Source organism: Stenotrophomonas sp. PA-6-5C (genome assembly GCF_021605635.1).
Taxonomy (GTDB): Bacteria; Pseudomonadota; Gammaproteobacteria; order Xanthomonadales; family Xanthomonadaceae; genus Stenotrophomonas; species Stenotrophomonas lactitubi.
This window is the reverse complement of sequence record NZ_WKEE01000035.1, coordinates 1-52,044: the sequence shown is the minus strand read 5'-3', so window position 1 is coordinate 52,044 and position 52,044 is coordinate 1. Positions and strand designations below refer to the sequence as shown.

The window sequence follows — 52,044 nt, the reverse complement described above, 5'->3', positions numbered from 1 at the left end:
GTCTCACCCAACACGCAACAGCACAGAGCCGACGACCCGCTGTTGCTGTTGCTGTCGAAGCAGTCGCGGCCGCAGGCCGCGCGGAAACCTCACAGATGCCGCAATTCCTGCTTCAACGTCGCCACGCAGCGCCGACTCACTTCCAGCGGCTGCTTGCCATGCCGCAGCACCGCCTGCACCTGGCCTCCGCTGCCACGACGCAGTTCCACCAGTTCATGGCGCGCCACCAGGCAGTTGCGATGGATGCGCACGAAGCGGCTGGCGAACTCTTCCTCCAGCGACTTCAACGATTCCTCGATCAGGTCCTCGCCACGGGCGTGATGCACCACCACGTACTTTTCTTCGGCCTGCAGATAGTGGATGTCGTCCAGCGGAATCAAACGCAGGCTGCCGCGCAGGCGCGCACACAGCATGCTGCGGGCTTGGCCGCCGGTGTGCTGGGGTTGGCCGTCGCGGCCGGCCAGGAAGGTGCGCGCGCGTGCGATCGCCGCCGCCAGCCGCTCGGCGCGCACCGGCTTCATCAGGTAATCGATAGCCGCCGCCTCGAACGCCGACAGCGCGTGCGCATCGTAGGCGGTGCAGAACACCACGGCCGGCCTCGGCTCGAAACTGGCCAGATGGCGGGCCGCTTCCAGCCCGTCCAGGCCGGGCATGGCGATGTCCAGCAGCACCAGGTCCGGCTGCAGTTCGGCGCACGCGTGCAGGGCCTGCTCGCCGTTGCCGGCCTCGGCCACTACGTCCACTCCTTCCTGCGCGGCCAGCAGGCTGCGCAGGCGCTCGCGCGCCAGCGGTTCGTCATCGGCGATGACTACCCTCACGATCGTCCCCTCACTGGATCGGCACTGTCACTTGGCAGGCATAGTAGCCCTCGCTCCAGCCAGCCGTCATCCGCGCGGCGCGGCCAAAGCGCCAGGTCAGGCGATGGCCGATGCTGTGCTGGGCATGGCCCGCTCCCTGCGCCAGGGCCAGCCCGGGCACCTGCGGATCGGGCGCAGGATTGCGTACGCGGATCTGCAGGTCGTTGCCCACACAGGCCAGATGCAGCTCGATGGTGCCGCCTTCGGGCAGGCGCGAGATGCCGTGCAGCACCGCATTTTCCACCAGCGGCTGCAGCACCAGCCGCGGCATCGGCAGATCCCAGGGCAGGGGTTCATCGCGCTGCCAGTGCACCCGCAGGCGGTCGCCCAGACGCAGCGATTCAATCGACAGATAGCGCTCGGCCAGCTCGCACTCATCGCGCAGCGTCGAATCGCCCTCGCCCGCGCCCAGTGCGGCGCGGAACAGATCGGACAGGTCGAGCACGGCACGTTCGGCCACCGCCGGGTCGCGATGCAGCAGGCTGGCGATCAGGTTCATGCTGTTGAACAGGAAATGCGGGCGGATGCGCGCCTGCAGGGCGTCGGCCTGCGCGCGGGCATTGGCCTGCACCTGCGCCGCCCAACGGTCGCTGACATAGAAGTAGCGCAGCGCCAACGCGGTGATCAGCGCCGTGGTGGCCGCGCTGCCCAAGGTGAAGCGCCAGAAGCCGATGCCGCGCGCGAAGTTGTCGCCCAGCACGGCATACAGGGCATGGATGATGCCCGCGCACAGGATGGCGATCAGCGCGGCCAGGGCAACGGCGGCGACGGCGCCCAGCATTTCCGGCAGCTTCGACAGCGCCTGCCGCAGCAGGCACAGGCTGGCGGTGACCGCCAGCGCCAGCCACAGGGCGAAACCGCTGGCCGAGGCCAGTTCACCCATCGTCCAATGGCGGCTGCCATCGGGTGCCAGCGCCAGCACCACCACCACCAGTTCGGCCAGGCCGAGCATCGCTGCCAGCCGCGGCAGGCGGCACAGTTCCGGCATCCACGGGGTGGCAGCGCTCGCGGCCATGGCTCAGGCGACGCCCAGGCGTGCCTGCAGCCAGTCGCCCAGCGCGTCGATTTCCTCGGCACAGACCTGGTGGGCCATCGGGTAGCTGTGCCACTGCACGTCCAGCCCAAGCGTGCGCAGCTTCTCTGCGCTGTGCGCGGCCACTGCCTGCGGGATCACCGGATCGCTGCTGCCGTGGGCCATGAACACCGGCACGTCCACCGCGCCATCGACGCGCGACGCGCTTTCGGCATCCGGCAGGTAGGTCGACAGTGCGATCAGGCCGGCCAACGGTGCAGTGCGTGCCAGCGCGGCACTGAGGATCACCGCCCCGCCCTGCGAGAAGCCGGCCAGGAAGATGTGATCGGCGGCGACGCCGCGTTCGATCTCGCGGGCAATCAGGGCATCCAGCTGCGCCACCGACTCCTGCACGCCGGTCATGTCGGCGCGCGAGCGGAAGTCCATGCCGACGATGTCGTACCAGCCGCGCATCGGCACGCCGTTGTTGATCGTGATCGGCCGCACCGGTGCGTGCGGGAACACGAAGCGCAGCGCCGGCCAGTGCGGACGCACCAGTTCGGGCACGATCGGCGCGAAATCATGGCCGTCGGCACCGAGGCCATGCAGCCAGATCACCGACCACTGCGGCGAGGCGCCGGTTTCCTGTTCCACCGTTTGCAGCATGTTGCGGCTCCTGTACGTTCGAGCCGCATTATGCCGCTGGCACGGTGCGATCAGTACAGCGGCGGTTGCTCGGCCGCTTCCCGGCGCAGCTGTGCGGCGCGCACCAGCACCGGCGGCGGGATGTTCTCTTCGGGGATGTCGAGCAGGCCGAGGCGGTGCAGAAAGGCACCCGGCCCGCGCAGCGAGGTCAGTGCCACCACCGGCACCGCCAGCACCATGCCGATCACCACCGGCGCCATCCAGGCCGCCAGCGACGGCGACACCGCCCACGCCAGCACGCCCATGAAGGCGCCAAACACGCCCAGGCCGCCGTAGCCGCGCACCAGCGCCATCCACGAGATGCCACCGTCATCGCGCTGCTGTGCATCCCAGCCCGAGTCACGCCCGGACAGCACTTCGGCCACGCCGCGCGACTGCACGTACATCACCACCGGCGCCATCAGCGCGGCCAGCACGGTTTCCACCAGCATCGACAGGAATGCGCGGATCGCGCCACCGCAGCCACGGCGTTCAACCGGGTCAAGCAGCATTGCCAGGTACCCCAGCACCTTGGGCATCAGCAGCACCGCCATGGTGGCGGCGAACAGGCGCACCACCTGTTCTTCATCCTGCGCACGCCAGTACACGCTGGGCGACAGGTGCAGCAGCGCATTGAAATCGATGCCTTCCTGGAATAACGGGATGGCGATGCCGATCAGCATCAGCATCGCCCACATCGGTGCGGTGAAGTAATGGCCGATGCCGATCAGCATGTGCACGCGGCTGATCCAGTGCAGGCCACGGCTGCCCACCACCTTGCCGTGCTGCAGGTTGCCCTGGCACCAGCGGCGATCGCGCACCAGCAGGTCGGTCAGCGTCGGCGGGCCTTCCTCGTAGCTGCCGCCCAGGTAGGGCACCATGTGCGCAGCCCAGCCACCACGGCGCATCAGCGCTGCTTCCACGAAATCATGGCTCAGCACGTGGCCGCCGAACGGCTTGCGCCCCGGCAGTTCCGGCAGGCCGGCGTGGTCGGCGAAGGCACGGGTGCGGATGATCGCGTTGTGCCCCCAGTAATTGCTTTCGGCACCGTGCCACCAGGCCACGCCACGGGCGATCACCGGGCCGTACACGCGCCCGCCGAACTGCTGCATGCGCGAGAACAGGGTGCGCCCGCCGATCACCGATGGCAGGGTCTGGATCAGGCCGACGTCGGCGTTGTGCTCCATGCCGGCCACCAGGCGCACGATGCTGTCACCGGTCATCAGGCTGTCGGCATCCAGGATCAGCATCTGCGGGTAGGCACCGCCGAAGCGGCGTACCCAGTCGGCGATGTTGCCGGCCTTGCGCGCGCCGTTGTCACCACGGCGGCGATAGAACAGCCGCGCCTGGCCATCGGGCACCAGCTCGCGCAGCTCGGCGAACACCTGCTCTTCGGCACGCGCGATGTCCTCGCGGCGGGTATCACTCAGCACGAAGAAATCGAAACGCTGCAGCTGGCCGGTGGCCGCCACCGATTCGTAGATCGCGCGCAGGCCAGCCAGCAACCGGCGCGGGTCTTCGTTGTAGGTGGGCATCAACAGCGCGGTGCGGCTGTGCACGGTCGGCAGCGGCTTGTCCGGATCGATGCCCAGGCGGTAGCCGCGGTCGAACACGGCCGTCAGGAAGCCGGCCACGGCACTGGCGAAGGACAGCGCGATCCACGCGAACAGGCCGACGAACAGCACCAGCAGGCAGGCCTCCAGCACGCTGATGCCGTTGCCGGACAGTACCCGCCACATCATCCGGGTAGCCACGGCGGTCATCGCCACCGTGCCGCCGAGGATATACAGGCGGCGCAGGCCGATCATGCGCGGCGAGGTGCGATGGCGCCGGACCTTCAGCGCGCCTTCGCGCAGCGTCTGTTCGGGCATCACCAGCGGTGCTTCGGCCGGCAGCAGGGCCCAGCCCGCGTCAGGACCGGCCGTGACCGGTTCCGCGTCGATGGTTTCACTCCCCATGGCCGCCTACTCCCTGTAGGCCGCAGGACCGGCCGTCCCGGCCAGGCTGCATGCACCAAGGTTCCTGGCACGCATTCCCGGCGTCCGCACTTGTCCTGTCTGCCACGGCGTCATGCCGCGCAGTCGATGTCTGTCACTACCGGAACCCACACGATCTCCAACGGGGCGGAATCGAAAATGCGGCTCAGTCTATGGCCCCGAATGTAAGCCGGGTGCGAAGGTCTACGCCGGGAAATCTCCCCATTCAGCAATCAGCAGGCGAACCGCGGCACGCGGCCGGGGAATGTCGATTCAACCCGGAAAGTACTGGATCGTAACAAACGAGAACGGTTATCATTCCGTTAACCAGGCAGGTCACCGCGCTTCGCGCACCGGACCCACCCAGCTGCGCCGGACCTACCGCGCGCCCGACGACCCAGGGAAGGGGTGGCTGCCTGCTGTCTGCGTGCGCCTGCTGCTTCCACCGGGTCTCTCCTCTCCCTTGGAAGCCGTCATGTCCCCTCTCCGTTCCGCGCGCCTGTCGCGCACCCGCTTGGCCAGTGCTCTGGCCGCCGCCTGCCTGCTGACCCTGCCCGCCCTCGCCGCCGCTGAAGCCAGCGCCGATGCCTCGACCAAGGACCTGGATACCGTGGTGGTCACCGCCTCGGGCAACCAGCAGTGGATCAAGGATGCCCCGGCCAGCATCAGTGTGATCAGCCGCGAAGACATCGAGCGCCAGCCGGTGCACGACCTGGCCACCCTGCTCAGCCGCATTCCGGGCGTGACCGGTGGGCTCAGCGCCGCCGGTGAGCAGTCCAAGATCAAGCTGCGCGGCATGCCGTCCAACTACACGCTGGTACTGGTGGACGGCAAGCGCATGGGCAGCTCGGCCTCGACCAACTATCGCCCCGACCTGGGCCGCCAGGACCTGAACTGGATTTCTCCCGACCAGATCGAGCGCATCGAAGTGGTGCGCGGCCCGATGTCCTCGCTATATGGCTCGGACGCGATGGGCGGGGTGATCAACATCATCACCAAGCGCATCGGTGACAGCTGGAACGGCAGCGCCACCCACAGCTACACCCGGCCGCAGGATGGCGACCGTGGCGACACCCAGCAGATCGGCGCGACCTTCTCCGGCCCGCTGGGCGAGCGCTTCGGCCTGCGCATCGGTGCCAACAGCATGCGCCGCGACTCGGACCGCTCCAACGGCGGCGTATATGGCAATGCCTACGCCGGCGAGAAGGACCGCAATGTCGACGCGCTGCTGCAGTGGAAACTGAGCGAGGCACAGGAAGTGTCGCTGGAGGCGGGCCACGGCGTGCAGCAGGCCTTCATCGCCCAAGCGCTGGAAAAGCAGGACGAGGGCGCATGGGGTGCCAGTGAGCTCAAGCGCAGTTCGCTGGCGTTGAACCACGACGGCAAGTGGGATTTCGGCACCTCCAAGCTCAGCGCGTACTGGACCGAGTACAAGAACGACATCGGCGCCACCGGTCGCTCCGAGGCAACCGATACGATCATCGAAGGCAGCCTGAGCACGCCCTTCACCCTGGGCGTGGACCACCAGTTCGCGGTGGGCGGCCAATGGAAGCGCCAGGAGCTGACCAACACCGACACCATCGGCCAGGCACCGATCGACTACGCCGGCAAACCGGTGGTCGGCTCCACCCTGGAAGTGGACACCTGGGCGTTGTTCGTCGAAGACGAGCTGAAGCTGCACCGCACCCTGGCCCTGACCCTGGGCGCGCGCCTGGACCACCATGAACAGTTCGGCAGCCATGTCAGTCCGCGTGCCTACCTGGTCTGGCACCCGAGCGAGCAGTGGACGATCCGTGGCGGCGTGTCAAAGGGCTTCCGCGCGCCGAGCCTGACCGAGAATTCGCCCAGCGCGGCGACCCAGTCCGGCGGCCGCGGCTGCACCTCGCTGTACCCGCTGGGCTATACCCGCGGCGGCTGCTACATGGCCGGCAACCCGGACCTGGACCCGGAGACCAGCACCAACCGCGAGATCGGCGTCAGCTTCGACAACGATCTGGTCGACGCCGGCCTGACCTACTTCCATACCGACTTCAGGAACAAGATCGAATACGAAGCGCTGGGCTTCTTCAACGGTTACTGGTGGACGCGCATGAGCAACGTGCAGCGCGCGCGCACCAGCGGCATGGAAGGCAACCTCAACCTCCGCTTCGGCGATCACTGGCGCTGGCGTACTTCCGCGACCTGGATGAAGGAAGCCAAGAACCTGACCACCGGCCGCAACCTGATCGACACCCCGGAGTTCTCGGGCTATTCGTCCTTGGACTGGACGCCGAACACGGTGTTCTCCAGCAGCCTGTCGGCGCAGTACACCGGCAAGCAGACCGGCGTGGTCAATACCTTCCTGAAGGCCTACACGCTGTATGACCTGACCGCTGCCTGGAACGTCAACGAGGTGCTGACCCTGCGTGGCGGCGTCAGCAACCTGGCCGACAAGAAGCTGTACGCCGACGGCGCCACCGACTACTTCGTCGCCGGCCGCAGCTACTTCCTCAGCATGACCGCGCGCTTCTGATGGGCACTGCGATCGCGCTGGCAACAGGCCAGCGCGATCGTGGCGGCTTTTTCAGGTTCAGTCGTTTTGCAGCACAGCCGGTGCAGCGTCGCGGCTGGCCGCGATGCGTGCACGGTCCATCGCCACCGCCAGTTGCTGGCGGGCGAGCAGTTGTTGTGCCTGCACCACTTCGGGTGTCGGCAGGAGCACCGGTCCGGGTGCGTTTTCCGGTGTAGCTGGTGTGGTCATGCAACCTCCATGGACATACCACTGTTACCCATAAAACACTGGGGTGGCAGCGGAACTGCGCACCCTATCCTAAAAACAAGGCGGATGGGTGACGGTGCGGCACCGGGACGCAAGCCCTTTGCCGTAGGAACGTCACATTTTTGACGTTCCAAGCTGGTTTGCTGAATGTGACTCACTTATCATGAAAACGTTTTCCTACAGGGAAGTCCCTACTCGCATGAATACCGTCGACCTCAACCGCTTCAGCCCGAAGTGGCAGTTCCGCTTCAACTTCTTCCAGCAGCACGGCGCCCCCAAGGAGCCCGGCTTCAAGCAGGCCTGGAAGGCGCTGTCCTTCGGCGACCGCCTGAAGATCAACCTCAACTTCTTCGCCTTCTTCTTCGGTGCGATCTATCTGTTCATCCTGGGCATGTGGCGCAAGGCGCTGGTGGTGATCGGCATCAACATCGTGCTGATCGCGGTCAGCCTGGTGCTGCCGGACATCGTGGCCCGTGCACTGTTCATCGCAATGAACTTCCTGGTGGCGTCGAGCACCAACTACAGCTATTACCTGGAACAGGTGAAGGGCAACACCAGCTGGAACCCCTTCGAAGGCATGTTCTAAGCCCAAGCGCACGACAGCGCAGCAATACACCGACGCCCGGCCTTGGCCGGGCGTCTTCGTTCACGGCCGGGGTCAGGCGGCACGCAGCGATGCGAGCGGCCGGGTTTCGGCCTGCAGGCGGAAGCGTGACACCGCCACCGCCAGCTGCTCGGCCTGTTCTTCCATCGCCCGTGCCGCCGCCGTGGCTTCTTCCACCAGCGCAGCATTCTGCTGGGTGGTCTCGTCCATCTGCACCACGGTCTGGTTGACCTGTTCGATACCGGCCGACTGTTCGCGCGAGGCGGCCGAGATCTCGGCCATGATCTCGTTGACGCGGCCGACCTGGCCGACGATCTCCTGCATCGTGCGGCCAGCGCCATGCACCAGCTGCGCACCGGCACCGACATGGCCGACCGAGGCGTCGATCAGCTCCTTGATCTCCTTTGCCGCGCCCGCCGAGCGCTGCGCCAGCGCGCGCACTTCGCTGGCAACCACCGCGAACCCGCGGCCCTGTTCGCCCGCACGCGCCGCTTCCACCGCTGCGTTCAATGCCAGGATGTTGGTCTGGAAAGCGATGCCATCGATCACCGAGATGATCTCGGCGATGCGCTGCGAAGAGGTCTCGATCTGCTCCATGGTCTGCACCACCTGGCTGACCACCTGCCCGCCTTCGCTGGCAACGCCTGCGGCCGAGGCCGCCAGCTTGTTGGCCTGCAGGGCGTGATCGGCGTTCTGGCGCACGGTGGAGGTGAGCTCTTCCATGGACGCGGCGGTTTCTTCCAGGTTGGCCGCCTGCTGCTCGGTGCGGCGTGACAGGTCGCTGTTGCCCGACGCGATCTCACCTGCGGCCAGCCGGATGCTGGATGCAGACTGCTGGATCTGGCCGACGATCTGGGTCAACTGCTGCACGGTGCTGTTGGCATCATCGCGCATCACCGCGAACACCCCGTGGAAGTCACCCTCCATCCGTGTACTCAGGTCACCGGCGGCGATGGCGCGCAGCAGCGTCGACAGCGCGGCCAGGTTGTGGTCGCTGACCTGCATCATGGTGTTCAGGGTTTCCACCATGCGGCGGAAGTCATGCTCGAAGCGTTGCGCATCGCCGCGCACCGCGAAATCGCCCGCTGCTGCGGCGGCGGCCAACTGCTGGATCTGCTCGTTGATCGCCGCCAGGTTGGTCTTGGTGGTTGCCATGGCCGCGGTGAATACCGCCTTTTCGCCCGGCAGTGCGTCCATGTCCACGCTCAGGTCGCCCACCGCGTAGCGCTGCATCACTTCGACCAGGCGTTGGGTGACCGCGTTGCTTTCGGCCACCAGCTGGTTGCTGTCGGCCACCATGCGGCCGTACTCGCCCGGGAACACCGAGGCATCCATGCGGTAGCTGATTTCACCGGCATCATGTCGGCGCGCCATCTCCGCCTGTGCGGCCATTACCGCCTGCAGCTGGCCACGCATGTCCTGCATCGCGTCCAGCAACCGGCCCACTTCATCGTTGCCCAGTGCCGGCATGGCAGTGTCCAGCTTGCCCGCAGCCACGTCGCCCGCGATGCGCACTGCCTGTGCCAGCGGTCGCACGGCCAAGCGCTGCAGCAGCAGGTAGACGCCGCCGCTGAGGACCAGCGCGGCCACAACACCCACCAGCAGGATGATCCACAGCAGCTCGCGGGCCTGCGCGATGATCACCGCATGCGGCACCACCACGCCCAGCGCGAATCGCTGCGGCGCGTCACCCACCTGCAACGGCACGTACAGGCGCACGTTGCCGGCAGCATCGGGCTCGAACGCTTCATACGTCTTGTCGGCGGCGATCTGCGCCAGCATGCCGAGGGTGGCGGCATCGGTACGCGGCTTGCCGATCTCGGCAGCGTCGGCCGAGGCCAGCACCACGCCCTTCGGCGACAGCAGTTCGACACGGCCGGCACCCATCGGCTTCAGCAGGGCCAGGTGCTTCTGCAGCGCGTCCAGCGAGAAGTCGACGGTGAAGACACCGAGGAAGGTGCCGTTCTCTACGATCGGCGTACTCAACGTGCTCATCAGCACCTGCTTGCCGCCGATATCGTAGGCATAGGGCTCGCTGACCAGCGGCAGCTTGTCCCGGCTGGGCACCATGTACCAGTTACCCGAGCCACTGGCAGTCTCGGTGTAGTCGGTCATCGTCGACTGCTGCGGCTTGCCGTCCTGCCAGGCCCAGTAGCTCATGTAGCGGCCGGTGGCGTCGTGCGCTTCGCTGTTGATGAACTCGGCATCCTTGCCGTCGAACGCATTGGCCTCCCACATGGTGCTCTTGCCCAGCCATTCCGGGTGCGCGTGCAGCTGCTCGCCGATGACATTGGCCAGGCTGGCGCGATCGGGCGCATCACCGCGCGCACGCTGGGCCAGCACGGTTTCCACCATCGCATCGTTGCTGGCGAAGGCCGTGCCCAGGTCGGCAGCCACCTGGCGCGCCTCGGCACGGGCTTCGCTGGCCATGGTCTGCCGCGAGGACGACACCAGCGCCGAACTGGCCTGGTGATAGATCAGGAACGCGGTCGCGCCGAAGCACAGCAACGCGATCACCGCGGTGCCCAGCATCAGCTTGTGGGCGATGCTGCCGGGGCGACGGGCAGCGACGGAACGGGAAGAAGACATGGGAGGATCCGCAGGCAGTTCAGGTCGACCGGTGCCACCAGGGCACCGCGCAGATGCGCGATCCATCGCGCGGGCCGCCTGCCCTGCCGGATCGGAACCCGGCGCAGGAAAGCGCGCACCGGGTTAGCGGCCATGGCCGGGCGAGGTTGAGGCTCAGCGCACGCACAAACCTGAACCTGCTCAGCTGCGGCCGTCGACGCCGGCGTGTACTACTCGGCCACGCGGTCGCGGATCCACTCCGCACGGGGCAGGACCTCGATGCTGCCGGCGGCGTACTGCTGCAGAACGTCCTCCGGACCGAAACGCGGCTGCCAGCCCAGCGCTTCGCGCATCCGGCTGCTGTCATAGACCCGGTCGATGCTGAGCGGCAACGGCCAGCCACGGCGCTCGAACTCGGCCAGCAGCTGCGGCGCGCGGCGCGCCAGCACCTGGCGCGGATCGGCCGCCAGCTGCAGGCAGTCCTCGCGTCGGAAGGGCGTCGGCGCACAGGCGAGGTAGCGCTGGAAGGGCGCGCCTTCATCGTGAAGCAGCGCAGCATGCGCGCTGGCCACGTCGCGCGCGTCGATACCGCGGTGCAGGCGGAACATCGCCATGCGATCAGGCGGCTCGGGGAAGCAGCGTGCCATCCGCAGCACGCGCACGGTGAATGTTGCACTGGCCGCCGCTTCGGCAGCGGCCTCGGCCTGCAGCTTGGTGCGGTGGTAGATGGTGCGTGGCAGCGGCTCGGTGTCCTCGTCGATCCAACGACAGCCGCCGGACACCACGGCATGGCCGTACAACGCCGTGGTGCTGGTCAGCACAAAGCGCTGCACGCCGGCCTCGCGCGCAAGCTGCAGCAGGTTCGCGGTGGCCTCCACGTTGATCTGCTGGAACACCGCGTCAGGTACCAGGCCCACGTGGGGCGCGTGCAGTGCCGCGGTGTGGATCACCGCGTCGACCCCCTGCACAGCGCGCTCCAGCGCCCGGCGATCGGTGACATCGGCAATCACGCGCGTGGTGGCGAAGGGACTGCGATCCAGCCCCACCACCTCATTGGCGCCCGCCAGCGCACCGAAGATCGCGCGCCCTATCCGCCCGGAACTTCCGGTCAACAGAATCTTCATTGAATCCATTCACTCGACAGCGCCCGGGATCTACCGGGATGCCTCGATTCTAGGCAAGCCCGATGGCATCGGCGATAGGAATCGATGACATTCTGCATGCCATCGCCATCGGGTCGGCGGCGCTTGACCGGGCAGCGGGAACTCACGCCTCCGAGCGGGCCGATACCAGCCGCAGGAAGGCTTCGTTCTGGTAGCGGCTCATGCGCAGCTGCTGGCCGTTCTCCAGGGTGAGTACGTGATGGCCGTTGAACCAGGGATGGATCGTCCTGACCCGCGCGATGTTGACGATGGCCGAGCGATGCACCCGGGCGAAATGCCGGGGATCAAGCCGTTCAGCCAGGCTGTTCATCGTTTCGCGAAGCTCATGCACGCGATCAGCCAGGTGCAGCTGCACCGTATTGCGATTGGCGCGGATCCAGAGGATGTCCTGCACCGCCAGCAGCAGCACCGTCTCGCCATCACGTACGGCGATACGCTGCAGATGATCCTCGCGCCTGCGCAGCACATCCAGCGCCTGCAGCAGGCGCGTGTTGTCGGTTGCATTGGCAGCCTGGGCCAGCCGGGATTTCGCGCGCAGCAACGTCGCCGCGAAACGCTCCCGACTGAAGGGCTTGACAAGGTAATCCAGCGCGTTGGCTTCGAATGCACGTACCGCATACTGCTCGTAGGCGGTGACAAATACCGTGGCCGGCATCCGCGCGGCACCAATGGTGGCCAGCACGTCCAGACCGGTGATGCCAGGCATCTGCACATCCAGGAACACCAGGTCCGGCGACTGCGCACGGATGGCTGCCACGGCAGACACGCCGTCACCGCACTCGGCCACACTGTCGATGTCTGCATCGCCGTGCAGCAGGCGCGTCACCGCGCGCCGGGCGATCGGCTCGTCGTCCACCACCAGCACGCTCAGGCTCATGCGGCACCGCCGTGCACGACAAACTCGGGAGCGTCATCGGCATCGTCCAGCATCCGCAATGGCAACCGCACCCGGCAGGCCACACCCTGCGGCCAGAGCAGGTCCAAGCGCACCTCGGCCGCATCGCCGTACAGCTCGCGCAGGCGCAGCCGCGTATTGGACAGGCCGATGCCATGACCACCTGCCGCCCCGGGCTGCTGCAGCGTACTGTTCTGGTTGCGCACCTCGATGCACAGCATGTCACCGTCGCGGCGGCCCTCGATCTCGATGGTGTCCTCGCCAAGGTTGCGGCCGATGCCATGGCGCAGCGCGTTTTCCACCAGCGGCTGCAGGATCAGGCTTGGAACCGCGCCATCAAGCAGTTCTGGTGCGACGTAGATGCGGCTGTGCAGGCGGTCCTTGAAACGCGTGCGCTGGATGCCCAGGTACAGCTCGATCAATTCCAGTTCCTGGCGCAGGCTGATTTCCTGGCCATCGTAGTCCTCCAGAAAGGCACGCAGCAGCTCGCTCAGGCGCAGCAGCATGTCTTCGGCACTGGCCTTGTCTTCATCCAGCAGGGTGATGATGGCGTGCAGCGTATTGAACAGGAAATGCGGCTGCAGCTGCGACTTCAACGCCAGCAACCGCGACTGCGCCAGCTCGGTCGCCAGCCTGCTTGCCTCGACCTCGCGGCGCACTTTTTCCTGCTGGAAATGCAGCGCCTGCTGGATCGCGAACAGGGCCCAGTAGGTCAGCAGGCCCATCGCGAAATGCTGGGCAATGAAATACCACAGCTGCTCGCCAAAGCTGCTGGGCTCGAACCATGTGGACACCAGGGCACCCACCACCATCGCCAGCCCGGTCACCCCCACACTGGCCAGCAGCTGCACACCCAGACCGGCCAGCCTTCGCTCGGGCCGCAGCGGATAGCGTTCGCCCAGGGCGAACACCAGCGGCGCCAGCGCCGCCCAAGTGAACCACTGGATCATCGACCAGCGCAGGTAGACCTCGAACGGGAATGACTGGCCCTGCAGGCTGTGGCTCAACACCCTCTGCAGGGTGAAGGCGAAGGCGACCGCCAGCCACAGCAGCAGGTAACGCAGCACGTCGATCTGGGTATGGCCAAGGCGGATCTTCATCGCATGCGTCCCGGTGCCCGAAGCGGGCCAGCGCCATCTTAGGCACAGCATGGCTGGCAATGAAGGGCGGCGATGGCCGATTGCGATTGGTCCCGCTGTCGCGACGATTCGTCCCGGATCGATTGCGGGCGCGGAGCCTCCACCGCCAGATGGCGATGTCCCCAATGGAGATCCCGCATGCACCTGTCCCGCCCCCTGCTCGCTGTGAGCCTGTTTTGCATTGCCGCCAGCGCGCCTGCTGCGCCGCTGCACTACCTGACCCTGGTCAACCGTGCCCATGCACCTGCCACGTCGGTGGAAGTCGCGGCGAGTGAAACCGACGCATTCCATGCCCTGGCATTGGCCGGGCCCATCGCAGGAGGTGGCGGCCAGGCGACCGTGGCGCTGCGCGGGACCGGCTGCCGCGTCGATCTGCGCATCACCTTCAAGGACAGGCGCCGCATCCTGTACAGCAACACCGATGTCTGCCGCGGTGACCGGCTGCTGATCTCGGCGCTTCCTGCGCGGTAACCGTCTGTCAAACGCATGCGCAGGCCATGTGAGCCCGATGTGGCCAACGTCTACCTGCCGTTAGCCTGCGATGTGGAGCATGAAGCCGTCGCTGATGGCGGCATCCCATTCCACCTCCGGAGACCGGCAATGGCCAACTCACGCAGCGGCAGCAGCAATCGAGGCTTTGCCTCGATGGACGAAGACAAACAGCGCGCGATCGCATCGAAAGGCGGACGCGCCGCACACGCATCCGGCAATGCGCACCAGTTCAGCCCGGATGAGGCCCGGGTGGCGGGCCGCAAGGGCGGTGAAGCGATCAGCCAGGATCGCCAGCACATGGCCGCGATCGGGCGTGAAGGTGGGCATGCCCGGCATGCCGCCACCCGTCAGCAGCAGCAACAGCAGGAAATGGCCGGCAACCCTGACGGCAGCCAACTGGGTTGAGCGATCACTGCCAGCGTCGAAGGGCGGATTAGCCGCGGTCTTCCAGTCAGCGGTGGGCGAGGATGTTCAACAGGCGCCCGAACGGGTCGCGCACGTAGAAGCGACGCACGCCCCATGGTTCTTCGGCCGGGCCATATTCAAGAGCGATGTTGGCGTGTCGCAGGCGTTCGAGCACATCATCCAGGTCGTCCACCTCGATCGAAAGATCCGGCACCGGCGTACCCGATCCGCCTTCGCTGGCAACGCTGAGCTGTGCCAGTGCAGTGCCCTGCCCGCCGTAGGTGACGATCCAGCCGTGGTCCATGACGATGACCATGCCGAGGATGTCGCGGTAGAACGCGGCCGCCTGTGCAGGATCGGCACTGGCGATGTTGGCGACGACGCGTTTTACAGCCATGTGGCGGCTCCAGACGATCACGACCGCGGACCACGTGCCTGCGGCCGGGTGGAAAGGGGGCCCTTGGATGGGCCCCCCAATGCGAACGGTATGCAGGCCTCAGACGGCGCCGCACCTGTCCATGACACAGCGATCGTATTCGAACTGGCACTCCATGGCATCACCGCCGCCGGCCACGCAGGCCTGGTACGCCTTCCAGCACGGGAAGTCGCACGGCTGCACCGGACCGGCCACTGCCACCGAACCGGTACACGCAAGTGCAAACACCGCAGCAGCGATCACTTTCCTGATGGCTCGCATCGATATCACTCCCTGATAGGCCTGGTCACTCCAGGCCGCACCACCCTACCCGCGTGTGCGGGAGAGGAAGTGAAAGCGCCGGTTCAGCCTGCCAGCAGCTGCAGATGGCGCAGCTGCGCGCGCAGCTCGGCGATGTCGTGCCACGGCAGTATCGGCGAGTTCCCGCGCTCATCGGGCGGGTTGCCGGGAAGACCATCCGACCAGCCACCCGCGCCCACCAGCGGCAGCAACGGCCGCTTGTGCAGCCAGGCCAGACACACCTCGGAAATCGTGCCTGCGCGCCCGCCGATGACGATGCAGGCATCGCCGGCCAGGGCCATGATGAGGTTGCGGGCATCGCCCATACCGCAGGGCACTACCACCGTTGCCGGCCAGTCCGCTGCAGGCATGCTGCCTTCCGGAATCACACTCAGCACCGTGCCACCGGCTGCGACTGCATGCTCGGCTGCCACCCGCGTGGCCGGGCTGCCGCAGCCGCTGACCAGGGTGATTCCACTTTCGGCGAGGAATCTCCCCGCCTGTGCAGCCAGGTCGAATGCCGGTGAGCCGGGATCAGCACTACCAAGGATCGCGATCTGGGGCTTGCGGAAGGATGGTGTCATGCAGCGACCTGGCAATGGGAAGAGAAGCAGGGAGGCAAAGTCGATCAGCACAGCGCGCTCGATTGCCCGAGGCGGGACAGTATCACGCTCATCCCTCCCTTTCTGATGCTGGCTGCTCACTCCGCGACCGTCGCAGCATCGCCAGACCAACCAGGCTCAGCGACGGCAGCAGCAACCCATAAGCCACCAGCGGCCAGACCGTGTCGCCCGGGAGCAGCAGCGTGGCGAGCGTGCCAAGCGTAGCCACGATCAGGCTCTGCACGGCGTAGTACAGCGCCACCGCCGTACCGGAAGCATCGGCGAAATCGCGCAGTGCGCCGTTGGCGGCCACCGCCACCACCATCACGATGCCGGTGGCGACCAGCCACATCGGCAGCACGACACTGGCAAATGACGGCGGCAGCATCGCCGCCATCGCCATGACCAGCATGCCGCCGATCATCACCATCAACCCACGCAGGAAGCTGCCACCAATGCCCCATCGGCCGATGAACCAGGCAGCGAAGCGGGAGGTGACGATCATCACCAGCGCAACCGTCGCGAAGGCCAGGCTGAAGCCCATCGACGAATAGCCTGCGCGCCCCATCAGCACTCGCGGGGCGATCGAGAAGAACACGAAGAACGTGCCCATCGCCGCACTGAATCCCAGTGCATGGACCCAGAACCCGGCATTGCCGAGGATGCGCGCGAAGGCTGGCGATGCGTGGCCGTGCTGTGGCGGCCGCGTTTCCTGCCAGCCCCGGCATGCGCGCGCACCCGCCAGCAACCCCAACACACCCAGCGCGACGAAAATGGCCCGCCAGCCCAGCGCGTAGGCGATCAACGCGCCGAGGATGGGGCCGAGTGCCGGCACGAATGCCAGCATCGAGGCGAACAGACCGTAGAGCGTGGCACCCTCGGCCGTATCGGCATACACATCGCGCACCGTAGCGAAGGTGGCGACCAGTGCGGCCGACGCACCGATCGCCTGCACGCCGCGCCAGGCCAGGAACCCCGCACCACCACTACACGAGGCGAGCGCGAACGACGCCAGCGTGAACAGCAGCGCGCCCATCAGCAGCACAGGCCGTCGCCCGATCCGGTCCGACAGTGGGCCGAAGATCAGCTGACCCAGCCCGAGTACTAGCATGTACAGACTCAGCGTCAACTGGATGATGGCAGGCGATGTGCCGAGTGCATCCGGCATGGCCGATACAACAGGCAGGTAGATATCCATGGCCAGCGAGGCCAGGAGGTCGAAGGGAGCCATCAACGCGATGGCGGCTGGCAGGGAATGGGCCCAGCGAAGGGCTTTTCGATCAGACATGGGGAAACATCCGCTCAGGAGGGAATCCGGCGGTGATCAACCCAGTGCGTGGAAATCGCAGGAAAAGACCACCGCAACAACGTGCGTACCGTTGTTGCGGCTCAGCGGACTGTCTGCGGACCGTTCCCGTTGTTCATCTGATGATCCGGTGGAAGATCGAATGCGGCCAGTGTAGCAAGGCAATTGTGCCGTCGCCGGCAACGGCGTCCGGCACGGTCTCAGGGCACGGGCAGCATGTCGATGCGCCGGGAGGGCGTGCATCGCACCTGCTCGATGAGCCGTCGGACCACCGGCGATGTTTCCTGTTCACGGTACAGCGCAGCGATGGTCGAGGCAATGACCGGCCCCGCGATCGGCAGATACACCACGCCCGGCAGCAACAATGTCCGCTGCAGTACCGACGGTACGATCGCCACTGCCCCATCGCCCACCGAGACCTGCGCGAGTACGGCGGCAAGATGCCCGGGACGGGAGCGGATGTCCGGCACGAATCCGCCACGGCGGGCAACCTCCAGCGTGCCTGCGGGCTGCTCCGGCATGATGAACGCCTCCTTCGCCAGCAGCGCCGGCTGCACCGGCAAGGCCGCGCGAGCCAGCGCGTGCGATGCCGGCAACGCTACACAGAACTGGTCTTCGATCAGGATGTGCGAACCGAGCGCATCGGGAATTTCCATAGGAAGCCTGCAGAACACCACATCGATGCGACCGTCCAGCAGCAGGTCCGGCAGGTCGGCCATCGGCCATTCGCCTACCTGCAGAACCACATCGGGCGAGGCGCTGCGGAAACGCTGCAATTGCTCCTGCAGCGCGCCCGCATGGACCGCCGAACCCACGTAGCCGATCTCGATCCTGCCGATCTCGCCGCGACCGGCACGGCGGCCCACGGCCTCTGCCTGCTCGAACTGGCGCAGCACGTTGCGCGCTTCGGCCAGGAAGATCGCGCCGGCCGAGGTCAGCGTGACCTCGCGTCGGCTGCGATCGAACAAGGGGGTACCCAGGCGACGCTCGATCTCCTGGATCTGCACGCTCAGCGTCGGCGTGGCGATGCCCAGGCGCAGCGCGGCGCGTCCGAAATGCAGCTCCTCGGCCAGTGCGACGTAGTACTGCAGATGTCGACGGTCCATGCGCGCCCGGTCGTTAGTTTTGACCTAACGTACTTCAAGAACACGGGCAATGAAACAAACGGTCGAAGCTGCTTGAATGAGCATTGTTCTCCCACCCGAGTACCCGGTGCCCCTCTCCCTTCCCCGCCGCAGGCCGCCCAACTGGATCCTGATCATCGCCTCGCTCGGCTGCACGATGACAGTGCTGGAAACCAACGCCGTGGCCGTTGCGCTACCGACCATCGCGCGGGATCTGCAGGCGGACTTCGCCGACATCGAATGGGTGATCAGCTGCTACATCCTGTCCTTCACTTCACTGCTTCTCCCCGCCGGTGCCATCGCCGACCGCCATGGTCGCAGGCGCGTGTTACTGATCGGCATCGCGCTGTTCGCCATCTCATCGCTCACCTGTGCGCTGGCACCCACGGCCAGCGCCCTGTATGTGGCCCGCGCGTTCCAGGGCGTGGGTGCAGCCTTCCTGCTGGCGCCGTCGCTGTCGGTGATCGGCCACGAGTTCCACGAGGGCAAGCAACGCGACGATGCCTGGGCCTTCTGGGGTACGGCAATGGGCATGATGATGGTGCTCTCGCCGCTGATCGGCGGGCTGTTGTCCTCGCTGTGGGGATGGCGTTCGGTGTTCATCGCGATCCTGCCCTTCCTCGCCTTCCTTGCCTATGGTGCGATCCGCTGGGTTCCCGACTCCGCCGACACGGTGGTACGCCCGCTCGATCCGCCCGGCATCATCACCTTCAGCATGGCGATCTTCGGCATCGTGTTCTTCCTCGTGGAAGGACTCGCGCAGGGATGGACTTCGGTAGTGGCACTGGCCGGCCTGGGCCTTGGCATCGCAATGGGCGCGCTGTTTGCCTGCATCGAACTCAAGCGTCGGCATCCAATGGTCGACCTGCGGCTGCTTGCAAGCCCGCGCTTCGTCGGTGCACTCATCGCCATGATCGGCTACGCGGTCAGCGCGCAGGTGATGGCTTCGATGCTGCCGCAGTACCTGCAGAACGGCGTCGGCCTGAGTGCCTTGGCCACGGGTGCAGGCATGCTCCCGTTCGCCGCAGCGATGCTGCTGTTTCCAAGCGTTGGCAGGCGCCTGAGCCGACGATGCTCGAGTGAGATGGTGCTGGCCCTCGGCCTGTCGGTCACTGCCGCCGGCAATGCGCTGGCCGGTATCGGTGCGTGGCACCACATGCCGGCGGTGGCACTGCTGGCGATGGTCATCATCGGCGCCGGCGGTGGCATCCTCAACGGCGAAACCTCCAAGGCCATCATCGGCTCGGCACCCCGCGACCGCGCAGGCATGGCCTCGGGCATCAGTGCCACGACGCGCTTCGTCGGCATCCTGCTCGGCTTCACGGTTCTCTCCAGCGCCTTGACCGTCGGCATCCGCGCCGGACTGTCAGCACAGGTTCCCGCAGGCGACTTCATGCGGCTGGCCGACAGTATTGCCACGGGTGCGCTGACCAAGGGAGCCTCGATCGATCTCGCACGAGCGATCTACAGCCAGGGGTTTGCCGCATCCCTGTGGACCGCCGCGGCTGCGGCGACGCTGGCCAGCCTGGCTGTTGCCCTGCTCAGGAAACGCGCCTGAGCGCGGGTGGTGACAGACGCAGAAACGGCCAGGGCAGCACAAAGCTGCCCTGGCCGTGACGATGTGGGGGATGATCGCCAGATGCGATCAGGCAGCCTTCATCGCATGCTTGCGCGCGCGCATCACCGAGTGGCATTCCTGCACTTCCGGCAGCCACTGGGTCACTTCCTGGCGCACCGCCGGCGGCAGGTCGTTGTCCTTCAGCACGTCCTTGAACGCGCCCAGCAGGCGATCCTCGGACTCTTCAAGTTCGGCCACGTAACCGTAGTTGGTGTCACCGAAGGCAGCGCGCACCTTGCCGTAGAACTGCTGCATGGAACCAACCATGGTGCCGTGCTCGGCCGGCTTGCCACCGGTGGCGGCCACCGAGCTGCTCAAGGAGGACACGATGCGGCCCTTCACCCCGGCAATGCGGACGAACAATGCCGACAGCTCGGCATCCTTCACCTTGGTTGCGGCTTCCTCGTAGAAGGACTTGCCATCACGTGCGATCTCGATCAGGTCGTTGAGGCGATGCTCGATGGTGGACTGGGTGCTCATGTGTAGTCTCCTCGTTGGGGAAAGGACAACAGTGGTATCCGTTGCCTGCCAAACCAGATTGGCCGAACGCGCGTGGTTCGCGGGTGAGTACCGATTGATGCGGCGATCATGCTGCCGAACGGAAACCCACCAGCTCACGCGGGCGACGCGGCGCCTTCACTGCATCTGAATCCCAGGAGCGGTCACACGATCTTGCAGACAGGAGGTCTAGTCCACCGCAACCCACACCACATGGCTGATGCCACGATGGAACATCTTCGCGTAGGGACAGACCCGCTCGGTGTTGCGCACCAGTTCGGCCGCGCGTATCGGGTCCATACCAGGCAGGCACACCACGATCTCGGCCGACAGCAGGTACAGACCGTCCACGGGATCACGTGCGAACGTCACCGCTACTTCGATGCTGGGGTCGATCAGTTCCAGCCCCGCACGCGCGGCCACCAGCACCATCGCGCCGTGGAAGCAGCCGGCGTAGCCCGCCGCCAGCAACTGTTCGGGATTGGTACCGCCGCCGGGTCCACCCAGCTCAGCGGGCAACCGCAGGTCCACCGACAGCGCGCCATCATCCGACCGCACCACGCCCGACGCGCGACCGTGACGGGCCGCGCCACCGCTGACCCGTACCCGTCCGGTATACAGCGGGCGCACCTCATCACCATGGTACTTGTCGAGCACGCTGGTCGAAGGAGGCTTCAGCTCGGTCATTGCAGGCTCCTGCAGCGGAAGACACACATGAAACGCGCATCCACCACGGATCAGGCCGGCTGCACCTGCGCTGGCCCGGACTGCTGCAACCAACGCTCGAAGCCGATGGTGCCGAGCCATGCCTGTCCCACCGGTACCAGGGTGTCCTGCTGCAGCTGCGCACCGAAGTAGCGCACCTGGGTATCGCCAATCACCTCGCGTGCATCACCGGTCGCCTGCAGGAAGCGATGGGCCAGCGCCGCCATCGATTCGCGCTCCGGCCCCGCGATCTCCACCACGCCATTGACCGGCGCCTGCTGCGCGATGCGCGCAACGGCATCGGCCACATCCTCGGCGGCGATCGGCTGCACTGCGGCGGTCGGCAGATGCAGGGTCTGGCCATCACCGGCGGCCTGGATGATGCCCGGCAGGAACTCGAAGAACTGCGTCGAGTGGATGATCGTGTACGCCAGGCCCGAATCACGGATCAGGCGTTCCTGGGCGATCTTGCCGCGGAAATAGCCGCTGGCGGCCAGCTTGTCGGTACCCACCACCGACAACGCAACATGGTGGCGCACGCCGGCCTGCACCGCGGCCGCCAGGATGTTGTGGCCGGCAGTCACGAAGAACGACAACACCGCGGCATCTTCGAACGAGGGCGAGTTGGCAAGGTCGACCACGACCTCGGTGCCTTCCATCGCAGCGGCCAGGCCCTCGCCGCTCAGCACATCGATGCCGGTGGAAGGTGCAGCGACGACGATCTGATGGCCGGCCGCATGCAGGCGATCAACCACCTTGCTGCCGATGCGGCCGGTGCCACCGATGACGACAATCTTCATGACAGGTCTCCTGGAACGTGGGCGGTGCGGATGTGGCTGCATGCTAGGAACGCGTTGGCCTGCGCAGTAGATCCGCAGCGGGCCACGCACTGTTGCCACATCGGCACCAACACGCTCATGCCCATGCCGCATCGCGCTGTACCGCCGCCTGCTGCCGCGCCTCCCAGTGCGAGAACACATCCAGATCCAGCGCACGTATGCGTTGGGTGCTGAAGTCGATGAACGCGCGGATCCGCTTGGGCAGCTGGCGTCGGCTGAGATAGCACAGGTAGTGGCCACGATCGTGGGGCGCGTAGCGGTCCAGGCAGGTCAATACAGCACCTGTGCGCACCGCATCGCTTACCTGGTAGCTGGGCAGCTGGGCGATCCCCAGCCCGTCGATCACTGCCTGCTGCACAAGATCGGCATCATTGAACACCACCTCCGCCGGCGGCTGCAGATTCACGTCCTGGCCGTCCACGCGGAAATCCCAGCGTTGCAGGCGCCCGCCCGGCAGGCGTCGGCCGATGCACGCGTGGGCGGACACGGCCTCGACCTCCTCCGGCAGGCCGTGCGCCTGGGCATAGGCAGGCGACGCACAGATCACCAGCTGCATGGGCACCAGCTGTTTGGCGATGACCTGGCTGTCTTCCAGCACTCCATCGCGGAAGGCCACATCGATGCGGTCTGCGACCAGGTCCGGCACCTGCTCGTCCAGCAGCAGCTCCACCGAGACCTGCGGATGCTCCGCGCGGAAAGCAGACAGCAGCGGCGCGATCACCCGGCGTCCGAAGCCATGTGTCGCACTGATCCGCAGATGCCCGCGCGGCGGCCCCTCGCGCAGATCGCGCATTTCGTCGAGCGCCTGCAGGATGCTCGCAACGCCCGGGCTGCAGCCTTCCAAAAACAGCTCGCCTTCGCGGGTCAATGTTGTCGAGCGCGTGGTACGCAGGAACAGGCGCACGCCCAGCTGCCCCTCCAGCTTCTGCACGCTGCGGCTGACCGCCGAACGACCGATGCCAAGGCGATCACCGGCGCGCGCGAAGCTGCCTTCAGCGGCTACCGCGATGAACGCCAGTACGCCGGCATAACTGGCGGAAAAGGACGCATTGAGGGAATCACGGCCGTCACTGGCCGGACAGGACTGCGGCATGACATTCATGGTGTTCCGGGCTCCAGGGAGTCGCGTCGGGCGAGCAGGTGGGCGCGTGCATGGTCCAGGCGCTGGCGGCATGTCGTCAGGTCCAGCCCCAGCAGCGGCACGATGTCTTCGACGCCCGCACCCAGCACGTCATGCAGCAACAGCACGGCCCGCATGTCCGGTGGCAGCTCGTGCAATGCGGCAAGGAAGGCCTGCCAGACCCGCTCGCTGGCGGGGCAGGCTGCTGCACGGTTCGGGGCAGATGGGGTGTCCATGCCCGGCAGACGGGTGAGCATCCGCCCCTGTGACAGTCCATTGGTGATTTCTGCACAACACCGCGCAGCCCTGCCCCCGCCTACCGGGCCTCCGGCAGCGGACGTAGCCTCGCTGCGTCCCTCAATTCCCTCGGAACATCGCCATGAACCAACGCCTGGACTACGCCGCGCAGTCGCCCGAACTTTTCAGGAAGCTCGGCACCTTCTCCCATGCCGTGCACAACAGTTCGATCGAAGCGGCCATCATCGATCTGGTCAACATCCGCGCCTCGCAGCTCAACGGCTGCGGGTTCTGCCTGGACATGCACGTGAAGGAAGCAACGATCCGTGGCGAACGCCCACTGCGCCTGCACCATGTCGCGGCGTGGCGCGAATCGAACCTGTTCAGCGCGCGCGAACGTGCCTGCCTGGCGTGGACCGACGTGCTCACCCACCTGCCTGCGCAGGGCGTTCCAGACGACATGTACGAGCGCGTGCGCAGCCAGCTGTCCGAACAGGAAATCGTCGATCTGACCTACGCGGTGATGGCAATCAACGCCTGGAACCGCGCCAACGTCGCCTTCCGTACGAAGCCCGGCTCGCTGGACCAGACCTTTGGCCTGGACAAGGCCGGTCTGGCCTGAGCTTCGACTGCACACTTACCTGCTGGAGACCTGCCATGCGTTCGCTCCGTTCCCTCGCCCTGCTGGCCCTGATGCCGTTGACCAGCAATGCCGCCACACCCTCGCCGAGCGCCCCCGAGCCCATCGTGCGCGAGGTCATGACCCGCCCGTTGCCGGAACAGCCGGGCAAGGAAGCACTGATCCTGACGGTGCAGTACCCACCCGGCGGCGCCGATCCCGTGCACCGGCACGATGCCCACGGCTTCGTCTATGTGCTGCAAGGCCGCATCGTGATGGGCGTGGCCGGCGGACGCGAGGTTACGCTCGGCCCCGGCGAAGCCTTCCATGAAGGTCCCGCCGATCTGCACACCGTGGGCCGCAATGCCAGCCAGACCGAACCTGCCACGTTCGTCGTGTTCCTGATCAAGGACATCGGCAAGCCGGCGGTGCTGCCGCCACACTGACCGCCTCCGGCCCGGCGCAGTATCAGCCACCTTCACAGGTCCGCCGATGTCACAATCGGCGGACCTGTCCCGTCTCTACTGGCATGGACGATCCCACTGCACTGTTCACCCGCCTACGCCCGCGCCTGTTCGGCGTGGCCTACCGCATGCTCGGCTCCTCGCATGAGGCCGAGGATGTGGTGCAGGACGTGTGGCTGCGCTGGCATGGCGCCAACCAGCAGGACATCGAGAACGCCGAAGCCTGGCTGGTGACCACCACCACCCGCCGCGCCATCGATGGCCTGCGGCTGGCCCGGCGCACCCGCGAGCACTATGTCGGCATGTGGCTGCCCGAGCCGTTGCTCACTGAAGACACCGGCACGCCCGAGTACATGCTGGAAACGGCCAGCGACCTGTCGGTGGCCTTCCTCAATGTGCTGGAGCGGCTGGCGCCGGATGCACGTGCCGCGTTCCTGCTGCACGATGTGTTCGACCAGGATTACGACGTGGTGGCACGCACGCTGGACAAGACCGAAGCCGCCTGCCGGCAGATCGTGCACCGCGCACGCCTGCAGCTGCGGCAGGACCGCCCGCGTTACAACGTGCCGCAGGACGTCCACCAGAAACTGATGCGGCGTTTCGCCGAGGCCATCGCCAATGGCGACTTCAGGACGATGAAAGCCTTGATGGCCGAATCAGCAGTGCTGATCGGCGATGGCGGCGGCATCGTCACCAGCTTCCCGAAACCGATGGTCGGCGGCGCACGCATCGCGCAGCTGCTGTATGCCCCGCACCTGCGTCGCAAGGACCAGCTGCGGATGGTCCCGAGCGTGATCAATGGACGACTGGGGCTGCTGCGTTACTTCGATGGCGTGCTGGAATCGGCTATGGCCTTCGATACCAACGGCGAGCAGATCGTGCAGATCCTGGTGCAGCGCAACCCGAACAAGCTGCAGCGCCTGAAACAGCCAGCCTCGATCCAGTAGTTCCACGCCATGCGTGGATGCTGTTGGCTTCACGCACAGCACAGCCACGCATGGCGTGGCTCTACTGGCGTTGTCCGCGCCGCATGACCCACGGCTGCGCCTGCTGTTACTTCTGCTGCAGGAACGCCAGCAGGTCCTGGTTGACCTTGTCCTTGTGGGTCTCGGTCAGGCCATGCGGCGCACCCGGGTAGACGATCAGCCTGGCACCTTTGATCAGCTTGGCCGACATCCGTCCAGCCACGTCGATCGGCACGATCTGATCGTCGTCGCCGTGGATGACCAGGGTCGGCACATCGAACTTTTCCAGGTCACCGCGGAAGTCGGTCGCCGAGAACGCCGCGATCGAGTCGTAGGTGTTCTTCTGGCCACCCAGCATGCCCTGCGCCCACCATGCATCGACCATCGCCTGGTTGACCTTTGCACCCGGCCGGTTGAATCCATAGAACGGGCCGGACGGAATGTCCCTGTACAGCTGCGAACGGTTCTCCCGCTGTGCCTTGCGGATGCCATCGAACACTTCGATCGGCACGCCGCCGGGATTGTCTGCGGTCTTCAGCATGAATGGCGGCACCGAACTGATCAGCACGGCCTTCTTCACCCGGCCTGTGCCATGGCGGCCGATGTAACGCGCCACTTCGCCACCGCCGGTGGAGAAACCCACCAGCGTAACGTCCTTCAGATCCAGCGTATTGATCACCGTAGCCAGATCATCGGCATAGTGATCCATGTCATTGCCGTCCCACGGCTGGCTGGAACGACCGTGGCCACGACGATCGTGTGCGACCACGCGGTAACCGTGGTCGGCCAGGAACATCATCTGCGATTCCCAGCTGTCCGAATCCAGCGGCCAGCCGTGGCTGAAGGTCACCACCGGCCCGTTCTTCGGACCCCAGTCCTTGTAGTACAGCTGCACGCCATCGGCGGTGGTGATGATGCTGGCGGTGCGCGTGACGCCGCTGGTTGCGGACGGATAAGCCGGCTCGGCAGCCTGGGCGGACAGGCCCACCTGCATCGACAGGGCCAGGGCAGTTGCGGTGAGCGTGCGGGAAACGGTGTTCATGGTGGACCTCCTGCGGATATGGATGGGTTTCGACAGGGGCTACTGTGCGCCCCTGACCGGGACCATTGGTGACATGAAGTCCAGAAAACTTGATCAGAAATCCCAGAACACCGGCACCCAGCGGAACGCCTCACCCTCGCGCGACACGCGCCCCACCGACGGGAACGGCAGGTGCGTGGCCACCAGCATCTCGCCGGTACCGGCCAGCGCGTCCAGCAGCTCGATGCGCACGCGCGCCGCTTCTTCCGGGTCGTGCTCGAAGCCGTTGTGCCAGTTCGGTTGATCGAAACCGACCGCGAACACCGCATCACCCGCAAAGGTCAGCGCCTGGCCACCCGAGGCAACGCGTACCACGCAGTGGCCCGGCGTGTGACCACCAGTGCGGCGCGCGACCACACCCGGTGCGATCTCCCGCTCATCCTCGAAGGTGTGCACGAAGCTGCCGTACTCGGCCCAGAAATGCGTGGCGGTCGCTCGCAGCGCGTCCGGGAACCCGTGCGGCATGTTGGTGCGGGTGAAGTCTGGCGATTTCCAGAACGCCACTTCCGATGCCGCGACGTGGATCTTCAGGTCCGGCCGCAGCTGCGCCTTCACCCCGTCCACCAGCAGGCCGCCGATGTGATCCATGTGCATGTGGGTGATCACCACATCGGTGATTTCGCGCAGGTCGATGCCAGCGGCGCCGAGGCGACGGATCAACTGGCCAGCGCGCGGCAGTTGCAGGTCCGGGTCCATCCCAAGGCCGGCGTCGATCAGGATGGTGCGCTCACCGCTGTGCACCACCATCACGTTCAACGCCCAGTCGAACGCATCCTGTGGCAGGTACATCTCGTCGAACCATTCGGCACGCTCGGATGCCTGCACGTTATGGCCGAGCATCTGCGTCGGCAACGGCAGCACGCCGTCGCTGACCACGAGCACGTCGATGTCACCGACTTTCAGGGCATAGCGCGAGGGAACAAGCTCATCGAGTGCGGGCGCGACAGGAGTAGTGGTGTTTTCCAGGCTGAACATGAGGCGGTCTCCACGAAGGTTGGCTGGCAGGCAAACAGGCAGGCAGGGCTGGCTGGCATTTCCGGGCCAAGCCTTCGCGCGGCGCAGGGCAAGGCGCTGCCGGGGCAGCAATGCCCCGCAGCACAGCACCGCGTGGTTCGATTGAAGGCGACGTCCACGAACTGTCGTGGGCCCGGAGCACGGCAAGGGCCGTGTGGGATCAGCGTAGGCAACACAGGGAGTGCGCAGTAGACCCCCAGGCGGGCTCGCGATGTTGCCTTCCGGGAAGCAGTGGGCACGTTGCCCGCTTCGGCAGGCGGCGGCCGCTCACTCAGTCAGGGCGCAAGCAGCGCCACGATGGCCTTTGGCAGAAACAATGCCGCGGCAACAGCCACCGACAGGATCAGCACAACCTTGAGTGTCAGCGGGCGACGACGCGGGTTGCTGAAGTGCAGGCGTAGATCGCGCAACTCCGCCTCCAGCGCGCGACGTTCACTCGCCCCGCGCTGCCGTGGGGCGGACAACTGCCGCTCCACCTCGCGCAGGCGCTTCATCAGCTCCCGCGCAGGTGTTGTCCGCAGTATCTGCTGGTCAACTGCCTGCAAGCGCAGCGACAGCGGCATCAGCGCATCCGCGAACTGCTCCGCAGGCAGCTGCCTGGCAGCAAGTCGGGCCGCTTCGAGATTGATCTCGGCTTGCAGCGCAGCACGCTGGGCATGCAGCCGTTCAAGCCGGTTTCCACGCAGACCCATTGTTGCTCCTTGACTCAGCCGTCCTTGCCCATCATCCAACGAATGGCCTGCGGAAACGAGGTCTTCCAGTCGTCCGGATAGAAGTGGCCACCGCCATGGGTACGCGAACGTACTTGGTTGCCATCGCTGAACAGCGTGCGGAAGTCCGCACTCATCTTCTGGTTGGCGGGCCCTTCCTGTTCGCCGTTGATGACGAACACCCGCTTGCCGTGTGCGCTGCTCTGCGTGGGCACGGGCTGGCGCCAACCACCCGGCGACACCAGCAATGCACCGGCGTAGTCATCCGGGTGCTGCGCCAGCAGCGCACCGGCATGCTGTGAACCCTGCGAGAAACCCATCAGGTAGACCTGCTTGCGATCGATGCACTGGCGTGCGGCCAGTTCATCCAGCCCCTTCTGCACCACCTTGTGCGTGCCTTCATAGGGGCCGGTCCAGCTGAAGCTGTCGAACGACTCGCGCATCTCCGTACCGTTGATGCCCAGCAGCACCACACCAGCGTCCGCCAGTGGCTGCTTGCTGCTGTCCAGGTGGCCATTGATGCCGTAGCCGTGCAGCCACACCAGTACCGGCGCACAGGCCGGCATCGCAGCACCCTTGGAAGGTTGCAGTACCGAGATGGCGCCCACCTTGCCTGCAGATACCTGCGCGTAGCGCGCCTGCGTGTTGCCCAGCACCCGCTTGAAGAATGACGTCGCGCGCAGGTGTTCGAAGTCATCGTTGTCGGCCAGCGCGGGCGCGAACCACATGCCACGCTCGTCGGCTTCACGCAGATAGCGTTCGGCAAGCGCGTCGTCACCGCGGCGAGCGAACAATGCCGCTGCACGGTACGGCGCCAACGCCAACGTGGCATCCTCGCGGCTTGCCGCCAGATAGAGCGCCAGCGACTGCAGCAGCGTGACGTCCTCTTCCTCGGCCTTCTCCATCAATTCCTGCGCATCATCGGCATTGATCAAGGCATTCAGCACAGGGCTGATTGATTTGAACGCGATGGTCGACGCGCTGTCCTGTTCGTCGGCGTGTGCGCTCGGCGCGCAGACAGCAAGCGCCATGAGAACAGCAAGAGCAGACAGCTTGGGCATGGAAACCTTCCGTGATTGCGGCGACGCGCGGGGCGCGCAGTCTAGCAACCTCGGGGCCGATCAGATCAACGTGCGCTCAACCGTAGGCAGGATGGCTGCCGGTAAGCACGCCCATCGAGAACGCGTAGCCCGCCTCTTCCAGCAACAGCCGCATGCGCAGTTCCGCGCGGCGCGGAACGCAGAGCCCGCTGGGTGCGTACAGCGCATAGACGAAACCGGCACCCTCTACATGCTCGCGACGGACCGAACAGTTGTTGGTCTCGGCGGCATCGGACCACACGGCCCGCAGCTTCTCCGGACTGATGGACTGGCCGTTGCGCAGGCGGAACGTCAGCCAGCGCACGCCGAGCGGCGGATGGTAGGTCAGGTTAGCCATTGCGCACCTTCAATGCGGCGACGGAGGTGGTTCAGGACGTCAGGTTGCAGATCGGGATGCTCGCTGCGCGTGGACGCCGGCAGATCGATGCGGACAGCGCCGTTGACCAGCGCGGGGGGATCGGTGTGCAGGTCAATCCACCATCCATCGGGAAGGCGAAGCCCGCGTCCGTCCCTGTCATAGAGGTTGATCTGAAAAGACATGACGCTCGCTCCCATTGGAATTCGAGCATACGCCTGCGCAATGTCACTCCAGACTGCGACCCATCGACGTGGTTTCCTCAACGCGCTTGACGCAGACGAAGACGAACGCTTCGTCCTGCTGCACCTTCAGGAAGGAATCCAGCCATCGTGCAGCAGCGCCGCGGTTGCCGATCACACCACCGAGTTCCTCGGTAAGGCAGCGCGCGCACTCCATCCCACCCGGACTGGGTGCCTGGCAGGCGCGGCAGCGCGCCATCGTCGTCGTCCTTGCCGGACGGCACTGGTACATGATCTTCGTCATCAGGCTTACCGCACGGGCATGTGATGGCATCAGCGCGCTTCCCGAACGTTGGACAGAGGAAAGCCGCGCAATGCGCGGCCTCTTCTTCGCTTACTGCTCAGCGACGGGCGTCACGGCCCGGCTCGCTCTTCAGTTCCTGCCCGGACTTCTGCGGGCCGACCGGCTTTGCATCCTGCTGGACCTGCTGCTCCTGCTGGCGCTGCTTGCCATCCTGCTTCTGGTCGCCGCCCAGTTCGTTGCCATCGGTCTGCCCGTGCTGGGCAGCCTGCCTGGTATCGGTCGAGGCGTTGTTGCGGTCGGTCTGGCCTTGCGTGTTGTTGTTCATGTCTTGCTCCACCGCAGCGATCTGCTGCAACGCCACTGTGTGCGTCGGCCGGTTACGCAGCTGCATCGGATCGCGCCAATAATGAACAGCTGCCATGAACAACCGTTGATGCACACGGGGTACTGACACACCGGGGTGTACGTTGGCGTTCCAACAGGAGAAGTCTCATGGAACGCATCACCAACAAGGACTTCGTTGACGTCGAGCGCGAGCTGCAGCACTGGCAGGCCGCGTTCCAGACCGGCGATCTGCCCGCCATCAACTTCCGCCACGAGGTTGCACCGGTCATCCGCCTGGCGTGCGACATCTACGTCCGCAACCCACACGGCACGCGCACGGCGTGGCTCACCGACCTGCAGTCACGGCTCGCACTGCGCACCAGCCTGCGTGGCCACCCGGGCTCGGCGGAAATGGCGATGGGCTGCTGGGCCCGCCTGTCCGGCCCGGCATTGGTCCCGCAAGCAGGCTGACACGCCCTGCGGGCAGCTCACTCCTCGCCTGCGTGCAGGTTGCCTTCCTGCATCAGCTGATCGTTCAAGCGGTTCACCAGCGCAATCACAGCATCGGCCAGGGCACGCGCATCGGCGATGGAGCCATGGAAGGCGATGCGGGTGCCCTCCACCTTCACTTCCGCCAATGAAAGCTGCGACGCCAGCGTCGCGCAGTGCCGCAGGAAGCGGTCAGTCCACTGCTCATCGGGCGCCTGGTCCAGCAGCGCAGTGATCGCTTCATCGGAAGCGGCATCGACCTGCTGGTGAAGGCGCGGCACGTCGAACCCAACGATCCGCGGCAGTCTGGACGTGCTCACGTACTTCCCCAAGGGTGTGCAGAAGGGCAGTATCGCGTCACCACGCATCCCATGCGAACCGCGCCACGTGAACCGTTCATCCTGCCGGCCCTGGCTTGCGTGCTTGGAGAGCAACTGTGTCGATTCCAGGGTTCCTCGCACGTCGATGAAAGGAAGGCCGGCCAGCGAGGTCGGCTATCGCCGATGGACATCCCGATGACCCCGATCCTGACCGCATTCAAGCACTCCCCGGACCGTGGCCAGGGCCTGGCCCGCGACATGCGCGTGCGCTGGGCGCTGGAAGAACTGGGCGTGGGGTACGACGTCCATCTGCTCTCTTTCGAGGAAATGAAGCAACCGGCGCACCTGGCACGGCATCCCTTCGGGCAGATTCCCACCTACGAGGATGGCGAACTTGTATTGTTTGAATCAGGCGCGATTGTCCTGCACCTGGCCGGACAGCACCCCGGGTTGCTGCCCGCCGATGCGAGCGCGCGCATGCGTGCGATCACCTGGATGTTCGCCGCACTGAACACCGTGGAGCCGCCGATCGTCGAACGCTCCATGGCCTGGGTGCTGGAACGCGATCAGCCCTGGTATGCGCAGCGGCTGGTGATGCTGGACGAGCGCGTGCGCAGGCGCCTGGGTGAGCTGTCCGCGCGGCTGGGCGATGCACCGTGGCTGGACGGAGACTTCAGCGCCGGCGACCTGTTGATGGTGTCGGTGCTACTGCGGCTGCACAGCAGCGGCATCGTCGATGACTTTCCCGTGTTGGCCGCCTACATCGCCCGCGCGACGCAGCGGCCCGCCTACCAGCGCGCCTTCGCCGCGCAGCTGGCGGTGTTCCAGAACCCGTAGCTCCACGCTGCTCCCAGTAGCTCCACGCCATGCGTGGAGAACGCCATCTGCCCACTGCAACCATTCCCCGGCGGATGGTGAACACCCCGTAAAACAGACGTCGCGCGTGCTCACACGTGCGCTGCACCATCACCTACGCTCGGGTTCCGCCCCCCGCCCGGAACCGGATCATGCCTTTGATTGCCTTCGCGCTTGCCTCAGCACTGTCCGCCCTGCCCGACATCGGCTGGGAGCGCGAGCGGGCAGAAGATGCCCACCAGCTCATGCTGTGCCAGATCCACCGTGACCAGCTGGCCGATCGCGGAGAGAAGTCGCAGACCTACCAGCAGGCCAAGGCCGTCTGTGATCTGCTCGCCCGCGAGTACAAGCAGAACTGGGATTTCGACGCCCACGATGCGCTGGCTGCGGAGGCAGTGGATTTCTTCGACCTGCTGCAGCGCGGTGAGGCCACTGCCGTGCCACCGGGCAAGGCCGATCACGTTCTCGAGTGATCGCCGCCCTGTTGAACGATCAGAGGATGACGGCGGCAAACAGGCCGACCAGCCCTATCGTCGTCAGCAGGAACGAGACCACAACCGAACCAAGCGCACGCAGTGCTGATCCGCCATTCAAGGCTACGAAGGCCCGCATGCGGGCCCACAGGTACCACGCCACCGCCAGAACGCCGATGGCGGGCGCGGTGAACGGGCCGGCCTGCATCGGCGAAGCGGCTGCCGCCTGCGCCAGTGCGAGTGCCACCACGAAGGGGCATGCGATGAACGCCTGGATGGAGAAAGGCTCGCGCAGCGTCTCGCGGTTCACGGGCAGCCGCTGGCGCCGAAGCGTGCCAAGCGCCGCGCCAAGTGCGTACACGCAGAACACGGCAGAGCGGGTGAGCAGCAACCCCTGCTCGCTGCTGAAAAGCAGCTGCCCCACCGGCGTACTGAGCCTGGGCGAAGACATGCGCAGCGCCATCTCCAGCGCATGGGCGATGGCCACCGACAGGATCAGCATCAGCACCGGGCTGATCGCATCGGAGAACCTGTGCTCCAGATCCTTGCCGAGCTCGCGGCGGGTGTAGAGCGCGACCTCACCGGGGTGAATCAGTACCCGCCAGAACATCCGCGGATAGAACACCAGCCAGCCGACCAGCTCGTAGAGGAATTCTTCCAGCGATCGCAGCAGTCGTATGAGGTCCATGACCGCCGTGGATAACGGGGCGGCCTCGCTCCTTATCCCCCTGCCGAAAGGCCGATTTGAGGGAACAACCGATTGCACGACGTGCGATTCTGCTACAAGTGCCGCAAATCGCCCCCAGCGCAGGCCTACCGGCACGCCGCTAGGGTCATGGCACTGACCCACCAACCCATCGTAGCCCCCACGGCAGGTCAGGCCGAATCGCTCTCGCCATTTCGACGTACCGAAACGTATTGAGCCTTCTCCTGCGGTGACATTCCTCGAATCCTCGCCGGTCCGAGATGGCGTTCAGCCCTTCTATCAGCGCCCTGCTCCTTGAGCGTCCGGTGATCGACCCTCGCAGCATGCCCGTTGATCTCAAGATGCTGATTGATGGTGTCCGCCACCGACTTTCGCATCGCGATGACCTCGTCCCTGAGCTGCATGCGATTGCGTCCTCCACTGGCTTTCCTGCGACCGCCATCCTCCGGTCGCTTACTGTTGTACCGAGTGAAGAAGCGATCTGAAGATCGCTCGACTCCATCATCCTCCGGCTGGTCTCCCCGTTGCCGACACACACCGGCCTGCCGGTCGTCCGGTCAAAGAGCGAATAGTCCGCGCGCAGGTTCAAGCCGGGATCGTTGAAGAGCAGGCAAACCGGAATCGAACGCAGCTTGCCGCCGGACTCCTTGCGCAACGTTTCATCCAGCGGATGCAAAATCCAGCCTTCCCGATTCTGGACCTGGCTCGTCAGAGTGAACTGGTCATCCTTCTCCGGCAGGCGTTTGCCGTTGCGCTCGACCACGCGGCCGATTGAGATCCGCCCGATCACGGGCGGTGTGATCGCCAAGCCTTTCAGCATGATCATGCTCCTTCGTTCTGGTTGGGGACGATCCGGAACCGCCGGGATCCGGGACGCTCAACGGTGAAACCGACCACGAGATCCGGGTGAGCCTCGGTCAACCTCTTGAGGTCGACGCTCGTGCCGTCCTTGGAGCGCCGGTAGGTGATCTCGCCGGTCGGGAAGATCGCCCGGGAGGCATCCCCCATCGACTGCTCCAGCTGCTGGCGCATCTGCTCTGCCTGCTCCGTCGTACAAGGCCCGGGCCACCGTGAACGCCTGTTCGTTGACCGCCACCCCTTGCCCGTCCGGGTTGGGGTAGGTCAGCACCCGGCGCAGGAGCCCATCCACCGAGTCGGGGTCCACCGGGCACTCGACCAGGGCCTTCATCCGGGCCACGAACGAATCCCAGGTTGACACGGTGATACCCAACTGACGCTTCACCACCTCCGGATCGAACTGGCTGCGATGTGGCACCTTGACGGCCCCCGCGTTGCTGCCGAGAGCGATAGCGAGCGTGTTGTTGCACACGACCCGCACCGAGGTGAACTGGGCGGTGGTGGCCAGCGTCCCGTCGCAGGCCGTGGCCAGCAACAGGTAACCATCGACGCGATCCTTGCGCTTCAGCAACGTGCTCTGCCCCGTCTTGGCCAAGGCCCAGAACTTGCGGCCTTCGCGCAACACACCAGCAGTTTCCAACTCGAAGCCGCCGACTTCGGTCAAATCGCGATAGAACTCCAGGATCTCGCCCGGCTGGACCACCTTGTATCGCTTGGACACGACCGACAAAGGCGCGTGCGTGTCAGACCGGTACAGGACCTTCTGTTCCGGGAAGGCGTTGATGGCACCGATCCCGTTCTTGCCGACCACGTAGCGGACCTCGGACTCTTCGATCGACCAGTCCATCCCGGCCTCGCGCTTCCAAACATCGATTGGCTGTTGTGGCGCCAGTTTGTGACCGAGGCCGTGCCACGGCCGCTCGCCGGCGTAGGCCATTGCTTCAACCAGGTGCATCGTCTCTTCTCCTTAATCTCGGGCATAAACGCACAAGGCCCGGCGGTTGCCGGGCCTTGTGGTCTGTCACGGGTTGGATCACGGGAACTTCGGGGCTTTAGAGTGGAAGCATCTGGCAACGCTCACCAGAGCTGCTGCGACTACTACAAGGACGCAGTAGATCGCCTCCGACCTGTCGCTCATAGGGAATCCATGATGAAGGCGCACAGGAAGCGCTGTGCCCTTGCGCAAAGCCAGAACCTACTGGCTTCAACGGGGTGATATGTGGGTGAGATTCTTTTGAATCGAGTTCTGATGCGTTGTTAAACGCGCTCGACCGAAGGTGCGATCCCTGAGCCTCTGTGTCACGATTCTTGTTGTGGGGTAACCGGCCGGCCCACGCCGAGTGCGGACGTCCGCCCCCGCTCATGACACGAAGCGGAGGTGCCAATCATCAGCTACGTCGCCCACCTCTGTTCAGGGCTTGGAGCTTTGAGCCGGGAAGCGCTGATGGTTTGTTTGACCAAGCTGTCCATAAGGTCTCTCAGCGGCAGGCTGCTGGCGTCCGGGGTAAGGTGAGGTAACTGGGTCGCAAACGCCGCGACGCAGGCTTTCAGTTGATCATTGGTCCGATCTACGGCGTGAGCCAAGACCGTGGTTCGTTCGGCTTTGATCTGTTTCAGAGCCAAGAATGGGTAGCCCGCCGCAGCGAGCTGTTGAAGCGCATCATCGAGCCTTTCGGAGGCGCGGTGCGTGGTTCCGGCGGCTTCGGAGAGCGCTTGAATCGCGTCAGCCCTGGAGAGGACGCGGCTCTTCAGGTCGTGAATAGTTGCAGCGTAACTGGTATGCGACGCCTTCGATTGAAGCACCGACGCCAGATAGCGAGCCGCGACGGTCGGATTGGGAAGATCAAACGGGATCTTGCCGGCAGCGCTCAGGGCGGCCAGCTTTCCGGCCAAGAACAGGTACTGCTCGCCCAGCGGAAGGTTGGTACGGTGGAGCATCCAGTCGTTGAGGTCGACCTCGGCCGGTCCGACGGCCAGCTGTTTGGCGACTTTTTCCCGGATCTCGGCCTGTTCTGCTGGTGTCAGGCTGGTGAGCTGACAATCAGAGGCGGACATACCGGCAGCAATTTTGACCGCTAGATTGGACACGAAGCGCAGCTTCGCGGGATGGCCGGCGAATTCGGTTCGCCGTTTGTGGAGCTTGGCCAGGATTGAGGGGTCGTGCGGCTTGCTCTTTCTCTTGGGGCCCTGCCGATGGAGATCTTTCAGACCCCAGCCACCCGCCTGCTCGTTCTTCTTGATTTGGCAGAACTCGACGGACATAGGACTCAGCGCGGAGTCCAGGATGGCCACGTCTTCTTTGACTTCCATGCCCACGGCGAAGTCGGCCTCGAACTCCAGCAACTCCGCAATGACCAGTGCGCCCCACCACTGCTGGAAGGTAAATCCTAGCGTCGCATTTGCGCCGGTCTTCTCATCGCCGGGGGCGTCCCCCAGCAGTGCTTCAAGCGCCTTTGGGAGTGGCGCGCTCCCGTCCTTAAGTGCCATGACAGCCCTAGCTTTCCCTTGGAGCCAAGCCTACATCAAGCCATGAGTGTCTTCGACCACCTGGCGAAATGGGCGATGGGCGGCTCTGACCCACTTCTACCTCAGATTGTTGCGATGCGGTTGCGACGGATCGGATGGCAGTGCCCCCGCTTACAGCAGTAAGGAGGAAATGGACATTGCCGTGGACTTCCAGTCGTTGCCAAAGGAGGCCTGCCACCACCCGGGGGGGGGCTAGAATCGCCTGAACTCGCTGCACAGGGTCTTAGCTTTGTCAGACCTTTGTAGCTGCACGAGTTGGGAGTAAAAAAGTGACCGCCTTGTTCACCTCAAACCTCGCCTTCCGAGGCTGCCTTCCCCGTGTGACGAGACCGAGGGGGTGGGGGTTTAAGAGGTCGCACAAGGTCCGCTATCGACCCAAAGCGGACATCGATAGCTTCAAGTCTCCCTCGGGGCCGACTGGTCTCGTGATCATCGCTCCGATCGCATGCCGAGAAGCGGTCCAGGAGCCGACCCTGGAGCAACTAGCCGGCGACGCCCCCCTCAGTGACTGCCGACGAACTCCTATTGCGGAAGGCACCGAGATCGGTGTCCGGAGACCATCGCTGGGCACAGTCGATTCAGCCAGCGGCGTCTGCTGCTGGTTCACAGCGGAACCAGCGCATAGCCTTGCTGCTGCAGCGTGATGATGCTGGTCAACGCCGAAAGCGATATTGCGATGCTGGGTGCCAGCGAGTTGCTGTCCAGCTGCCGGGAGTGCAAGGCCTGGCCGCACACGAACATTTGCACTCCCGCCGCCGACAGTTGCGCGATCAGCCCGAGGTTCGGGTTAGCGACCCCATGGCGGACGCGGTACGCGGGATCAGCCAGCGCTGAATCCGTTGCTCCTTCGCTGAGCAGCACGACGAAGTCCAACTGCTTCTTCGTCACTCCGCTTGCCTTGAGGAGGTTGACGGCGCGCGCGACCCGCTCCAAGCCCGGATCCGTCGCAGCGGGTGAAGCCGGCGCCACGGTCAGGCTGAATACCGCCCGCCGGCGCATTTTCGGGTCGGGTTGGTGGGCGGCGTCCGGCAGGACGATCGCTTTGCCATGCATGGCGATAGTGTGGGCGGGAGACGTCGCCGGCGTCGCCGCCTGCGCGAAGTAGGTCATGCCCGCCAGCACCAGGCCCAATAGCAAGGATGTGCCCCGCATCAGCGCGGTCCGAGCACGGTGGCCAGGTCATCTGGTGCCGGCATGCCGGCTCGGCGCTGGACCGTGCCGTTGTCGTCGCGGAACAGGATGCCCGGCGTGCCTTGGAACCCTAGTTGGACCATCAGTCTTTGGTTCGCATCGAGGGTGGCGCGCACATTGGCGGGCACGGAGGCCGCCGGCTTGATGCCGCCTGAGCTGTAGCTGGTTTCATTGCGACGGAGCGCCTCCGACGGCGAGCTGGCGGTCATGATCGTGGCAACCTTGTTGGCGCTGTCCGGACGGATCACACCGACCATGATGTGCCGCAGTTGCACCTTGCCCGAATCCACCCACGGCCGCGCTGCACTCCAGAACTTGTTGCAGAACGGGCAGTTCGGGTCGCTGAACGTGTAGATCACGCGGGGCGCATCTGCCTTTCCGTCGGCGATCCATTCGCTCGCCTCCAGCAGTGCCCAGGTGCGGGCCGACATCGGACCGGCGACAAGTCGCTGCAGCGCCTCGGCGCCGATGTCCTCGCCCTTTGCATTGATCAGCGTCCCAACGACGGCATGTTCGCCTTCGTTGGTCGCGTATACCGCCACGGGCTGCTGGCCTGCGACGCCTGCAAAGCCGCGAAGACCCGATGGGGCGTCGAACTCGCCGAGCACTTCGAAACCCTGGGCTTCAATGGCTTCGATCACCGCGGGCCTTTCAGTCTCCGGGTTGCTGGTGGCGTTCGTTGGGACAGCCGGTGCGGTGGAAACCGACTTTTCCTCGGCGGCCTGACTGCAACCGGTGGCGAGCAGCAGGGCGGACGAAAGCAGTATTGCAGTGGGGTTCACTCGTGCCATCACGGCACCTCCTTGGTTGGAAGGGTTGGGGGACTCGATGAGGGCGCAGCACCGAAGCGCCGCAGCTTTACGGCAAGGCTCGCATTCGAGAGTTCGCCCATGTGGGTGTCCACAAGCCGGCCGTCGGCATCGAAGAACAGCGTCGTTGGCAGGCCGCGCGAGCCGGACTCCTGCATTACGGACGAGAATGGATCGAGCAGCACATTGCTCAGTTGCAGGTGACTCTCGCGCAGGTAGTCACGGATCTCCGATTCGGATTCCCCCTGATTGACGAAGACGAACGTCACGTCGCCGCGTTCTTCCTGCGCCTTGGCCAGGACCGGCATTTCGCGGCGACACGGCGGGCACCACGTCGCCCACAGGTTCACGACCATCGGCTCGCCGGTCATCGCCGAAAGCTTCGTGCTGCCGCCGTCGAGCGTGCTCAGTTCGGTCGCCGGCAGTTTCACCACCGACTGCTGCATCAACAGCAGCGCGCCACCGAGAACGGCCCAGGAAGCCAGCCCTGCGATCGCACCGAACAGCAGCGGACGTCGCAGCGCGGGAGCGTTTCGCGCTCGCCATGCGCCGAATGCGAGGCCCGCGAGCACGCCCGCCCAGATCGAGAAGCCGCCGTCGCCGATGCGGACAATTGACCACGGATCCGCGAGGTACTGCGGCCACCATGCGAGCACGAAGGCTAGCCGCGCCGCGAGCACGCCGACCATCAGCATGTCGAGGAACGTCGAAAGCGGCTTGATCGCGGGTTGCCCGGGCAAGGGCACAACGAACTGCCGGGCGACCAGTGCGGCAATCGCGAGTGCGACCAGCAGCACCACCAGGGACATGGGAAACGGGCCAAGACTGACCATCATTGCGCTCCTTGCTGGACGCGCTGCAGGCGGGCCAGGAATGCTTCGGGGGTGATCTCGCCCACCGTGCGCTCGGCGCGGTGTTCTTGGCCGTCGGGTCCGATGAGCAGCAACGTCGGCGGACCGGCCACCTGCCATGCCTTCATCAATGCCCGATCGGCCACATCGTTGGCGGTGACGTCGGGCCTCACGACCTGCATGCCGGCGAGCATCGATGCCACCTGCGGATCACCGAACACTTCCCGTTCGATGACATGGCAGGAAACGCACCAGTCGGCGTAGAAATCGACCAGCGTCCATTGGCCTCGCGCACCGGCTTCGGCGATGCGACGTGAAAGGTCGTCGGCCGTCTTGGCTTGGACGAAGGCGACCGTCGGCGCGGCTGTCTGCGCACTCGCATCGCCGGCACCGAGTCGTTCCAGGGGGCGCCACGGATCGCCGGAGCCGCTGGCACCGCCAATCATGAGTGCCAGTGCCCAGACCGCCGACGCGGCTGCAAAATAGCGCGGCAGCCACAGGCGCAGCGGGCCGCTTGCAGGCGGTGCGACCAGGGCCAGGAAACCCGCCGCCACGCCGAGCAGCCAGGCGCCCCATAGCACCAGCGCCGTCGCCGGTGCCAGCACCCGCGCCAGCATCGATATCGCCAACGCCAGCAGGACGTAGCCGAAGACCGCCTTGACGCGATCCATCCACGCGCCGGGGCGCGGCAGGATGCGTGCGCCGAACACCGCAATCGCGAGCAGGGGCAATCCCATGCCCAGCCCAAGCGCGAACAGCGCCAGGCCGCCGGTCAGCGCGCTGCCGGACTGGCTGATGTAGAGCAGCGCGCCGGCAAGTGGCGCAGTCATGCACGGTCCCACCAGCAGCGCGGACAGGAACCCGAGCGCGGCGGCGCCAGCGAGCGTGCCGCCGCGCTGCTGGCGACCGGCGCGATCCAGGCGGTTGCCGAGCCACGCCGGCAACTGCAGCTCGAACGCACCGAACATCGACAGCGCAAGCACCACGAACACCGCCGCGAAGGCGCCCAACAGCCACGGGTTCTGCAAGGCCGCCTGCAGGTTGGCACCGGCGATCCCGGCGGCCACGCCGAGCGCGGCGTAGGTCAACGCCATCGGCAGAACGTAGGCCACCGACAAGGCGAGCGCACGCCGCGTGGTCGGCTGTCCGCCAACGATCAGGCTGGAAACGATCGGGATCATCGGCAGCGTGCACGGCGTGAACGCGAGCAGCAGCCCCATGCCGAAGAACACCGCGACCGACGCGAACAGGCTGGCATCGGCGAGGCGGCTGGCGAAGCGCTGGTCCTCGCCGGCAACGGAAGGCGCCGGGGCGGCCTCCCTGATCGAGCCCGTGACGGATGATGCGCCGACGCCTGCCGAGTTTTGTGCGACGGAGGCCGCAGAGGGGGAGGTGGGCGGCTGCGGGGCGCTGTCGCTTGTCGCCTTTTCCGAGGGCGGCGTCGTCGCTGCGGTGTCCACAGCGGCATTGGTTGCCGGTGGCGTCTCGACCGATGGCAGATCGACCGGCATGGTCTGCGGCGGATAGCAGATGCCGGCATCTGCGCAGCCCTGCCAATGCAGCGTCGCCGAGCGTGCGTCGCCACCATTGACTATGATTTCGACAGTGTCATAATAGACCTCGGTGCGGCCGAAGAACTCGTCGGTTTTCGCCCTGCCGTTCGACAACTGCAGCGGCAACGCCTTGCCGCCGTCGAGAACAACGCTCAGGCGGTGTCGATAGAGGTAGTAGCCCGGCGCGATAGTGCCGCTCAGCCGGGTCGCGCCATCCTTCACGGCCGTTGCCTCGACCCTGAACACCTCGCTGACCTCGAGGAACTCGGGCTGCTGCTGCCCGCTCGGTGGTGCGAGCCAGCCTTGCGCCATCGCGGGCACGGGAACCGCCAACATCGGCAACATCAACAGGCTTAGCAACAACCGGCGCAGCAACAGCATCATTCAGTACTCCGGAGATCCAGGCCGGCCACGATGAAGGCGCGCGATTAAGTCACGATTAAAGGCCCCCCAGGCTGGAGCCATGACCCGGCGGTGGCGACGCCGGGTACCCTGCGCTAGGGTGCAGCGCGCATCTGGTTTCCGGAGTTGGCATCAATGAGGATCCTGGTCGTTGAGGACGACGAATTGATCGCCCGGGGCATAGTCTCCGGTCTTCGGGCTTTTGGAATGACAGCCGATCGCGTGGAGAGCGTCGCGCACGCCGAACTCGCGCGACAGACGACCCATTGCGACGCGATGGTGCTGGACCTTGGGCTGCCCGACGAGGACGGTATGCAGCTGCTGGTGCGCATGCGCCAGAGCGGTGATGAATTGCCGGTGCTGCTGCTGACCGCGCGCGATGCGGTGGAAGATCGCATCGCCGGCCTGCAAGGCGGCGCCGACGACTATCTGGTCAAACCGTTCGATCTCGGCGAGCTCGTGGCACGGCTGCACGCCTTGTCGAGGCGTGCCGCTGGCCGCAGCGTGAACCTAATCGAAGCCGGTTCACTGGCGCTGGATCCCGCCAGTGGGCAGGCTTGGCTCGACGGCATACCCGTCGACCTGTCGCGTCGCGAGACCGCACTGCTCGCCAGCCTGATGCAGGCAGGCGGGCGCTGCCTGTCCGGCGAACAGCTCAAGGACAGCCTGTACGGTTTCGAACAGGAGGTCGGCAGCAACGCAATCAACGTGCACATCCATCACCTGCGCCGGAAACTCGGTGCCGATGTCATTCAAACCGTGCGCGGACTCGGATATCGGTTCGGCAGGGCCGAGCCATGAGCCTGCGATTCCGCCTGGTGCTGACAATCGGCATCGCCTTGGCGGTGCTGTGGAGCGTGGCGGCGGCGTGGATGCTGCGTGACCTCGATCGCAACCTGCAGCATACCCTCGACGACCGGCTGGCGATGTCGGCACGCATGGTGTCCGGACTGCTGGCGCAGGGCGCGTTGGTGGGCGCCTCGCCGGTAGCGGCGGCTGATGCGGTGACCGTTGCCGGCAGTCGCGGGATGGCGTGCCAGATACGCTCGCTGCGTGGGGAGGTGATCGCCACCACCCAGGGCGCATCCAGCGCACTGATGGCGACCGACGCGCCGGGCTATCGCACGCGTGAGATCGAGGGTACGGCGTGGCGTACCTACACGCTGGAGGCGAACGGTTACAGCATTACCACTGCCGACAGTCTCGGTGAGCGTGCCGAACTGAGCCGCCAGATCGCGCTGGCGGCCGGGCTGCCGTTCCTGATTGCCGCGGTGGGTGGCTTGCTTGCGTTGTGGCTGGGCGCGGGCCGTGCGCTCGCGCCGCTCGATCGGCTGCGTCGCACGCTTGCGCAACGCCAGCCCGATGCCGACGAGCCCCTCGACGCGCAACCAATGCCGGGCGAACTCCGGCCATTGGTCGAATCCCTCAACCACCTGCTGCAGCGCGTTTCCGACGCGGTGTCACGAGAGCGCAGCTTCACCAACCATGCTGCGCACGAACTGCGCACACCCTTGACTGCGATCGACACTCACCTGCAGGTTGCGCGGCTGACTGGTGGCGAGGACTCACGACGTGCGCTGGCCGATGCCGGTGAAGGCGTGCAGCGTATGCGTGCGACGCTGGACCAGTTGCTGATGCTGGCGCGGGTCGAAGGACGGCTGCCGTTCGACGACGGACAGTGGATCACCGCCGCGCAGGTGGTGGAGCAGGCGGTGGCGGCCAGCAGTCCGGCGGCCAATGGCCGGGTCGTTGTCGTGGCTGGAAGCGGTAGTCAGGCGGTGCCGGCGGTGCCTCCCGCGCTGTCCGTGGCGGCGTTGCGCAACCTCGTCGACAACGCGTTGCGCTATTCGCCTCCGGGAAGTGCCGTAGACCTTGTTGCTGATGCCGATGCCACCACGGTACGGTTCCGTCTGACCGATCGTGGCGCTGGTCTCGAACCTGACGAGTACCGGCAGGCGACGCAACGGTTCTGGCGAGGACGCGCGACCGGCAGCGCAGGAGGCAGCGGGTTGGGGTTGACGATCGTCGAGGCAATCGCCGAGCGTCATGGCGGGTACGTGGTCTTGCGTCCCAGGGAGGGAGGTGGGACGGTCGCGGAGCTCGTCCTGCCGAGGCAGGACGGTTAGATTCGGCGGCCGTGGAATGCCTCCAACCCCCGACCCTCGCTAACCTTGGGGGCTTTCCGCCATTTCCTGACAGTACTGGCGAAGGTGCTCCGGCAGGTCCGGAGGACACTGCCCGCACGCCTTGTTACCCGGCACGGCATAGTCGATGAACTTCGGGTATGGCAGGTTCAGGTTTTCCATCAGCTCGATGAAATCCTCGAGCGTGCGTTCGGCGCCGAGCCGCGGGTTGCGCTGCTTCTCCTGCGCGATGCTCGATACCCACCGCCCCTGGTAGTCATGCGCCGGGTACACGAGCGTCTCGCCCGGGAGGCCGAACAGCCGACCGCGTACGCTCTCGTACAGTTCACGCGCGTCGCCGCTCTGGAAGTCCGTACGGCCGCAGCCGTCGATCAGCAGCGCGTCGCCGGTGAACACGCGGTCATTCATCACCAACGCGAAGTGGTTGTCGGTGTGGCCGGGCGTATGCATCGGGTCTATGCGCACGCCGCCGACCTGCAGGGGGACGCCGTCTTCCATCGGCACGTCGGTACAGGACAATGCATCGAGCGCGGGGGTAGCGATGCGGCTGCCTACCTCCCGCCGGAGCATCGACGCCGACGTGATGTGATCTGCATGAATGTGCGTGTCGATCGTCATGACGAGCTTCAGACCGAGCTCGTTGACTACCTGCAGGTCGCGCTGCCAGGCGGGCATCACCGGATCCACGAGGGCGGCTTCGCGCGTTTCGGGGCAGGCGATCAGATAGGTGTAGGTCGAAGACACCGGCTCGAAGAGCTGGCGGAAGATGGTGGCGGGACCGATCATGACCGGGCTCCTTCTTTTTCCGCGAGCGCCACTACGGCCGGCTCCAGCGTCGCCAGACCGGCCTCACGGCCGCGCTTGAGTGCCGCTTCCAGCGAGCAGCCGCGGTTAAGTGTCGCGTCAAGCGCGATCATTGCGCCCACGCGGTTGGAACTCGCGCAATGGATCAGGACCCCGCCTTCGCGGCGCGCATCGTCCAGCGTCTGGCCGAACTCGCGCACCCGGGCTCGGTCGAGATCGGCGGCGCCGGCGATCGGCAGCGACACGTAGTTCAGGCCGAGCCGGGCGGCCTCGGCGGCTTCGTCATATTCCGTGGGCTCGTCCGGGGCACGCAGGTTGATAACCGTGTGCACGCCCTCGCGCACGAGTTCGGCCAGATGCGCCGGCGTGGGCTGCCCACCGGCGTAGTGATCTTCAGCGAAGCGCCAGGGTGTGTTCATGGGAGCCTCCGGAACGTTTGCGGGGAAGAACGAAATTCAGATCCAGCCGAGTTCACTCGCGGTGCGGTACAGCATGTACACCGCGACGACGACGATCAGGCCGGCAAGCACCGTGTTGAGCACGCCCTTGCGGTCGCCCAGGCGTGTGGCGAGGCGGGCGCCAAACAGACTGCCGACCGCGCCGCCGCCGATGAACGCCACCGCAAGCGACCAGGCGACCAGTCCGGAGCTCGCGTAGCTCAATGCGGTGGTCAGTCCGAAGGCGGTAACGGCGAGCAGCGATGAACCGACCGCGAACAGGATCGGCATGCCGGTCGAGGCGATCAGGCCCGGTACTACCAGAAAGCCCCCTCCAATACCGAAGAAACCCGACAGGAGCCCGGTGACCGCGCCCGAACCCAGCAGCTTCGGCGCGTTGCCCCGATTGAGCACCACCGCCGGATCCCCTTCACTTCCGCGCGAGCGGAACATCATGCCGGCGACCACGAGCATCAGGAGCGCGAACAATGCAAGCAGCTGCTGCCCGTCCATGGCCTTGCCGAGCATCGCCCCGAACCACGCGCCCAGCACGCCGGCGATAGCGAACGCCGCGGCGCAACGCCACTTCACGTTGCGCTTGCGGGCATGGTTGGTCAGGCCGATAAGTGCGTTGGCCGCAACCGCAAGCGCGCTGGTGCCGATCGCCACATGCGGGTCGCGCACCCCGACGAGGTAGACCATGAGCGGGACCGCGAGAATGGAGCCGCCGCCACCGACCAGCCCGAGCGTGAAGCCGACGACGCCGCCGGAAATGACCCCCATCACTAACTGGAACGTGGTCATTGGACAGCCTCCTGGCTGCCACAGTAGGCGGCGTATAGCGTATCGAGCACGCTTGCAGCAGGGCCCTCGGCTAGCGCGTAGTAGATGGTCTGCGCCTCGCGACGCGTCGTGACGAGCTGCATCTCGCGCAGTACGGCCAGGTGCTGCGACAGGGCGGACATGCTGAGCCCGGTAATCGGCTGCAACTCTCCTACCGAAGCCTCGCCCTCGACCAGCTGGCACAGCACGAGCAGGCGTGCCGGATGGGCCAGTGCCTTCAACAGTGCGGCCGCTTCATTGGCATGCTGCGCCATCTGCTCGGTCGAGGGCATCGGACGTATCTTCTTTGATGAACGGGCCATGGCGGATGTAGTTTAGTAAGTTCTTGACAAGGACAGGTGACGAATGTAATGTAGCAGTACCTAAAGTACAGAGCAAGAAGCTGTCAAATGAATCCGCAGGTGCAGAGCTTTTACGACCCGGCCACGTTCACCTTCACCTACGTGGTCTACGATCGTGACGGCGGCCATGCCGCCATCGTCGACCCGGTGCTCGACTACGATCCCGCGAGTGCCCGCACCTCGACGGCCGCGGCCGACCGCGTGCTCGCGTTCGTGCGCGAGCATTCGCTGATCGTGGACTGGATCCTTGAAACCCATGCGCATGCCGATCACCTGACGTCCGCGGCATACCTCAAGCGCGAAACCGGCGCGAAGGTCGCGATCGGTCGCGGTATCACCCAGGTGCAGGAGCGCTTCAAGGCGCTGTTCGGCCTGGAGCCGGAGTTCGCCACCGACGGCCGTCAGTTCGATCGGCTGTTCGCTGATGGAGACACGTTCGCCATCGGGGAGCTCCAAACGCGTGCGATCGCGACACCCGGTCACACCGACGACAGTCTGACCTATCTCGTAGGTGACGCCGCGTTCGTGGGCGATACGGTGTTTGCCCCTGAAACGGGCACGGCGAGGGTGGACTTCCCAGGAGGCGACGCGCGCAAACTCTACCGGTCGATCCGCACCTTGTTCGATCTGCCCGCCGACACCCGCCTGTTCCTGTGCCACGACTACCCGCCGGCCGAGCGCGAGGCGCATCCGCAGAGCTCGCTCGACGAGCAGAAGCAGCGCAATGTGCATGTGGGCGGCGGGGCAGATGAGGAGACGTTCGTCAAAATGAGGACCGAACGGGATGCCAGACTGGCGGCGCCCAAGCTAATTCTGCCGGCGTTGCAGGTGAACATTCGCGCGGGCGAGCTGCCGCCGACGGACGCGAACGGCATCCGCTACCTGCGGCTGCCCCTGAACCAATTGGGAGGTGAGGCATGACCACGTGGATGATCGCCCTGGCAGGCGGAGTGTTGATCGGCCTGTCCGCGACCTTGTTGCTGTGGCTCAACGGACGGGTCGCGGGCGTCAGCGGCATCCTCAACGGCGTTCTGTTCCCGAAGGCAGGTGATGTGTCGTGGCGCGCCATGTTTTTGCTGGGCTTGATCGTCGCCGCGGGCCTATACATGGCACTCGTGCCCGGTGCACCACTGCCGCGGACGGACTATTCGCGCGTCGGGCTGGTAGTCGCTGGGCTGCTGGTGGGCTTCGGCACGCGCATGAGCAACGGCTGCACGAGCGGCCACGGCGTGTGTGGGCTCGGCCGACTGTCCATGCGCTCGCTGGCGGCCGTCCTGACCTTCATGGCCACGGCCATTGCAACCACCTTCCTTGTGCGCCACGTCTGGAGTTGATGATGAAGTTCTCGATTGCCGCGCTGCTGTCGGGTGCGCTGTTTGGTCTGGGGCTGGCAATGTCGGGCATGACCGACCCCCGCATCGTGCTCGGCTTCCTCGACGTGTTCGGAGATTTCGATCCGACGCTGGCGTTCGTCCTCGGCGGCGCCGTCACCACCACCGGGCTGCTGTTCCGCTTGGTGCTGCGCCGTGGCAGCCCGGTGCTCGCCGATACGTTCCAGCTGTCGAACCTGAAGCAGGTCGACCGCAAGCTGCTCGGCGGTGCGGCACTGTTCGGAATCGGCTGGGGTATCGCCGGCTACTGTCCAGGTCCTGCACTCGCGGGCCTGGGGATCGGCTCGGTCGAAGCGCTGTGGTTCATCCCGGCCATGCTGGCTGGCATCCTGTTGCACCGTGTCGTCAACCGCGCCTGAGGTTATGCCATGAAGCCTATTCCATTGCTCTTCCTTGTCGTTGCGCTCGCAGGCCCCGGCTGCGCCTCCGCCACGTACCCGACTGCACTGCCGACCGTTGCGGATGCGGTGTCACCTGCGCCGGGCATCGTGTCGGCGGGGCGGCTGGATGCCGACGACATCTCACGCGTGCGTGATGCTGGCATCCGCCACGTCATCGACCTCACCTTGGATGCGGAGACGCCAGATTTCGACGAGGCGGCAGCCGTCCGCGCGGCCGGCCTTCTGTACTCCAACCTGCCATTACGCGGTGCAGTGGATCTCACCCGTGAGAACGTGATGGCGTTTGATGCCATTGTTCGAGACGCGAAACGTCCGGTGCTCGTGCACTGTGCCAGCGGCAACCGTGTCGGTGCGATGGCAGCGCTCCGGGCCGCATGGGTGGACGGAAAGGAGGCCGATGAAGCGATCGCGATCGGAAGAACCTGGGGGCTCAAGGGTCTTGAGGAAGAGGTGCGCCGCAGGATCGAGGCCGACGCTTCCCAGGCCAGGAGCAAGGTCCCGGGCTAACGACCGCTGCGTGCCGGGTCCGGTCAGTGCCGGACTGCGTCCATGATCCGGTAAGCGTTCGCGCCGGCGACCTGCCGTTCTTCGTACCCGGCACCGAGGGCGTGCTGATACATCCGAAGGTAGCCCCCCAAGACGACGAGCACGTCATCACAAAGAACTATCCGAACTCGTTCCACAAGACGGACCTCAAGGAGACACTCGATTCCGACGGCATCGAATAAGTCACGGTTATTGGCCGATGAGCCACATGTGCATCGACGCGACAACTTGCGCCGCGGCTATTTTGGTTACAAGACAACGGTCGTGCACGACGCCTGCGCAACCCGCGAGCTCGAGTTCGATGGGAAGAGCGTGCCCGCCGAGCAAGTGCATACGGCCCTGATGTCAACGCTCGCATTCGGGTATGCGGAAGTCATTTCAGCCGACACCTATCTGGCCAAATGACATCTGTTGGGGCGTGCAGCGCGATTTGCTTGGCGGTAAGTCATCGGCCGCTCTCTCATCCCGGGCGTTGCTACGTGATGTCCGCTCTTGGCCGAGGCTGTGTAAAAACGTCTGACGGCTGATCGCAGGCGGGTCGCCGACGCCTTACCTGTGTTCGTGCGGACGATGGCATCGCGATTCTCAGGCCGCGATTGCCCTCAACATGCCAGGCATGCCGATGATCTTGATCATCCGCTTCATGTTGTAGGCCAGCACCGCCAAGCTGATCTCTGCTCTGACCTTCGGCAACGTCTTGGTCAGCAGTGGTGTGGTTCCCAGCCACGCCTTGAGGGTGCCGAAGACATGCTCGACAGTCTGCCGCCGCGCAACGGCGACTTGCGGCCTGGCGTCGAGCCGCAACTGCATCGCCTCAAGCACGTGTTCGTGCTCCCAGCGGCTGATCCGCCGGTAGCGCGCCGTCGTGCACTGGTCGCGCATCGAGCAGTCTGGACAGGCGGACGACCAATACTTGTGCAGCGTCAGGCCGTTTTCTTCGCTGGTAAAGCGATGCGTGGCGAGTTCGTCGGCTGGGCAACGGTAGGCATCGAGCGCTGGTTCGTAGATGAAGTCCCGCTTGTCGAAGCGCCCTTCGGCCTTGCTGTTCGAGGTCAGTGGCTTGAGTACGAGCGGGATGATGCCGGCTTGCTCGCAGGCCAGGATCTGCTGGGCGTTGTAGTAGCCGCGATCGGCCAGCGCGGTCAGGTGGTCGGTGCCCAGCGCAACTTTGGCCTTGAGCGCCATGGGCGCAAGCTGCGTCCGATCATGCCCGATGTTGGTGACCTCGTGGGCCACGATCAGATGATGCTCGGCATCGACCACGGCCTGCAGGTTGTAGCCCACCGTGCCGGTGGCACGACCAGTAGAGGTCATCGACCGTGCATCCGGGTCGGTCAGCGATATCTGGCTATCGGGCGCTTCCTGCAGTTCCTGCTCGGTACGATCAAGCGCTGCCATCTGCTCGCGCACCTTGGCCAGCTTGTCGCGCAGCTGAGGGATGCGTGCCTCGGGCAGTAGCACCGGGTCGCGATCGGCACGATCCAGCTCGGCCAGATAACGGGCTACGCTCTCATCGAGCTGGCTACGCCGAGCCTTGATCTTGCCGACGGTGAAGTTGCGATCGCGGCTATTGACCGCCTTGAACTTACTGCCATCGATCGCGACCACGGCATGCGAGAACACCTTCATCCTGCGGCACAACGCAGTGAAGCGACTGCACACTCCCACAATCGCGGCGCCGTTGTCCTTGCGGAAGTCGGCGATCGTCTTGAAGTCGGGCGCCAGCCGCCCCGTCAGCCAGATCACATCCAGGTTGCGCTGCGCCTCGCGTTCCAGCCGGCGACTGGACTGCACGCGGTTGAGGTAGCCGTAGATATAGATCTTGAGCAGCGCGGCCGGGTGATAGGCAGGTCGGCCACCGGCGGCGCGGCTGGCAGCCTCGAAGCCCAATGACCCGAGATCCAGTGCATCCACGAAGGCGTCGACGAGGCGAACCGGATTGTCCTGATGGACGTAATCCTCGAGCCGATCAGGTAGGAGAAGCGCCTGGGTCCGATCCACGCCATCGACGAATCGCTTCATGATCAGCACCAATCGAGGAGTGATTAGATATTGCCAGCGATGCTGGGGTTTTCACACAGCCTCGGCCGGGAGCGGACATGGAGATAGGGGAAGAGGCGGTCATTGTTCTCGCGGAACCGAGGGGTTGGTGGCTAGTGGCCCAAATACCTCATCTTTGATGTCCGCTATCTCCTTGATGGCCCGCTGGAGTTGTTGGCCCGTTGTTAGGAGCTGCGCGATGCTGACCTGTCTGGTCTGCAAGAACGCGTCATTCAGCGCTGCCTGATTGCTCCAGATCATTAGGTGCTCATCGAGAGGCTGCATGCCAGGAATCCCGGTAACAACTCCGTCACCGACACATTGAAATCGTCCTACCATGTCCAATGGGGTTCCGTCGCCAAGGCAATGGTCAATTAGCCGAAAGGTGGCGCCGACAAGTGCGACGAGTTCGTCCGATTTCACCCCATGGCCAAGCCGCGTGATAACTGGCGTCCAGCATCGCAGTTCCCATGCCGCTTGCGTTCCTTCGGCCAAATCGCCACAGGCGATCTGGCTAATCGTCTCCGCACGGTATCCAATCGCCGGCTGACCATTCTGTTCGTGAAGTACCAACGTTGCGAAGGTGCGCATGCATTGAACTCGCCTGGGGGATCAAAGTAACGGAAGGTCCTCTGTCAGAGTTTTCGGCGCTCGTCTCTAGCCGCGCGAATCCTGTCCAGTCAAGAATAACGCGGATCAGACGGCATCAAGAGCTATGTTTGAATCCTCGTTGGTAGGAAAGTAGTGCGCCAAGAACACGGCATCGCGTCCGACGTATAGGCGCGGGGATTCGCCCTGTGGTGGTTCGATCAGAAAGCCGCTTGCCATGATCAGTGCTCCGGCCCGTCGTCCGTAGAGACTTGCTTGCTTTCCGCGATTGCATACGGGAGGGTTCTACCCCGAAATCACGGACGGTTGTAAAAGGGTTGAGAACTTCTGGTCTTGCCTGGCCACCCTTCGTCGCATCCTCGGATTGTGGAACCGCTCGATGTATTCGAACACATCGGCCCGTGCGGCATCGAGCGTCGGGTAGGTCATGCGGTAGACCCGCTCGCGCTTGAGCAGGCCGAAGAAGCCTTCGCATGCTGCGTTGTCACCGCAATGGCCCACTGCGCTCATCGAGCACACCAGTCCGTTGGCCGCCAGGTAACGCTGGTAGTCGCCGCTTCGGAACTGGCTGCCACGGTCGGAGTGCAGGATCACCGGATGGCTGCCTTGGCGCTGCCAGACGGCCATCTGCACGGCCCGGATCACCATCTGCCGGTCCTGCCGGTGGTGCATCGACCAGCCCACGACCCGCTGGTCGAACAGGTCAAGCACGATGCACAGGTACAGCTTGCCCTGTCGGGTCTTGAGCTCGGTGATGTCGGTGACCCACTTGGTCTCCGGCTCCAGTGCGGTAAAGTCCCGCTCCAGCAGGTTGGGCGCGATCGCGGCAGTGGAACGCTGGCCGCGATCAATGGGCATGCCGCGCCGCCGCGGCCTTGCCCGCAGCGCTTGGATCCGCATCAGTCGTTCGATGCGGTGCAGGCCGCAGGGATAGCCTGCCTCCAGCACATCACGCCATACACGGCGTGCGCCGTAGGTGCGGTCACTATCGACGAAGCTCAGCCGCGCTTGCTGGCCGAG

At 65.4% G+C, this 52,044-nt stretch carries 61 protein-coding genes; 18 read left to right on the top strand and 43 right to left on the bottom strand.

Annotated features, from left to right (window positions below):
• Window positions 1-89 precede the first annotated feature (89 nt).
• Genes GIW57_RS15225 through mdoH form a run of 4 tightly spaced genes read right to left on the bottom strand, consistent with a single transcriptional unit; the run spans window position 90 to window position 4,511 of the window.
• Window positions 90-818, bottom strand: a complete 729-nt coding sequence (locus tag GIW57_RS15225) for a LytTR family DNA-binding domain-containing protein (RefSeq protein WP_025879008.1) — start codon at window positions 816-818, stop codon at window positions 90-92.
• Between the two features lie 10 nt (window positions 819-828).
• Window positions 829-1,872 carry a sensor histidine kinase gene (locus GIW57_RS15220; RefSeq protein WP_236511840.1) on the bottom strand — a complete coding sequence of 348 codons (1,044 nt, stop codon included), beginning with the start codon at window positions 1,870-1,872 and terminating at the stop codon, window positions 829-831.
• Window positions 1,873-1,875: 3 nt separating this feature from the next.
• Window positions 1,876-2,535: an alpha/beta hydrolase gene (locus tag GIW57_RS15215; protein ID WP_236511838.1), complete on the bottom strand. Its 660-nt coding sequence runs from the start codon at window positions 2,533-2,535 to the stop codon at window positions 1,876-1,878.
• 50 nt (window positions 2,536-2,585) lie between these two features.
• On the bottom strand, window positions 2,586-4,511 hold the full coding sequence (gene mdoH / locus GIW57_RS15210) for a glucans biosynthesis glucosyltransferase MdoH (RefSeq protein WP_236511836.1): 1,926 nt from the start codon (window positions 4,509-4,511) through the stop codon (window positions 2,586-2,588).
• A 493-nt stretch (window positions 4,512-5,004) separates the two neighbouring features.
• Between mdoH and GIW57_RS15205 the strand changes: the two genes are divergently transcribed.
• Window positions 5,005-7,041, top strand: a complete 2,037-nt coding sequence (locus GIW57_RS15205; protein WP_236511834.1) for a TonB-dependent receptor — start codon at window positions 5,005-5,007, stop codon at window positions 7,039-7,041.
• A gap of 57 nt (window positions 7,042-7,098) precedes the next feature.
• Here GIW57_RS15205 and GIW57_RS15200 read toward each other — a convergent pair whose 3' ends face one another.
• Window positions 7,099-7,269, bottom strand: a complete 171-nt coding sequence (locus GIW57_RS15200) for a hypothetical protein (protein WP_202908232.1) — start codon at window positions 7,267-7,269, stop codon at window positions 7,099-7,101.
• A gap of 217 nt (window positions 7,270-7,486) precedes the next feature.
• Here GIW57_RS15200 and GIW57_RS15195 point away from each other — a divergent pair, with 217 nt between their 5' ends.
• The gene (locus tag GIW57_RS15195; RefSeq protein WP_100462314.1) at window positions 7,487-7,873 is read left to right on the top strand and encodes a DUF2628 domain-containing protein; all 387 of its coding nucleotides are present in this window, start codon (window positions 7,487-7,489) and stop codon (window positions 7,871-7,873) included.
• A gap of 72 nt (window positions 7,874-7,945) precedes the next feature.
• On the opposite strand, the gene GIW57_RS15190 is transcribed toward GIW57_RS15195, so the two are convergent.
• From GIW57_RS15190 to GIW57_RS15175, 4 genes are all read right to left on the bottom strand, one after another.
• A complete protein-coding gene (locus GIW57_RS15190; RefSeq protein ID WP_236511832.1) occupies window positions 7,946-10,480 on the bottom strand; it encodes a methyl-accepting chemotaxis protein in 2,535 nt (844 codons plus the stop codon).
• A 209-nt stretch (window positions 10,481-10,689) separates the two neighbouring features.
• Window positions 10,690-11,583 carry an NAD(P)-dependent oxidoreductase gene (locus tag GIW57_RS15185; RefSeq protein ID WP_100462312.1) on the bottom strand — a complete coding sequence of 298 codons (894 nt, stop codon included), beginning with the start codon at window positions 11,581-11,583 and terminating at the stop codon, window positions 10,690-10,692.
• A 142-nt stretch (window positions 11,584-11,725) separates the two neighbouring features.
• On the bottom strand, window positions 11,726-12,499 hold the full coding sequence (locus GIW57_RS15180) for a response regulator (protein WP_088101438.1): 774 nt from the start codon (window positions 12,497-12,499) through the stop codon (window positions 11,726-11,728).
• Window positions 12,496-13,617: a histidine kinase gene (locus tag GIW57_RS15175; protein ID WP_100462311.1), complete on the bottom strand. Its 1,122-nt coding sequence runs from the start codon at window positions 13,615-13,617 to the stop codon at window positions 12,496-12,498. The genes GIW57_RS15180 and GIW57_RS15175 overlap by 4 nt, the downstream gene beginning before the upstream one ends.
• Before the next feature lie 177 nt (window positions 13,618-13,794).
• Between GIW57_RS15175 and GIW57_RS15170 the strand changes: the two genes are divergently transcribed.
• Together GIW57_RS15170 and GIW57_RS15165 are read left to right on the top strand one after the other, a co-directional pair.
• Window positions 13,795-14,127: a hypothetical protein gene (locus tag GIW57_RS15170; protein WP_100462310.1), complete on the top strand. Its 333-nt coding sequence runs from the start codon at window positions 13,795-13,797 to the stop codon at window positions 14,125-14,127.
• 129 nt (window positions 14,128-14,256) lie between these two features.
• Window positions 14,257-14,553 carry a KGG domain-containing protein gene (locus GIW57_RS15165; RefSeq protein WP_100462309.1) on the top strand — a complete coding sequence of 99 codons (297 nt, stop codon included), beginning with the start codon at window positions 14,257-14,259 and terminating at the stop codon, window positions 14,551-14,553.
• A gap of 46 nt (window positions 14,554-14,599) precedes the next feature.
• Here GIW57_RS15165 and GIW57_RS15160 read toward each other — a convergent pair whose 3' ends face one another.
• The 5 genes from GIW57_RS15160 to GIW57_RS15145 all read right to left on the bottom strand — a co-directional run bounded on the left by GIW57_RS15160 (window position 14,600) and on the right by GIW57_RS15145 (window position 18,282).
• Entirely contained in the window at window positions 14,600-14,950 is a 351-nt protein-coding gene (locus GIW57_RS15160; protein WP_236511830.1) for a VOC family protein, read from the bottom strand.
• 99 nt (window positions 14,951-15,049) lie between these two features.
• Window positions 15,050-15,250: a hypothetical protein gene (locus GIW57_RS23790; protein ID WP_329605768.1), complete on the bottom strand. Its 201-nt coding sequence runs from the start codon at window positions 15,248-15,250 to the stop codon at window positions 15,050-15,052.
• A gap of 83 nt (window positions 15,251-15,333) precedes the next feature.
• Window positions 15,334-15,852 (bottom strand): Rossmann fold nucleotide-binding protein, encoded by a 519-nt coding sequence (locus GIW57_RS15155; protein WP_100462308.1) that lies wholly within the window; start codon window positions 15,850-15,852, stop codon window positions 15,334-15,336.
• 88 nt (window positions 15,853-15,940) lie between these two features.
• Complete coding sequence (cml, locus tag GIW57_RS15150) at window positions 15,941-17,158, bottom strand: CmlA/FloR family chloramphenicol efflux MFS transporter (RefSeq protein ID WP_236511829.1); 1,218 nt, start codon at window positions 17,156-17,158, stop codon at window positions 15,941-15,943.
• 218 nt (window positions 17,159-17,376) lie between these two features.
• Window positions 17,377-18,282, bottom strand: coding sequence for a LysR substrate-binding domain-containing protein (locus tag GIW57_RS15145; protein WP_100462306.1), 906 nt, complete (start codon window positions 18,280-18,282; stop codon window positions 17,377-17,379).
• Window positions 18,283-18,358: 76 nt separating this feature from the next.
• Here GIW57_RS15145 and GIW57_RS15140 point away from each other — a divergent pair, with 76 nt between their 5' ends.
• A complete protein-coding gene (locus GIW57_RS15140; protein WP_236511827.1) occupies window positions 18,359-19,858 on the top strand; it encodes an MFS transporter in 1,500 nt (499 codons plus the stop codon).
• 87 nt (window positions 19,859-19,945) lie between these two features.
• Here GIW57_RS15140 and GIW57_RS15135 read toward each other — a convergent pair whose 3' ends face one another.
• From GIW57_RS15135 to GIW57_RS15115, 5 genes are all read right to left on the bottom strand, one after another.
• On the bottom strand, window positions 19,946-20,398 hold the full coding sequence (locus GIW57_RS15135) for a PA2169 family four-helix-bundle protein (RefSeq protein ID WP_049466788.1): 453 nt from the start codon (window positions 20,396-20,398) through the stop codon (window positions 19,946-19,948).
• A gap of 207 nt (window positions 20,399-20,605) precedes the next feature.
• On the bottom strand, window positions 20,606-21,103 hold the full coding sequence (locus GIW57_RS15130) for an Ohr family peroxiredoxin (RefSeq protein ID WP_236511825.1): 498 nt from the start codon (window positions 21,101-21,103) through the stop codon (window positions 20,606-20,608).
• Between the two features lie 50 nt (window positions 21,104-21,153).
• Window positions 21,154-21,921 (bottom strand): SDR family oxidoreductase, encoded by a 768-nt coding sequence (locus tag GIW57_RS15125; protein ID WP_236511823.1) that lies wholly within the window; start codon window positions 21,919-21,921, stop codon window positions 21,154-21,156.
• Window positions 21,922-22,036: 115 nt separating this feature from the next.
• Window positions 22,037-23,062: a LysR family transcriptional regulator gene (locus GIW57_RS15120; RefSeq protein WP_236511821.1), complete on the bottom strand. Its 1,026-nt coding sequence runs from the start codon at window positions 23,060-23,062 to the stop codon at window positions 22,037-22,039.
• Window positions 23,059-23,337: a sigma factor-like helix-turn-helix DNA-binding protein gene (locus tag GIW57_RS15115; RefSeq protein ID WP_100553653.1), complete on the bottom strand. Its 279-nt coding sequence runs from the start codon at window positions 23,335-23,337 to the stop codon at window positions 23,059-23,061. Before GIW57_RS15115 ends, GIW57_RS15120 begins: the two co-directional genes overlap by 4 nt.
• Before the next feature lie 122 nt (window positions 23,338-23,459).
• Between GIW57_RS15115 and GIW57_RS15110 the strand changes: the two genes are divergently transcribed.
• The 3 genes from GIW57_RS15110 to GIW57_RS15100 all read left to right on the top strand — a co-directional run bounded on the left by GIW57_RS15110 (window position 23,460) and on the right by GIW57_RS15100 (window position 25,347).
• The gene (locus tag GIW57_RS15110; protein ID WP_236511819.1) at window positions 23,460-23,939 is read left to right on the top strand and encodes a carboxymuconolactone decarboxylase family protein; all 480 of its coding nucleotides are present in this window, start codon (window positions 23,460-23,462) and stop codon (window positions 23,937-23,939) included.
• Between the two features lie 35 nt (window positions 23,940-23,974).
• A complete protein-coding gene (locus GIW57_RS15105) occupies window positions 23,975-24,382 on the top strand; it encodes a cupin domain-containing protein (protein WP_191077380.1) in 408 nt (135 codons plus the stop codon).
• 83 nt (window positions 24,383-24,465) lie between these two features.
• Window positions 24,466-25,347: an RNA polymerase sigma-70 factor gene (locus tag GIW57_RS15100; protein ID WP_236511817.1), complete on the top strand. Its 882-nt coding sequence runs from the start codon at window positions 24,466-24,468 to the stop codon at window positions 25,345-25,347.
• Window positions 25,348-25,453: 106 nt separating this feature from the next.
• Here GIW57_RS15100 and GIW57_RS15095 read toward each other — a convergent pair whose 3' ends face one another.
• The 8 genes from GIW57_RS15095 to GIW57_RS15060 form a co-directional block, all read right to left on the bottom strand.
• A complete protein-coding gene (locus GIW57_RS15095) occupies window positions 25,454-26,407 on the bottom strand; it encodes an alpha/beta hydrolase (protein ID WP_100553657.1) in 954 nt (317 codons plus the stop codon).
• A gap of 93 nt (window positions 26,408-26,500) precedes the next feature.
• On the bottom strand, window positions 26,501-27,421 hold the full coding sequence (locus GIW57_RS15090; protein ID WP_236511816.1) for an MBL fold metallo-hydrolase: 921 nt from the start codon (window positions 27,419-27,421) through the stop codon (window positions 26,501-26,503).
• A 314-nt stretch (window positions 27,422-27,735) separates the two neighbouring features.
• Window positions 27,736-28,152, bottom strand: coding sequence for a hypothetical protein (locus GIW57_RS15085; protein WP_236511815.1), 417 nt, complete (start codon window positions 28,150-28,152; stop codon window positions 27,736-27,738).
• Between the two features lie 14 nt (window positions 28,153-28,166).
• On the bottom strand, window positions 28,167-29,231 hold the full coding sequence (locus GIW57_RS15080; protein WP_236511814.1) for a prolyl oligopeptidase family serine peptidase: 1,065 nt from the start codon (window positions 29,229-29,231) through the stop codon (window positions 28,167-28,169).
• Window positions 29,232-29,307: 76 nt separating this feature from the next.
• The gene (locus tag GIW57_RS15075) at window positions 29,308-29,607 is read right to left on the bottom strand and encodes a hypothetical protein (RefSeq protein WP_236511812.1); all 300 of its coding nucleotides are present in this window, start codon (window positions 29,605-29,607) and stop codon (window positions 29,308-29,310) included.
• Window positions 29,595-29,810, bottom strand: a complete 216-nt coding sequence (locus GIW57_RS15070; protein WP_236511811.1) for a hypothetical protein — start codon at window positions 29,808-29,810, stop codon at window positions 29,595-29,597. The genes GIW57_RS15075 and GIW57_RS15070 overlap by 13 nt, the downstream gene beginning before the upstream one ends.
• Window positions 29,811-29,853: 43 nt before the next feature.
• Window positions 29,854-30,111 (bottom strand): hypothetical protein, encoded by a 258-nt coding sequence (locus GIW57_RS15065; RefSeq protein WP_236511809.1) that lies wholly within the window; start codon window positions 30,109-30,111, stop codon window positions 29,854-29,856.
• 97 nt (window positions 30,112-30,208) lie between these two features.
• Complete coding sequence (locus tag GIW57_RS15060) at window positions 30,209-30,436, bottom strand: hypothetical protein (RefSeq protein ID WP_236511807.1); 228 nt, start codon at window positions 30,434-30,436, stop codon at window positions 30,209-30,211.
• A gap of 167 nt (window positions 30,437-30,603) precedes the next feature.
• Here GIW57_RS15060 and GIW57_RS15055 point away from each other — a divergent pair, with 167 nt between their 5' ends.
• Entirely contained in the window at window positions 30,604-30,906 is a 303-nt protein-coding gene (locus GIW57_RS15055; protein WP_089237115.1) for a hypothetical protein, read from the top strand.
• A 17-nt stretch (window positions 30,907-30,923) separates the two neighbouring features.
• Here the strand turns inward: GIW57_RS15055 and GIW57_RS15050 are convergent, their stop codons facing one another.
• Window positions 30,924-31,244, bottom strand: coding sequence for a hypothetical protein (locus GIW57_RS15050; protein ID WP_236511806.1), 321 nt, complete (start codon window positions 31,242-31,244; stop codon window positions 30,924-30,926).
• A 195-nt stretch (window positions 31,245-31,439) separates the two neighbouring features.
• On the opposite strand from GIW57_RS15050, the gene GIW57_RS15045 reads away from it, so the two are divergent.
• A complete protein-coding gene (locus tag GIW57_RS15045) occupies window positions 31,440-32,081 on the top strand; it encodes a glutathione S-transferase family protein (protein WP_236511804.1) in 642 nt (213 codons plus the stop codon).
• 170 nt (window positions 32,082-32,251) lie between these two features.
• Complete coding sequence (locus GIW57_RS15040; protein ID WP_132824043.1) at window positions 32,252-32,572, top strand: hypothetical protein; 321 nt, start codon at window positions 32,252-32,254, stop codon at window positions 32,570-32,572.
• Between the two features lie 19 nt (window positions 32,573-32,591).
• Here the strand turns inward: GIW57_RS15040 and GIW57_RS15035 are convergent, their stop codons facing one another.
• The 8 genes from GIW57_RS15035 to dsbD form a co-directional block, all read right to left on the bottom strand.
• Complete coding sequence (locus tag GIW57_RS15035) at window positions 32,592-33,338, bottom strand: hypothetical protein (RefSeq protein ID WP_236511802.1); 747 nt, start codon at window positions 33,336-33,338, stop codon at window positions 32,592-32,594.
• Window positions 33,339-33,405: 67 nt separating this feature from the next.
• A complete protein-coding gene (locus GIW57_RS15030; protein ID WP_236511800.1) occupies window positions 33,406-34,104 on the bottom strand; it encodes a hypothetical protein in 699 nt (232 codons plus the stop codon).
• Window positions 34,105-34,155: 51 nt separating this feature from the next.
• Entirely contained in the window at window positions 34,156-35,091 is a 936-nt protein-coding gene (locus tag GIW57_RS15025) for a DUF932 domain-containing protein (protein WP_236511798.1), read from the bottom strand.
• A gap of 437 nt (window positions 35,092-35,528) precedes the next feature.
• Window positions 35,529-36,623: a dsDNA nuclease domain-containing protein gene (locus GIW57_RS15020; RefSeq protein ID WP_236511796.1), complete on the bottom strand. Its 1,095-nt coding sequence runs from the start codon at window positions 36,621-36,623 to the stop codon at window positions 35,529-35,531.
• 642 nt (window positions 36,624-37,265) lie between these two features.
• Complete coding sequence (locus GIW57_RS15015; protein ID WP_157804512.1) at window positions 37,266-37,772, bottom strand: DsrE family protein; 507 nt, start codon at window positions 37,770-37,772, stop codon at window positions 37,266-37,268.
• Window positions 37,773-37,813: 41 nt separating this feature from the next.
• A complete protein-coding gene (gene dsbG / locus GIW57_RS15010; protein ID WP_100441019.1) occupies window positions 37,814-38,644 on the bottom strand; it encodes a thiol:disulfide interchange protein DsbG in 831 nt (276 codons plus the stop codon).
• Complete coding sequence (locus GIW57_RS15005) at window positions 38,644-39,495, bottom strand: TlpA disulfide reductase family protein (RefSeq protein WP_100441020.1); 852 nt, start codon at window positions 39,493-39,495, stop codon at window positions 38,644-38,646. The genes dsbG and GIW57_RS15005 overlap by 1 nt, the downstream gene beginning before the upstream one ends.
• Window positions 39,495-41,450: a protein-disulfide reductase DsbD gene (dsbD, locus tag GIW57_RS15000; protein WP_236511795.1), complete on the bottom strand. Its 1,956-nt coding sequence runs from the start codon at window positions 41,448-41,450 to the stop codon at window positions 39,495-39,497. The genes GIW57_RS15005 and dsbD overlap by 1 nt, the downstream gene beginning before the upstream one ends.
• Before the next feature lie 153 nt (window positions 41,451-41,603).
• Between dsbD and GIW57_RS14995 the strand changes: the two genes are divergently transcribed.
• A complete protein-coding gene (locus GIW57_RS14995; RefSeq protein WP_100441021.1) occupies window positions 41,604-42,269 on the top strand; it encodes a response regulator in 666 nt (221 codons plus the stop codon).
• Entirely contained in the window at window positions 42,266-43,594 is a 1,329-nt protein-coding gene (locus tag GIW57_RS14990) for an ATP-binding protein (protein ID WP_100441022.1), read from the top strand. Before GIW57_RS14995 ends, GIW57_RS14990 begins: the two co-directional genes overlap by 4 nt.
• Window positions 43,595-43,633: 39 nt before the next feature.
• On the opposite strand, the gene GIW57_RS14985 is transcribed toward GIW57_RS14990, so the two are convergent.
• Genes GIW57_RS14985 through GIW57_RS14970 form a run of 4 tightly spaced genes read right to left on the bottom strand, consistent with a single transcriptional unit; the run spans window position 43,634 to window position 45,968 of the window.
• On the bottom strand, window positions 43,634-44,398 hold the full coding sequence (locus GIW57_RS14985; RefSeq protein ID WP_236511794.1) for an MBL fold metallo-hydrolase: 765 nt from the start codon (window positions 44,396-44,398) through the stop codon (window positions 43,634-43,636).
• Window positions 44,395-44,835 carry a sulfur transferase domain-containing protein gene (locus GIW57_RS14980; RefSeq protein WP_236511792.1) on the bottom strand — a complete coding sequence of 147 codons (441 nt, stop codon included), beginning with the start codon at window positions 44,833-44,835 and terminating at the stop codon, window positions 44,395-44,397. The genes GIW57_RS14985 and GIW57_RS14980 overlap by 4 nt, the downstream gene beginning before the upstream one ends.
• Before the next feature lie 36 nt (window positions 44,836-44,871).
• A complete protein-coding gene (locus tag GIW57_RS14975) occupies window positions 44,872-45,657 on the bottom strand; it encodes a sulfite exporter TauE/SafE family protein (protein WP_024890245.1) in 786 nt (261 codons plus the stop codon).
• Window positions 45,654-45,968, bottom strand: a complete 315-nt coding sequence (locus tag GIW57_RS14970; RefSeq protein ID WP_043689608.1) for a metalloregulator ArsR/SmtB family transcription factor — start codon at window positions 45,966-45,968, stop codon at window positions 45,654-45,656. The genes GIW57_RS14975 and GIW57_RS14970 overlap by 4 nt, the downstream gene beginning before the upstream one ends.
• A gap of 117 nt (window positions 45,969-46,085) precedes the next feature.
• On the opposite strand from GIW57_RS14970, the gene GIW57_RS14965 reads away from it, so the two are divergent.
• The 5 genes from GIW57_RS14965 to GIW57_RS14945 all read left to right on the top strand — a co-directional run bounded on the left by GIW57_RS14965 (window position 46,086) and on the right by GIW57_RS14945 (window position 48,780).
• Entirely contained in the window at window positions 46,086-46,958 is an 873-nt protein-coding gene (locus GIW57_RS14965; protein ID WP_236511790.1) for an MBL fold metallo-hydrolase, read from the top strand.
• Window positions 46,955-47,371 (top strand): YeeE/YedE family protein, encoded by a 417-nt coding sequence (locus GIW57_RS14960; RefSeq protein WP_236511788.1) that lies wholly within the window; start codon window positions 46,955-46,957, stop codon window positions 47,369-47,371. The genes GIW57_RS14965 and GIW57_RS14960 overlap by 4 nt, the downstream gene beginning before the upstream one ends.
• Window positions 47,371-47,787 carry a DUF6691 family protein gene (locus tag GIW57_RS14955; RefSeq protein ID WP_024890249.1) on the top strand — a complete coding sequence of 139 codons (417 nt, stop codon included), beginning with the start codon at window positions 47,371-47,373 and terminating at the stop codon, window positions 47,785-47,787. The genes GIW57_RS14960 and GIW57_RS14955 overlap by 1 nt, the downstream gene beginning before the upstream one ends.
• Before the next feature lie 9 nt (window positions 47,788-47,796).
• The gene (locus GIW57_RS14950; protein WP_100441027.1) at window positions 47,797-48,336 is read left to right on the top strand and encodes a sulfur transferase domain-containing protein; all 540 of its coding nucleotides are present in this window, start codon (window positions 47,797-47,799) and stop codon (window positions 48,334-48,336) included.
• 249 nt (window positions 48,337-48,585) lie between these two features.
• Complete coding sequence (locus GIW57_RS14945) at window positions 48,586-48,780, top strand: hypothetical protein (protein WP_198551474.1); 195 nt, start codon at window positions 48,586-48,588, stop codon at window positions 48,778-48,780.
• Window positions 48,781-48,960: 180 nt separating this feature from the next.
• On the opposite strand, the gene GIW57_RS14940 is transcribed toward GIW57_RS14945, so the two are convergent.
• From GIW57_RS14940 to GIW57_RS14930, 3 genes are all read right to left on the bottom strand, one after another.
• Complete coding sequence (locus GIW57_RS14940) at window positions 48,961-50,397, bottom strand: IS1182 family transposase (protein WP_236511787.1); 1,437 nt, start codon at window positions 50,395-50,397, stop codon at window positions 48,961-48,963.
• A 99-nt stretch (window positions 50,398-50,496) separates the two neighbouring features.
• A complete protein-coding gene (locus tag GIW57_RS14935; protein WP_236511785.1) occupies window positions 50,497-51,006 on the bottom strand; it encodes a hypothetical protein in 510 nt (169 codons plus the stop codon).
• A 303-nt stretch (window positions 51,007-51,309) separates the two neighbouring features.
• Window positions 51,310-52,044 (bottom strand): IS3 family transposase (locus tag GIW57_RS14930; protein ID WP_236511783.1); only part of this gene is annotated, 735 nt, incomplete at its 5' end.

What these genes read in the sequence shown, in the direction of transcription:
- GIW57_RS15220 (WP_236511840.1), bottom strand. Translation starts at nt 1,872, where the DNA reads ATGGCCGCGAGCGCTGCCACCCCGTGGATGCCGGAACTGTGCCGCCTG.
- GIW57_RS15215 (WP_236511838.1), bottom strand. Translation starts at nt 2,535, where the DNA reads ATGCTGCAAACGGTGGAACAGGAAACCGGCGCCTCGCCGCAGTGGTCG.
- mdoH (WP_236511836.1), bottom strand. Translation starts at nt 4,511, where the DNA reads ATGGGGAGTGAAACCATCGACGCGGAACCGGTCACGGCCGGTCCTGAC.
- GIW57_RS15205 (WP_236511834.1), top strand. Translation starts at nt 5,005, where the DNA reads ATGTCCCCTCTCCGTTCCGCGCGCCTGTCGCGCACCCGCTTGGCCAGT.
- GIW57_RS15200 (WP_202908232.1), bottom strand. Translation starts at nt 7,269, where the DNA reads ATGACCACACCAGCTACACCGGAAAACGCACCCGGACCGGTGCTCCTG.
- GIW57_RS15195 (WP_100462314.1), top strand. Translation starts at nt 7,487, where the DNA reads ATGAATACCGTCGACCTCAACCGCTTCAGCCCGAAGTGGCAGTTCCGC.
- GIW57_RS15190 (WP_236511832.1), bottom strand. Translation starts at nt 10,480, where the DNA reads ATGTCTTCTTCCCGTTCCGTCGCTGCCCGTCGCCCCGGCAGCATCGCC.
- GIW57_RS15185 (WP_100462312.1), bottom strand. Translation starts at nt 11,583, where the DNA reads ATGAAGATTCTGTTGACCGGAAGTTCCGGGCGGATAGGGCGCGCGATC.
- GIW57_RS15180 (WP_088101438.1), bottom strand. Translation starts at nt 12,499, where the DNA reads ATGAGCCTGAGCGTGCTGGTGGTGGACGACGAGCCGATCGCCCGGCGC.
- GIW57_RS15175 (WP_100462311.1), bottom strand. Translation starts at nt 13,617, where the DNA reads ATGAAGATCCGCCTTGGCCATACCCAGATCGACGTGCTGCGTTACCTG.
- GIW57_RS15170 (WP_100462310.1), top strand. Translation starts at nt 13,795, where the DNA reads ATGCACCTGTCCCGCCCCCTGCTCGCTGTGAGCCTGTTTTGCATTGCC.
- GIW57_RS15165 (WP_100462309.1), top strand. Translation starts at nt 14,257, where the DNA reads ATGGCCAACTCACGCAGCGGCAGCAGCAATCGAGGCTTTGCCTCGATG.
- GIW57_RS15160 (WP_236511830.1), bottom strand. Translation starts at nt 14,950, where the DNA reads ATGGCTGTAAAACGCGTCGTCGCCAACATCGCCAGTGCCGATCCTGCA.
- GIW57_RS23790 (WP_329605768.1), bottom strand. Translation starts at nt 15,250, where the DNA reads ATGCGAGCCATCAGGAAAGTGATCGCTGCTGCGGTGTTTGCACTTGCG.
- GIW57_RS15155 (WP_100462308.1), bottom strand. Translation starts at nt 15,852, where the DNA reads ATGACACCATCCTTCCGCAAGCCCCAGATCGCGATCCTTGGTAGTGCT.
- cml (WP_236511829.1), bottom strand. Translation starts at nt 17,158, where the DNA reads ATGTCTGATCGAAAAGCCCTTCGCTGGGCCCATTCCCTGCCAGCCGCC.
- GIW57_RS15145 (WP_100462306.1), bottom strand. Translation starts at nt 18,282, where the DNA reads ATGGACCGTCGACATCTGCAGTACTACGTCGCACTGGCCGAGGAGCTG.
- GIW57_RS15140 (WP_236511827.1), top strand. Translation starts at nt 18,359, where the DNA reads ATGAGCATTGTTCTCCCACCCGAGTACCCGGTGCCCCTCTCCCTTCCC.
- GIW57_RS15135 (WP_049466788.1), bottom strand. Translation starts at nt 20,398, where the DNA reads ATGAGCACCCAGTCCACCATCGAGCATCGCCTCAACGACCTGATCGAG.
- GIW57_RS15130 (WP_236511825.1), bottom strand. Translation starts at nt 21,103, where the DNA reads ATGACCGAGCTGAAGCCTCCTTCGACCAGCGTGCTCGACAAGTACCAT.
- GIW57_RS15125 (WP_236511823.1), bottom strand. Translation starts at nt 21,921, where the DNA reads ATGAAGATTGTCGTCATCGGTGGCACCGGCCGCATCGGCAGCAAGGTG.
- GIW57_RS15120 (WP_236511821.1), bottom strand. Translation starts at nt 23,062, where the DNA reads ATGAATGTCATGCCGCAGTCCTGTCCGGCCAGTGACGGCCGTGATTCC.
- GIW57_RS15115 (WP_100553653.1), bottom strand. Translation starts at nt 23,337, where the DNA reads ATGCTCACCCGTCTGCCGGGCATGGACACCCCATCTGCCCCGAACCGT.
- GIW57_RS15110 (WP_236511819.1), top strand. Translation starts at nt 23,460, where the DNA reads ATGAACCAACGCCTGGACTACGCCGCGCAGTCGCCCGAACTTTTCAGG.
- GIW57_RS15105 (WP_191077380.1), top strand. Translation starts at nt 23,975, where the DNA reads ATGCGTTCGCTCCGTTCCCTCGCCCTGCTGGCCCTGATGCCGTTGACC.
- GIW57_RS15100 (WP_236511817.1), top strand. Translation starts at nt 24,466, where the DNA reads ATGGACGATCCCACTGCACTGTTCACCCGCCTACGCCCGCGCCTGTTC.
- GIW57_RS15095 (WP_100553657.1), bottom strand. Translation starts at nt 26,407, where the DNA reads ATGAACACCGTTTCCCGCACGCTCACCGCAACTGCCCTGGCCCTGTCG.
- GIW57_RS15090 (WP_236511816.1), bottom strand. Translation starts at nt 27,421, where the DNA reads ATGTTCAGCCTGGAAAACACCACTACTCCTGTCGCGCCCGCACTCGAT.
- GIW57_RS15085 (WP_236511815.1), bottom strand. Translation starts at nt 28,152, where the DNA reads ATGGGTCTGCGTGGAAACCGGCTTGAACGGCTGCATGCCCAGCGTGCT.
- GIW57_RS15080 (WP_236511814.1), bottom strand. Translation starts at nt 29,231, where the DNA reads ATGCCCAAGCTGTCTGCTCTTGCTGTTCTCATGGCGCTTGCTGTCTGC.
- GIW57_RS15075 (WP_236511812.1), bottom strand. Translation starts at nt 29,607, where the DNA reads ATGGCTAACCTGACCTACCATCCGCCGCTCGGCGTGCGCTGGCTGACG.
- GIW57_RS15070 (WP_236511811.1), bottom strand. Translation starts at nt 29,810, where the DNA reads ATGTCTTTTCAGATCAACCTCTATGACAGGGACGGACGCGGGCTTCGC.
- GIW57_RS15065 (WP_236511809.1), bottom strand. Translation starts at nt 30,111, where the DNA reads ATGACGAAGATCATGTACCAGTGCCGTCCGGCAAGGACGACGACGATG.
- GIW57_RS15060 (WP_236511807.1), bottom strand. Translation starts at nt 30,436, where the DNA reads ATGAACAACAACACGCAAGGCCAGACCGACCGCAACAACGCCTCGACC.
- GIW57_RS15055 (WP_089237115.1), top strand. Translation starts at nt 30,604, where the DNA reads ATGGAACGCATCACCAACAAGGACTTCGTTGACGTCGAGCGCGAGCTG.
- GIW57_RS15045 (WP_236511804.1), top strand. Translation starts at nt 31,440, where the DNA reads ATGACCCCGATCCTGACCGCATTCAAGCACTCCCCGGACCGTGGCCAG.
- GIW57_RS15040 (WP_132824043.1), top strand. Translation starts at nt 32,252, where the DNA reads ATGCCTTTGATTGCCTTCGCGCTTGCCTCAGCACTGTCCGCCCTGCCC.
- GIW57_RS15030 (WP_236511800.1), bottom strand. Translation starts at nt 34,104, where the DNA reads ATGATCATGCTGAAAGGCTTGGCGATCACACCGCCCGTGATCGGGCGG.
- GIW57_RS15025 (WP_236511798.1), bottom strand. Translation starts at nt 35,091, where the DNA reads ATGCACCTGGTTGAAGCAATGGCCTACGCCGGCGAGCGGCCGTGGCAC.
- GIW57_RS15020 (WP_236511796.1), bottom strand. Translation starts at nt 36,623, where the DNA reads ATGGCACTTAAGGACGGGAGCGCGCCACTCCCAAAGGCGCTTGAAGCA.
- GIW57_RS15015 (WP_157804512.1), bottom strand. Translation starts at nt 37,772, where the DNA reads ATGACCTACTTCGCGCAGGCGGCGACGCCGGCGACGTCTCCCGCCCAC.
- dsbG (WP_100441019.1), bottom strand. Translation starts at nt 38,644, where the DNA reads ATGGCACGAGTGAACCCCACTGCAATACTGCTTTCGTCCGCCCTGCTG.
- GIW57_RS15005 (WP_100441020.1), bottom strand. Translation starts at nt 39,495, where the DNA reads ATGGTCAGTCTTGGCCCGTTTCCCATGTCCCTGGTGGTGCTGCTGGTC.
- dsbD (WP_236511795.1), bottom strand. Translation starts at nt 41,450, where the DNA reads ATGATGCTGTTGCTGCGCCGGTTGTTGCTAAGCCTGTTGATGTTGCCG.
- GIW57_RS14995 (WP_100441021.1), top strand. Translation starts at nt 41,604, where the DNA reads ATGAGGATCCTGGTCGTTGAGGACGACGAATTGATCGCCCGGGGCATA.
- GIW57_RS14990 (WP_100441022.1), top strand. Translation starts at nt 42,266, where the DNA reads ATGAGCCTGCGATTCCGCCTGGTGCTGACAATCGGCATCGCCTTGGCG.
- GIW57_RS14985 (WP_236511794.1), bottom strand. Translation starts at nt 44,398, where the DNA reads ATGATCGGTCCCGCCACCATCTTCCGCCAGCTCTTCGAGCCGGTGTCT.
- GIW57_RS14980 (WP_236511792.1), bottom strand. Translation starts at nt 44,835, where the DNA reads ATGAACACACCCTGGCGCTTCGCTGAAGATCACTACGCCGGTGGGCAG.
- GIW57_RS14975 (WP_024890245.1), bottom strand. Translation starts at nt 45,657, where the DNA reads ATGACCACGTTCCAGTTAGTGATGGGGGTCATTTCCGGCGGCGTCGTC.
- GIW57_RS14970 (WP_043689608.1), bottom strand. Translation starts at nt 45,968, where the DNA reads ATGCCCTCGACCGAGCAGATGGCGCAGCATGCCAATGAAGCGGCCGCA.
- GIW57_RS14965 (WP_236511790.1), top strand. Translation starts at nt 46,086, where the DNA reads ATGAATCCGCAGGTGCAGAGCTTTTACGACCCGGCCACGTTCACCTTC.
- GIW57_RS14960 (WP_236511788.1), top strand. Translation starts at nt 46,955, where the DNA reads ATGACCACGTGGATGATCGCCCTGGCAGGCGGAGTGTTGATCGGCCTG.
- GIW57_RS14955 (WP_024890249.1), top strand. Translation starts at nt 47,371, where the DNA reads ATGATGAAGTTCTCGATTGCCGCGCTGCTGTCGGGTGCGCTGTTTGGT.
- GIW57_RS14950 (WP_100441027.1), top strand. Translation starts at nt 47,797, where the DNA reads ATGAAGCCTATTCCATTGCTCTTCCTTGTCGTTGCGCTCGCAGGCCCC.
- GIW57_RS14940 (WP_236511787.1), bottom strand. Translation starts at nt 50,397, where the DNA reads ATGAAGCGATTCGTCGATGGCGTGGATCGGACCCAGGCGCTTCTCCTA.
- GIW57_RS14935 (WP_236511785.1), bottom strand. Translation starts at nt 51,006, where the DNA reads ATGCGCACCTTCGCAACGTTGGTACTTCACGAACAGAATGGTCAGCCG.